This is a genomic window from Poritiphilus flavus, from assembly GCF_009901585.1.
Taxonomy (GTDB): Bacteria; Bacteroidota; Bacteroidia; order Flavobacteriales; family Flavobacteriaceae; genus Poritiphilus; species Poritiphilus flavus.
In genome coordinates this window covers 459880-517550 of record NZ_WXYO01000001.1, presented here as the reverse complement: position 1 = coordinate 517550, position 57671 = coordinate 459880, and the positions used below count along the sequence as shown (strand labels likewise).

The window sequence follows — 57671 nt, the reverse complement described above, 5'->3', positions numbered from 1 at the left end:
GGATCTCGTCCAGGAAGACTACCTCGTTTTTGGCATAACCACCATTGATCCCAAAATCGTATTTAAACCCATCCGGATTGCCACCGTAGTAGTTTATATTAAATTCAAATCCTTCGTTATCCACTTTTCCGGCATTTACCGGTGGAAGCAGATTGGAAATTCCGGATGATCCAGGCGTGGATCCGGTTTCACGGATCAGGATCTGATCCCGCTTGTTTAGGAAGTACTCCAGGGTGAAGCTCAACTTTCCATTCAAAATGATACCGTCTAGCCCAACATTGAAGTTGTTAGCCCGCTCCCAGGTAAAACTTGGGTTGGCAAGCAGGGTTTCCTGAAGGGTAGTGACCACTTGTCCGTCTATAGGGAATTCCCCAAAGTCGTAGGTGGATAAGAAGGCAAATTCCTGAAGCTCATCATCTGAGATCTCACCATCCCCATCGATGTCAAACGCCACTTGATCGTTCCCCATTTGTCCGTAAGAGGCTCTTAATTTCAGGTAATCGACAAATCCTACATTAAACCAATCTTCGTTAGAGATGTTCCAACCGGCAAGGAATCCAGGGAAGAACCCAAATCTGTCTGCTCCGGGAAAGATGTAAGATCCGTCATAGCGCCAGATAAACTCAGCCAGATACTTCTCCTTATAATTGTATTGCGCTCTTCCGTAATAACCCAATCGGGTGCGTTTAAAGGCACTACCATCCGTAGTCTGAGTGGCACCACCGGCAAACAGTTGGTCTACCGCATCGGAGATAAATTCCCGGCGGAATGCCTGGAAAAATTCCCTGTTGAATTCTTCACGGGTTACCCCGGCCAATAGGTTGATCGTATGATCTCCGAACGTCCTGTCGTAATTTAATAAAGCCGTGAGGTTGGTGTTCAATCGATTAATGGATCCCTGTGTAAGTCGGGCATCCGTAAAGTTTGAACGGATGGCGCCTTCTAAAATCGGCTCTCCTGTGGCAATATATGTTTCCCTATCTAAGAAAAAGAGTTCCCAGGGAGTTTCCCATTTTTTCTGACGTTCCTGGGCCTGGTCTACCCCAGCGAGCAGGGTTAATTTGAGGCCTTCTATCCAGGGCTGTGTAATGTCTACCGAACCGGTGAATTGAAGGTAGTCCGTCGGTTGCCTGTCATAACCTGTGGCATTGGTAGTTACTACTACCGGCTGTTGTCCGTTCTCAATATCCGGCCCCGGCAGTCCGTTTGGCCAGATGGCAGGTTCGGTAGGTCTTCCCCTCATCAACATTCTAAAGATGGCTCCGGCACCTTCAGTAGGGAAAGCCCTGTCTTCCTTTCTATAAGCAAAACCCAGCTTGGTACTGACATAGTCATTTATCTTGATATCCGTATTGATCCTGAAATCGTACTGTTGATATCGGTTTGCCGAGTTCTTGTAGTAGGCATCCTGGTCCGTATAACCGATAGAGGAGAAGTATTTGATGTTTTCGCTACCTCCACGGATAGAAATATTATGCCTGCTTTGGGAGGCCCAGTCCTGGAAAGTGTCACCAAACCAATCCGTGTCCGGATAGAGCCATGGATCTGCCCCGGTCCTGTAACCTTCAACATCCGCAGGGCTGAACTGAGCGTTAATAGTACCAATCCCGGGGGTGGGAGAGGTGTAAGTGCCCGTTGACCTTATGGCTGCAGAGGCCGCTGCCCATTCGCTGACCGGAATATTGTTGTATATCGGCAACTCATTCATAATATTGGCATATTCCACGGCATTGGACATGTCCGGGATAATTGTGGGCTGGTTCAAACCAAAGTTGGCATCATAGGTGATGGTCGGCTTACCAGACCTGCCTTGTTTTGTAGTTATAATGATGGCGCCGTTCGCTGCCCTTGCACCGTAAATTGCAGCCGAGGCGTCTTTAAGTACCGAAATATTCTCAATATCAAAAGAGTTTAACCTTCCCAAACCTCCATCTCGATCTGGGATACCATCGATAACCACCAGAGGTTGATTGTTTCCCAGTGTGTTGGTACCTCTAATACTGATGTTGGATTCGTCATTACCTGGCTCACCACTTGTTTGGATAATAACAACCCCCGGTAATCTACCGGCAAGGGAGTTAGAAACACTTACCGCAGGGGAAGCTTCCAGCACCGGTCCCTGTACGGCGGTAACCGCACCGGTAACCGTAGCCTTCTTCTGCGTACCGTAACCTACGACAACGACTTCATCTAAACTGGCAACATCTTCTTCCATGGCCACATTAATAGTAGTTTGGTTGTTCACTGCAATTTCAATGGTCTTATAGCCTATCGAACTAAACCGCAAACTGGTATTCCCGTCAGCAACTGTAATAGAGTAATTACCATCAAAATCCGCAACTACACCTGTAGTCGGATCGTTAACATCTACAATAGATACTCCGGGAAGCGGAACTCCGTCCCCCGCAGAGGTAACATTACCTGTAACGGTAGTTTGCGCATGAAGGGCGAAAAACAAAAATCCACTAAAAAAGAAGAACAAGGTCAACTTGGAGGAATTGCGAAATACACAATTTCCCCACGCATTTGTTTGGTTATTCATATGATTAGGTACTTAAGGTTGTTAGTTTCGTAAATTTAGGAAAAAATATCTTACTTATCCTAAAATATGATCTATGCAACAGAAAGGCACTTAATTCAGGTGATTTGAAAAAGGAAAATAAACTTAGAAAAGCCTTTTAAGCAGGGCTTTCAAAAAGGGTTTGGTAGGGCAGGCAGTGATTACCTTTAGATCTTCCCAGAGATTGGTGTCTTCATCCAGAAACTTCAATACAAGCCTGGGATCCCTTTTTTGGAAAAGTGATCTGAAAACCGCAGATCCAAGCTGGTTGTCTCTGTGCAACACATCCAGTAAAAGCATATCGTATAAGCGAAATTTACTTTTACTTCTGAATTCTCCGGGTGCCTTGCCAGCTTTTAGATGATCTACCAGGGCTGCCACTTTTTTTCGGGTATTCATAAAAGTAAAGCCTGTACTGGCTTTGGCCCAGCCTCCGGCAATCCCGATATTTAAGATACGGTTTGAATTCAGGGCTGTAAAATCAAATACGGTCATCGGTATATTACCTTTTTCCTTGTCCAGGATCTCATAAGAACCCAGCCCGAGGTCTGCTTTGAGGTATTCCTGTATGGCATGTTCATATTCCGCATCTTCCAGCAGTTCTTCAGAAAACAAGGTATACTCTACCAGGGCCACATCCGGTGCAAAGGGCAAAACATACATAAAGCGGGTATTCCCTTTTTGAGCGATAGAGAAATCCATAAATGTGGCGGCATCCTTGTCGAAAACGGCCTTATCTGTTTTAATGAACCAACCGATAAAATGTTGCTGCAACAGCGGGTATTTGTGCTGAGCTTTTGGAATGTTATAGTCAAAAATGCTGTTAAAGACCTGGGTTGCCGTATAGGTGTGTGCTGTTGTTCTCACCACAACGCTTTCGGCTTCCTCAGAGACATTCAGCACTTCCCCATTGCTAAAAGAAACTTTATTGTATTGCTGTAGCCTCTTAAAATACTCGCTGTAAAAGTCTGAACCCCGTATCATTTTGTAGTAATAGGGATTTATAGGAAGGCGCTTAGAGAAGTTTTCTGCCTTGAAGATTATGTCAGGCCAGGATTTGTGGACTAATTTATCCAATTTGCCGGGTGCTGTTTCCCAAAAACACCAGGTTCTGTCATTGGATTTTTTTTCATCTTTGTCTAGTAGCAGTATGGATTTCCCACTGAAATACGATTCGGAACCCAAGGCATCGGCCAGCATCAGACCTGCCGCACCCGCTCCAATGATGATATAATCAAAATCTGCCATTAATCCCCTGGATCTTGGTGGTCAAAAATACGAAATAGGCGGCTAGTAATCAGTCAATGCGGTAGCGCATACCAAAAAATCCACGGATCCCCTGATTAGGCCCGTAAACGTAGGTAGGATCAAAGGTTAGGGCAAAGGGATTATCGGCCGTGGCCACGGCATTCCCGTTCGCGTCAAATGTAACCTCCCGGTCAAAAGGATCATTGGCCCGGGCAATAATAAAGGGATTCCCCCGGTTGGGGGTCCAATCCAGCAAGTTTTTCACACCGCCGTAAATCTCAAATTGCGGAAGTCCTTTATAGGTAAACTGAATGTTCTGAATGCTCCAGGTAGGTGAATATTCGTCTCTTGGGTCCAGGGGACCCAGGGTGGGCAGTCGCATAGGTCCATACAGATTGCCGGTATAATCTATGGCCAATCGCCAACCGGGGACCGTATAGGATATGTTCCAGGTCCCGGTGAAACGCTCTGTTAGGATCTGCCGCCGTGTAATCCCATCTTCGGTATTACTCGCGTCCTGCAAGGTAGCGCCAAGCAGGAATTTCAGGCTGTTGGCAAATGCGATATCCAGGTTTGCACTTACTCCTCTGGAAACGGATCTGCCATCCAGGTTGTCGTAAATGATAAGGTTGGGATCCGTGTCGTAATCCGGAAGGATCACATTGCTGAAATGCGTATAAAACGCTGAGGCGTCTATTCCAATAAATGTACCGTTATCCGAGTATATTTTTTTGAGGTAATTCAGGTTGAAATTGATGGATCTTTCCGGTCTAAGGGCTTCTGCTATGATAACATCCCTGGCCCCTGTAAGCGCGGCGTGGTCCTCCGTGAAAAGGTTTACCACCCGGAATCCTGTCCCGGCATTGAGGCGGAGAATATCGTTCTCACCCACTTTCCATCTGTAGGCCATTCTCGGGGTGATAATGGATCCGTGCCTTTGGTCGTAATCGTATCGGGATCCGAGCAAGAGCGAATGTTTCTTGCCGAGATCTATCTCGTCCTGCACAAAAATACTGGGGATCCAAACCTCATCGGGCTCATTCCCTCGTAAGTCCGTAGTAGCGGGAGTATTGTCGTCGTAATACTGGTATCTCACAGCGCTCCCAATAAGCAGGTCGTGCTTTCCCATGGTCTTATCCCAGGTGAGCTGAGAAAAACCAATACGCTGATCGGCCAGATAAGGCAGATCTCCATACACGGAATTCTGATTGTGGTCATTGTATGAAAACGACAGCAAAAACTTCTCCTTCAACGGCAGTTGGTATTTACCAAGCACCTCCCACCGCCTGGTATAGATACTTTCTCCATAAATTTCATCTCCGCCGCGGAATTCCGGGGTCCATTGCATTTCACCACCCCATCTGTCCTCGTAGAAAAAACGACCGGCGAGGGAGAAGATTCTGGAATCCTTCCGCCTAAAATTCCATTTTTGAAAGATAGAAATGCGTTCCTGCAGGGTGACATCCGTAAAATTGTCTCCGTTGTTATCTATTGGGGTATCATAATTAAAGTAATTTACCCCGAGCAGCATATCCGTATTTTTCCCCATTTCTACTTTTGCGCCTGCATCAAGGTTGTATTCACCCCAACCGCTTACAAAGCCATCCGCAAAGAATTCGGGGGCATTTAGTGTATTCTTGGTGATGACGTTGATAAGCCCTCCGACAGCCTCGCTGCCGTATAAGGTAGAGGCGGGACCTTTAACGATCTCAATCTGTTCTATCAGGGAATTGGGGATGCCGGAAAGGCCGTAAACGGTACCAAGACCGCTGACTATAGGCATGCCGTCTATGAGCACAAGGGTATATGGTCCTTCCAGCCCGTTGATGTGAATATCTCCGGTATTGCAGACATTACAATTGATCTGTGGCCTTACCCCGTTGACATTCTGAAGTGCTTCAAAAATACTTGGAGTGGGATTCTTCTTGAGGAAGGTAGGGCTGTATACCTCAACAGGTACGGGGCTTTCCAGTCTATTTACCGGCTTTAATGTTCCTGTAACCACAGTTTCCTCCAGTTGCTCTGCTCCTTGTGTCAGATTTATGTCATACTGAGCGGACTGTCCTTGCCGAAGCTGGATGCGCTGCCGATGGTCCCGGTAACCAATGGCCGATACTATCAGGGTGTATTTGCCAGCCGTGTTGAGATTAAAGGTGAAGCTCCCGGTCTCATCCGTTGAGGTTCCTATACCTTTTTCTTCCAGGTATACATTGGCAAAAGGTACGGCGGTACCATTGCTGCTAACAACACCGCTAACGCCTATTTCCTGGGCGCTAAGCAGCTGTCCTGCCAATATGAAAAGCAGGACGATTACCAGCCCTTTGAAGTGATTGTCTTTAAACAAGGCAAAAATATATTTTAGACAAATCTAAAAATTTGTTTTTATAAATAAAAATGTACATTTGTTAAAATTATTTTTTATGACCCGATCCGAGGAGAATTACCTCAAGGCAATATTCCATTTGGCCCGAAAAGGCAATAAGGCTGTCACCACAAGTGCCATAGCCGAACAAATGGATACCAAGCCTTCTTCGGTTACGGATATGGTAAAGCGGTTAGCTGAGAAGGGCATGATAAACTATCGCAAGTACCAGGGGGTATCTCTTACCAAGGAAGGGCGGAAAGCGGCCCTTTCCATTATACGCAAGCATAGGTTGTGGGAAGTGTTTCTGGTGGAGAAAATGGATTTTGCCTGGGATGAGGTTCACGAAGTAGCGGAACAATTGGAACATATTAAGAGTGAAAAACTCATTGACCAGTTAGACAAGCTGCTGGGATTTCCGAGATATGACCCGCATGGGGATCTTATCCCTTCCAAAGACGGGGAGTTTGACGAGACCGCCAAGCGGCTTCTGACGGAAATTCCTCTAAAGAGTACAGGTGTCTGCGTGGGAGTACGGGATTCATCGGTACCATTTCTAAAATTTCTGGACAAAAACAATATCGCCCTTGGCGATGAAATCACCGTATTGGATAAGGAAGAATTTGACGGTTCCCTGCACATTCAGATCGGTGACCGCAGTATGCATATTTCAGATCAGATCGCTTCTAACCTTTACGTGAAACTAAAAGAATAATTATGGCAGATGTTATCGCCTATTTCGAATCAATCAATCCTGTACTGGCCGCATTGTACGCCACGCTGTTTACCTGGGGATTAACCGCATCAGGCGCGGCACTGGTTTTCTTTTTTAAGACAATGAACAGGGCGGTACTCGATGGTATGCTCGGGTTTACCGGAGGTGTAATGGTAGCCGCAAGCTTTTGGAGTCTGCTGGCACCGGGTATCGAAATGAGCCCGGGAGATGGTTTTCTCAAGGTCGTACCGGCAGCCGTTGGCTTCTTACTCGGAGCTGCTTTTATATTCGCACTGGATAAAATCCTCCCCCATCTCCATATCAATTTTAAAGAAAGCGAAAAGGAAGGGATCAAAACACCCTGGAGAAGAACAACCCTTCTCACCCTGGCTATCACTCTTCACAACATTCCGGAAGGGCTTGCCGTAGGGGTACTTTTTGGGGGTGTAGCCGCGGGGTTTGACGGCGCGAGCATTGGCGGGGCCGTTGCGCTTGCCCTCGGGATAGGACTTCAGAATTTTCCTGAAGGTTTTGCAGTTGCCATGCCTTTAAGAAGGCACGGGCTTACGCGTTATAAAAGTTTTCTTTATGGGCAGGCATCTGCCATTGTAGAGCCAGTGGCAGCCGTACTCGGGGCCTGGGCCGTGTTGACCTTTCAACCTATTCTGCCTTACGCTCTTTCCTTTGCGGCAGGGGCAATGATCTTTGTAGTGGTAGAAGAAGTGATCCCGGAGACACAGCAAGACAAGTATACGGATATCGCCACCATGGGATTTATCGGGGGTTTTATTATCATGATGGCCCTGGATGTGGGCCTGGGATAAAAAAACCGCCTGAGCGCAAGGCACAGACGGTATCGTTCTTTAAAAAAAGTTTTAGTTCTGTTGTACGCTCCAGGGAGGAACAATTCCGTTGGAACGGGCATAGGCGATCAGCTGTCCTTTGTGCTCCCCGTTGTGTTCCAGGATAACCAGTAAGCCGGATAAGTTACTCATCTTGGCAAATCCAAAATCTACTTCTTCACCTAATTTTCCGGATTCTACAGCGCCTATTTTTTCCTTAATGAAAGCAGCAGACTTTTTATAGGCCGCGATGATGTTCTCCTTTCCCTTAATGGACTCAAGTTTCATCATATCGACATCCTCCGGAGGTGGGAAACCCATTTTGGAGGCCAGGAAGTAATTGGCCCCGGCAGTGTGAAGGACGGTTTCACCTACAGAACGCACCCCTTCCATTGGTCTCCACTCCATTTGTTCTTCGCTAAAGGCTTCCACCAGTGAAAGAAATCGCTCGTTGTTGAAATCCAGCATTCCGTTAATACTGTTTTGAACCAGGTTATCCTGCGCAAAAGTACCCAGGGCACACAGGCATAGGATTGCAGAAAGTAATTTTTTCATTTTCAAAGTTTTAAGTTAATGATTTCAAGGCCGAAACCCGACCGTTTTTAAATATAGTGAATAAGCCATCGCTATCCGGGGAATCAACTGTTTTTTTTTTGAAGTTGAATGGAATCCTGCCACGAGCCGGAAAGTCTTCCCGAAGTATTACCTTTATGAGCACAGCAATCAAAATCTAAAATTCAAGACTATGCGAACAGTACTTCTCAGCCTGGCGGCGTTCATACTTACGTTGACCGTATCCGCGCAACAAGCTGCTTTTGGCTATATGGATGTGTTTAAATTGCAATACGCCTCCGATCCTCAGATAGATCCTTCCGGAGAATGGATCGTATATCGAAGAATGGGGTTCGATATTATGAAGGACCGGGCAGTAGGCAATCTATGGAGTATAAAAACCGACGGTTCTCAACATCAGAAACTGACCTCTCGGGAAACGAACGAATCCAGCCCCCGATGGTCTCCAACCGGAGATCGTCTCGCATTTGTCAGCAGTACGGAAGAGGGTTCGGAGATCTATATATATTGGGTAAATACCGGAAATTTTGCGAGGTTGACGCAGTTGCCATTCAGCCCCGGATCTCTGAGCTGGTCTCCGAGAGGAGATCAGCTGGCATTCACCATGAATGTGGAGAAAAAAGCTCCGGTACTCGCTAAAATTCCCAAAAAGCCCAAAGGCGCGAAATGGGCCGATGCCCCTAGAATAACAGACAGGCTGTATCACGAGGCAGACGGGAAAGGATACATAAAGCCCGGATTTACACATATTTTTACTGTACCATCCAGCGGTGGCGCCCCCCGGCAAATCACCTCGGGAGACTATCACCACAGGGGACCTCTTTCCTGGTCCGGAAATGGTAGCCGCATTTATTTTTCGGCAAACCGGAATGCTGACTGGGAATACGACTTTAGGAACAGCGAGGTATATACGGTAAATGTAGAGGATGGTCAGATCCAACAATTGACGGACCGGAAGGGACCGGATACGGCTCCAGCGGTATCTCCGGACGGCAGGCTTGTGGCATACATTGGTTACGAAGATCAGGTGCAGGCATACCAGGTTCGTAAGATCCATCTAATGAATGCTGATGGCAGCGGTAAAAAAGTGCTGTCTGAATCTTTGGACAGAAGTGTGGCAAACCTCAAATGGGACAATAAAAGCGGTGGGATCTACTTTACTTATGACGACAAGGGCAACACCAAGATCGGCTATATCAGTCTGGATGGAAAGCTTAGCAAACTGGCCGATGACCTGGGAGGTACAACCCTGGGAAGGCCCTATGCCGGTGGAAGTTACAGCCTGTCCCGGAACGGTACCATTGTCTATACGCACAGCAGACCAGAATATCCTGCCGAGATAGCCGTAGTCCGGCCTAAGGCCAAAAGGGCCATCAAAATCACCACACTGAACAAGAACCTGCTTGATTATCGGACCCTGGGCAGGGTAGAAGAGATTTGGTACAAATCTTCATATGATCAACGCGATATTCAAGGATGGGTAGTTTATCCACCTGACTATGACGCGAATAAGAAATATCCATTCCTGGTAGAGAATCACGGAGGGCCAATCTCGAATTATGGAGACCGCTTTTCCACGGAAATGCAGTTGTATGCTGCCGCGGGTTATATCGTCTTTTATCCAAATGCAAGAGGAAGTACGAGTTACGGGGAAGAATTTGGAAACCTGTTGTACAATAATTATCCAGGGCAGGATTATGACGATGTCATGGACGGAGTGGATTATTGTATTTCAAAAGGGATTGCCCATGAAGATCAGCTCTTTGTTACCGGGGGAAGTGCAGGAGGCATCATGTCTGCCTGGATAATCGGAAAGAACAATAGGTTTGAGGCGGCCGTTGTAGCCAAGCCGGTTATGAATTGGATTAGTAAAACCCTGGTAGCAGACAATTATTTCTATTATGCCAATCACCGGTATCCCGGCCAACCCTGGGAAAACTTTGAAGGTTACTGGAAGTTTTCGCCCATATCCCTTGTGGGTAATATTGAAACACCCACGATGGTGATGGTGGGTATGGACGACCTCAGAACTCCTCCCAGTGAGGCCAAGCAACTTTACCACGCCCTGAAGCTGCGTAAAATTGAAACTGTTCTGGTGGAGATCCCCGGGGCCAGTCATGGTATTGCAAGTAAGCCCAGTAATCTTATCAGCAAGATCGCGCATACCATTGCATGGTTGGATAAGTACAGGAAGTAGATGATCAATGTCCCTGGATGTCACCGCCATATTGTCGTTGCTGGTCTCTTTTCAGCTTTTCTTCATTACCTTTTTTCTGATTACGCTTAAAAAGGGGAAGAAGTTAAGTAACCTTCTGCTTGGAGTTTTTTTTCTGCTCCTGGCGATCAACGTTACGGACATGCTGTTGCAAATAAACGGGGTAAGATCCTTTCTGCCCTTATTTTTGTTGGTAGACGACTCGTTCATACTGCTTTTTGGCCCCTTGCTCCATTTGTATACCAGGTCGGTGGTATATGATTCCTTTAGGATGAGCAGAAAGGAATGGCGACATTTTATACCGTTTTTCATCTGTTTCGCTGGCTTGCTGGGAATCTATTCCCTGGCACAGGGCTCATACGAGAGTTCACTTGGCGCGGTCGCAGAGGCCAGGGTACCTGTAGGGATAGCCGCGATATTGCTGATCTGTTATCTACACGGAGCTTTATACCTTTGGTGGTCTAAACGAATATTGATCTCCTACGATGGATTTATCCGGCAGCGGTATTCCAATCTAAAACGTATAAATCTGAATTGGTTGCACTTTGTGATCAATTCCTTCATTGTGGTTTGGTTTCTCGGGCTGGTATTGACCCTGACCCCTTTTACTTCTTACAAGACCTACCTGGGCATACCGTTGTTCGGGTTTGTACTTTTCCTGTTCTATTTCATAAACCGGGTAATACTCAAAGCTTTAAACAAACCTGAGCTGTTTTCTATAGTCCCATTCCCTGACAAAAAATATTCCGGTTCAGGGCTTACAGAAACTCAAAGAACGGGCTATGCAGATAAGCTGACCCGAAAAATGGAAGCGGAAGAACTGTATTTGAATCCGGACCTCAGTGTAAGTGAGGTGGCTGAGACCTTAAATATTACGTCTAAAGAGCTTTCCCAGACCATAAATCAGTCCTTTGGCCAGCATTTTTTTGATTTTGTCAACTCCTACCGTATTGCAGCGGCCAAAAAACTGCTCAAGGATCCATTAAATAAGATGACCATACAGGAGATCATGTACGCCGTGGGCTTCTCTTCCAAGTCCTCATTCAATACCGTATTTAAAAAATCGACCCATAGCACCCCTACCCAATACAGAGAGACCTTTAGAAAACGCGCGAAAAAGGGTTCGCTTTCCTGAAGTAGAACCATTCCAGACATATATCCTAATACTTTTGAGACTGAACTTAAAAAGTAAACAGGATGGAAAAGATACATCATCAGAGGCGGGATAATCGCGTAGAACAATGGTTCAAGAAGAACCCCATGTCATCACTGATCGAACTCCTTATGGTATTCGGGTCAGTAATTTTGATTATAGAACTCTTTAAACCTTCAACCCATCAGCACCCTTTACGTGCACAGGCGGTGGTTTGGGGTGCCAATGTTTTGATGATTGCAATGGTATGCCTCGGCCAGTGGCTCAGGGGAGAACCTTTGAAAGACCTGGGTTTTGCCGTAAAGACCAATACGTTTAAAAAGATCTTGCAGGCCTTAATGTGGTCAGTACCTGTCTTTGTTACCGCGCTAGCGGCTTTTATACTGGCCTCCGCACTTGCTCCACTGCTCTTTGATCTTCCGGCACATACGGATACAAGCGGGTACAACTATTTCAAAGACCGCCCCGGACTTTTGTTGCTCTCCTTGCTTGGGGTATACCTGGTTTCTTCATTTGGTGAAGAGTTGGTTTACCGGGCTTTTTTGATGGACAGGCTCGGCAGGCTCTTTAAGAATTTCAGGCTCCAAAAGCTTTTAATGGTAGTGTTTAGTGCGATTATTTTTGGCTTAGCACATTATACCTGGGGATTGGTAGGGGTCTTCCAGACTACCTTTATGGGCATAGCTCTTGCTGTCTTTTATTTGGCATTGGGAAGACGATTGATCATCCTTATCATGGCACATGTCTATATGGATACCCTCCTGTTCCTCAGCATCTACTTTGGAGGGGCATAGCGGGATAGGATCTTTTTCAGTCGCGCAAAAATTTTTAACTTATTTTCACGTTTGTTAAATAGAATCAAGACCGCTGAAATGCCGAAAAAGAGAAGACAATGGTTATGGAATATCCTGATTGTGCTCACAATCGTGATCTGCGGGCTTGCCTTTATCGTACATTATAAAAATTGGGTTAAGGTTGAGAAGGATCACCTTCGCATTTTATCCGGGATCTATTACAAAGAAGTGCAGTATGTAGCAATAGATTCGGTGAAAATGGTGGAGAGGATCCCTCAAATGGAGCGCATTAATGGGTTTTCCGCCTGGGAAAAAGAGAAAGGGGTTTTTAAGGACTCCCTCAATCCGGAGAATACGGTGCATGTTTATGTAGATAATCTTTTGCATCCTAAGATCAAGGTGGTACATTCGGATTCTTTAAAGCTCTATATTAATTTTTCGGATTCCCTGGAAACTGTTGAAACCTATCAGATCTTAACAGCTAAAATGGATTCTGTGAAAGCGCAACTTTCGGCCCAAAAATGAATTAACCAATAGATTGAACAAAACTGCCATATGAAGTATATCCTATTTCTGCTCCTGACCTTCCCCATTTTGGCAAGCGCACAGAATACACTCTCTGTTGAGGTACAGGGTGTAAAGAACTCTGAAGGCAATATAAGCGTGGCCGTCTATAAAGAGGCCAAAGGCTTTTTAAAGTTCGATCAGGTCTATAAATCAGATAGCACCCAGGCGAAAAAAGGGACTACGCGCCTGCTTATTGAGGACCTTCCTGAAGGGGAATACGCCCTGGCTATTTTTCATGACGAAAATGGGAACAACGAACTGGACACCAACTGGTTGGGGATTCCCAAAGAGGATATAGGCTTTTCCAATGCCAGAATGAAAACTTTTGGACCTCCCAGCTTCAAGGAGTGCTCCATTCCACTGCATAAAAGCAGTGAGATCAAAGTGATTCTACAATAATTACCCGCTTTATCTGAGGTCTACAAAAACTAAATATTTGTTAAACTCTTTTTTGGAACGATAATTTCAATATACTTTAGCAAAAAATTCGGATATGGCCCGTACAGAAGAATTTGACAGGGAGCTGGTTTTGGAAAAGGCGATGAACCTCTTTTGGGAAAAGGGTTATAACGGTACTTCCATGCAGGATCTCGTGGACAGAACCGGATTGAACAGATCCAGTTTATACAACTCCTTTGGTTCTAAGATGGATCTGTATGAGGAAACCCTAAAGAGCTATCAGAAACAGACCGGCGGAATATTTCAGAAGGCACTTCTAAAAGCGAAGGACCCCCTGGACGCGATCCAGCAGATATTTGAAAGCTTCTTACCTGAGATCCTTGGGGATAAGCAGGAGAGAGGGTGTTTTATCTTGAATTGCAAAATGGAAATGAGCAATCAGGACGCTTCCGTAAAGAAATGGTTGTTGGATACTCAGGAAAACCAATTGAGTACATTTCAGGAATTGGTAAGTGAAGGGCAGAAGCAGGGGTTGATAAACAACAAAGAAGATAGTATGAGTTATGCCTATTACATCCTGAGCGCATTTCAGGGCTTTCGTATTACCGGGATACTGGTAAAGAAGGAAGAGGTCTTAAGACAACTGATCCATAATGTGATAAGTGTACTGAAATAATTTTTTTGACATATTTTGAAACGATAATTCCAGAATTATAACAATTAAAATCCATAAAAATGAATAAGTTTAAAGACAAAGTAGTATTAGTATCCGGAGGGAATTCCGGGATTGGCCTTGAAACCGTAAAGGGTTTTCTGGCGGAAGGAGCAAAAGTGGTTTTTTCAGGAAGGCGACAGGAAGCTCTGGACCAAGTGACACAGACACTTACAGGTGATTTTAAAGCTGTTTTGGCGGATCAGGCCAAAGTTGAAGACAACCAGAGATTAGTGGAAGAAGCCGTGGCGGCTTATGGTAAGCTCGATGCAGTTTTTGCCAATGCGGGAGTCGCATACTTTACAGCTGCGGAACAGATAGATGAGGATCATTTTGACACCCAGTTCAACATCAATGTTAAGGGTCCGGCTTTTCTTGTAAAATATGCCATACCTCATATCAAAGACGGTGGGGTCATCATCTTCAATACCTCTATTGTCCACCAGAAAGGATTTGAAGGCGGGGCCGTCTACAGCGCTACCAAAGGAGCGCTACGCGCCTATGCCAGGGTATTAACCACAGAATTAGCACCCCGTAAGATCCGGGTGACTTCTGTGGCGCCAGGGCCTATCGCCACGCCCATATACAACAAGATGGGAATGCCCGAAGAAGTGGTCAGTGATATGGGTCAGGGTTTCGCTGCTCAAAATCCCCTAAAACGCTTTGGAGAGCCTAAGGAGATTGCAGATGGGGTACTCTTTCTCGCATCGGATGAGGCCAGTTACGTAAATGGCATTGAGTTGTCCATTGACGGCGGTATGAGCCAGGTTTAAGAAAAGAAAGGGGTGTATTAGGTAATTTGTCCATTCGAGTGTCCCTGGCCAGTCTTAGCGGACATGAAGTCGGGAAGATTTTAACCGTACGTCTTATCCATCTCGGCTGCCTTCGATGTGACATATTTAGGTATTACCTTTTACACCCCTCTTTTTAGTTTTACGTGTTTATAGCCTAAGGTACATATTACCGTTAATGGTATTCAAACGAAGGCTACTGTCCGCATTGTCAAAACTTCCGCGGACCTTTTGTCCAACATGACGTTCAGTGGACACCAATTCTAACTTTTCATCTGCATAGATATTCCCGTGAATGGTTTCCGCCGTCATAGTGGTATTCCTCATTTTAAGATCTATGGCTCCGTTGATGGTGCTGAGGTCCAGATCGCCGGAATATTGTTGTATCTCGATATCCCCATTGATGAGGTCGGCAGTGAAGTCACCTTCAATAAGCTCCGCCTTTAAATTCCCGTTGATGCTATTCACCGAGAAGCGGGCATTTTTAGGCACGTAAAGCGTATAATTGAATTCGTAATCAAAATCGTAACAGCAGTAGTCCTTTTTCCCGGGGTTTAGCTTCTCCCGCTCTTGCTGGAATTTCTTAAACAACGGTTTGGCATTGGAGGCAATTTCGATTCTCAGGTCGTCCTCACGGATATCCAGAACGTACTGGTCCAAATATTTGCCGTCTTCGGTGGTAAGGTCTGCTTTGAAGTAAACAGATTGTTTATCCCATGTTTTTACCTCGATTTCCGATGCGAATTTAACTTCCAATTCAACAACCTGATTTTTGTAATCCAGGCTTTTTTCAATGATTCGCTGGGCAGTAAGCGGTAGGGTTGTGGCCAGTGCCAGCAGGGCGATGATTAATTGTTTCATGATAGTTCCTTTTTTGATTATTGCTTTCTTAAATAAATATTTCCGTTGGTAGTGCTCAACTGTATCTTTACACCTCCATTGTTGATGGCTCCTTTTACCTTTCTTGAGACCACAGCCCGAAGCCCGTTTTTGTCGGGTACGCTTAGCTCGAAATTGGTGTAGATCTCTCCGTTTACCGTGCCAAGGGTTAGGTTTGCCGGAGTGTTTGCGGGCAGATTAATATCCAATTCCCCATTGGTAGAAGAAATAGAGCTCGGAGCGCTTTGACTGACCGTATTAAAGCTCACTTCTATCCCTCCGTTAAGGCTGTTTGCGGTTAGCGGACCACTGACATCTTCTATTTCGATCCCGCCATTGAGAAGGGCGCTGGCTTCCACTTCTCCGCTAAAACCGGCAATGTATATGCTTCCGGACCACTTGCTTTTTACACTGATATTTTGGCTGGCCGGAAGATAGATCTCTGCCTCTTCTGATTTTTGAAGGTTCTTTACGATCAGGTTGTTTCCTTCCTGCAGCACGGAGAAACCTACGTCTGTGTTATCCGTACCTCCTTCACCTACCAGTTTTAGCCCTTTGGCTTTTTCCGGGATCCTATAAGGCTCATTAGCCTTGATCAGCAGTTCGTTTTTGCTGTGAGTGCGGATCTTCATGTTTGCATTGGACTCGATCTTTACCCACTGTATTCCGTTTAAAGACCTGGTGTAGTCTTCCTGGGCCATGGCTATGAAACCAATGATACATGCTATAATTGTCAATCTTACTTTTTTCATCTGATTTGATTTTAATGATTTTTGAACGTCAGATTCACTTTCCGAAAAGATGTCTGTCTCAGGTGAGGTACCAGGCACCTATTAACTCTTACTTACTTTCCGGACATGGAATCAAGACTGTTCGCTTTTTGATTATATAATATTTGGTAATAGTGATTTTATATGCTCTTTTACATAGGGTTCCGTCTCATTACTTTCGAGTAGTTCCTGCATTGGTGATACTACCTTCTTTTCCTGGATCTCTACCAGGGTTTGTATGATCTGGATCTGCATGCCGGGATCCTGCTCAGTTTCCAGGGCTGCGATGAGCGCATCCTTAACCTTTTCGGACTGGGTGAAATTGCTCAGGGCTTCCAGGGCACTAAGTCGTACGGTGATATTATTGTCTTCTGTCATTCTTCGGATCAGGGCTTCCAGTATCTCCGGATCCAGAGCGGTCAATTCTTCCGCATAACTCACTCCCTGTATTCGCCTGCTGGCAGAACCGTTCTCCATAAGAGAGAGCATGGCGGTTTGCCGGTACTCCTGGTTTTCAGTTTGTAGAGAGGCGATCTCCGATTCAAAATCATTGGATTGCCAGAGCATACCCAGCAGGAATGATCCGAAAAGCAATGCAATCCCGGCTGCGATACGCAAAAAATGAAATGTATTTGGTCTGCTGGCCGAAGTGATCTTCCGCACCCCATCGTTCTCCATCTCCTTCTCCAGCATCTGGTAAAAACCTGATCTCAGCCGGTCTGAAGGCTCCGCGGTTTTTTCCTCTTTGAAGGCTTTGAGGAGTTTTTTCGTTTCCTCAAGTTCCGCACGTAAGGCTGGACTTTGTTCAAGATGTTTGGCTACCATTGCAGCCTCTTTAGCATCGAGGTTGCCATCCAGGTAGTCTACTAAGAGATCCGAAACCTGTTGCTCTTTCATGTTATCGTATTTTCAAAGTATATTTTTTTTAATTTTTTCATTGCCCTGCTCACTTTCGTTTTTATAGCGCCAGGCGTAGAGTCCATTATTTCCGCCAATTCCTGGTATTTTATTTCCTGAAAACGGTTCATGATCAATAATTCCCGATCTGTACTGCTCAGGCTGTTGAGGGCGCTTTGCAAGTGAGAGTAGTCTTCCCGCTGAACAGATCCGCTCTCTGTAAGTTTGTGCTCCAGCCCTTCCAATCCGGTGTAATTTCCCTTTGTCATTTTGTAATGGGATGACAAACTGTTACGGGCTATGGTAAACATCCATGATATGAATTTGCCATTGTTATAGGAACTGCGATACTTCATTATCTTGTAAAAAACCTCTTGCGCAATGTCTTCGCTTAGCATTTTATCTCCGGACATTTTATACAGAAAATTGTAAAGGTGTACATGATGCCTTTCAAAAAGCGTTTTCAGCTCGCTCAATTCTCCACCGGCAACCCGGGCCATTAATTCTTCGTCTGTCTCGCTCAAGAGATAATGTTCTTTAGTTGGTGTTCACTCTATATAGTCAGAAAAATACAAAAGGTTACACTCGGTGGTGAATTTTTTCCGAATTACGTTATGCGATGTACGATGTACGATGTACGATATACGATATACGATGTACGATGTGCGATGTACGATATGGGATGTACGATATACGATAAGTGATTTGCGATCTACGATTTACGATTTATGATGTTCGATTTTAGTTCTTATTGGCTTTCGTTATTACAATCCTCTTTTGAATCCACAAATCCACAAATTTTTACATTTACACATTGTTACATTTTCAAATTGATACATCTTTTCCCTGCTTTTAAGATGCAGTGTAAACGACTAACTTGAAAGTGGGGAGGGGTTTAGAACCCCGGTTTCAGTGGGCAGTAGGCAGTAGGCAGTAATCAGTGAACAGTGAACAGTGAACAGTGAACAGTCCTCCTTCGCTAAAGCTACGGAGGATGAATTCAGTGGGCAGTAGGCCGTTAGCAGTGGGTAAATTGCTTTTCAGTGTATAGTGCGAATCCTCAAATCCTCAAATCCTCACATTTACACATTGTTACATTTTCAAATTGATATATTACCCCACCCTGCTTTTAAAATGCAGTGCCGAGGATTAATTTAATCTTGGGGAGGGGTTTAGAACCCCGGTTTCAGTGGGCAGTTTGCAGTAGGCAGTAGGCAGTAATCAGTAATCAGTGAACAGTTAGCAGTGAACAGTAAACGGTAAACAGTGAACAATAAACGGTAAACAGTGAACAATAGGCAGTCACCGGTTACTTTCAATTTCACAATTCCTCAATTTCACAGTTTTACTTTTTCAATCTTCAAATTTTCAATTTGACACATCACCTCTCTGTTTTTAAGATGCAGTGTAAACGACTAACTTGAAAGTGGGGAGGGGTTTGGAACCCCTGTGTTCAGTAATCAGTAGTCAGTAAACAGTGAACAGTAAACATTTCTCGGTCCAATAATCTAATTATCCAACTGTCTAACAGTCCAATAATCCAACGATCTAACTGTCTATCCGTCTAATAATCCAACTATCTAACTTTCTATCCGTCCAATAATCCAACTATCCAACTTTCTATCCGTCTAATAATCCAAAGATCTAACTGTATATAACAGTCCAACAATCCAACTATCCAACCGTCTAACAGTCCAACAATCTAACTATCCAACCGTCTAACAGTCTAATAATCCAAAGATCTGACTATCCAACTGTCTATCCGTCTAATCATCAAATCCTCAAATTCACAGTGTTCAATTTCAACACCTAAAACTTAAACTTGAGCTTATACTTAGACTTGTACTTAGTTAAAGCAGACGATTGTTCAACAAAGAAGATTAATAAATGGAATTTCGGCAGCCTGGAATTAATGGCAGCCGCAGTTATCCTCACCACATCCTTTGGTAGTACCTTTCTTAGATGCAAACAAGCGTTTTGGAAGCAGGAACTTTTTAGCCAGATAAAACACGGCTGCTGCCAGGGTAAGATAAACGAGTATGGTTTGCACTACCTCCATTTACTTTATGAATTGGTAAGCGATTAAAGCTACAAGATACGCAAAAACGCTCATAAAGCCCAGTTGGGCCAAAGGCCACTTCCAACTATTTGTTTCCCTTTTAACGATGGCAAGTGTGCTCATGCATTGCATTGCAAAGGCATAGAATAGCAAAAGTGAGATTCCTGATGCCAGGTTAAACAGCGGTTTTTTCCCTGACGGATGAACCTCCAGGGCCATTCGTTGTTTTATGGTGTTTTCTTCATCACTGCCTACACTGTAAATAGTTGCAAGGGTGCCTACAAATACCTCCCTTGCGGCAAAAGAAGTCAGCACGGCAATCCCGATCTTCCAGTCATATCCGAGAGGCCTTACCAGAGGTTCAATGCTCTTTCCAATATGTCCGATGTAGGAATGCTCCAGGCGGTAACTCGCTATTTCCTGCTGCTCGGCACTTTCTTCCAGGGCCACGGTTTGTTGCCTGAGCGAATCCTGCAGAGCGCTGATGGATACCGCATTACTTTGAGGGATAACACTTACCCTTTTCAAATCCCGGTATTCATCCAGCTTGGCAGCAATGTAGTTTTGGCTGTATGGCGAAAGTCCCTCTTTTTGTATCCTTTCTTTTACTATGCTTTCCGCATTTTGGAATTCATAGGAGCTCCCATTAGATCCCAGGAACCACAGCACAATACTAATGGCCAATATGATCTTTCCGGCCCCGTAAACAAAGCTTTTGGTCTTTTCTATTACGGTATAGGCCACATTTTTTGGGAGCGGAAGTTTGTAACTGGGCATTTCAATCACAAAAAAACTTCTGCTCTTGATCTTTAATATCTTGTGCAGCACTTTGGCGGCTAGCAGGGCAGCGGCAAAACCCAGCAAATACAGGGTCATCAGCGTAAGGGCCTGGTAACTTAGTCCTAAAAACCGACCGTCCGGTATAACTAGGGCAATGATGATCAGGTATACTGGTAGCCTGGCAGAGCAGGTGGTAAAAGGCGTCACCAGAATAGTGATAAGCCGCTCCTTCCAACTTTCAATATTCCGCGTAGCCATAACGGCAGGGATGGCGCATGCGGTTCCGGAAATCAACGGCACCACGCTTTTTCCGCTCAGACCAAAAGGGCGCATCAGGCGGTCCATCAAAAAAACGACCCTACTCATATAGCCCGATTCTTCCAGCAGAGCGATAAAAAAGAACAGAAAGGCAATTTGAGGTATAAAGATCACAATCCCTCCTATACCGGCTAGAATACCTTCGGCCAACAGATTGGTAAACACCCCTGGTGGTAGCGTAGATTTTAACCATTCACTTGCAGCCGCGAATTGCTCATCTATAAAGTCCATCGGGTATTGACTCCAGTCGTAAATGGCCTGAAATATAACAAGCAGTATAAAAAAGAAGATCAGGTAGCCCCAGACCCTGTGGGTAAGTATCTTATCCAGACGGGCACGGAACCCCGTTGCCGCTTCCAGATCTACGGTGTAAGTCTCTTTAAGTACGTTATTGATAAACTGATAGCGCAGTATGGTTTCCTTGTGTTGTAATCGCTTTAAATCAGTTTTCGACTTGGTGGCAAAAGAGGATTTGCTCTCAATTTCCTTCTTGTCTACAGCGGTAAAATTCACATCCTGAGTAATGACCAGCCAAAGTTTGTAAAGATCTTCGTTTGGAAAGGCCTTTTTTAGGCTTTCGAAGTACTTCGGTTCAATCCGGCCTATGTCCACATTGCTTTCAGAAGACAAGCTTTTGTAATCTTCGATCAGTTCTTTTAGCTGGTCTATTCCTGTCCCTTTTCTGGTGCTGATCAGGGCGATACGGGTATTCAGTTTTTCTTCCAGCAGAGGAATGTTGAGTTCAATGCCTTTTCGCTGCATACGGTCTGCCATATTTATGGCCAACAGCGTTGGGATTTTCAGATCCTTTATCTGGGTGAAGAGCAGCAGGTTTCTCTTGAGGTTTTCCACATCGGTGATCACTACAGCCACGTCCGGAAAGTCTTTGTTATTCCTGTTCAGAAGCAATTCTACAACCACACTTTCGTCCAGCGAGGTAGTGTTGAGGCTGTAGGTCCCGGGTAGATCCAGGATATGGGCTTTCAAATTACGGGAAAGTTTGCAAATACCCTCCTTCTTTTCGACAGTAATCCCGGGGTAGTTACCCACTTTCTGTTTGAGTCCTGTAAGTTGATTGAAGATGGACGTTTTTCCGGTATTCGGATTACCGATCAGGGCAACATTAATGGTTTGACTCATAATTGAGAAGCTTGCTGAAGGTCTATCGCGATCTGCTCAGCCACAGATCTTCGTATCGCGATATGGGAGCCATTCACATTAATATAAATAGGGTCTTTTAAAGGCGCTACCTGTATCATTTCAATCTCATTCCCGGGAAGGCAGCCAAGTTCCATGAGCTTAACGGGAAGCAGTTCCTCAGAGAATTCTTTGATTATTCCCTTCTCTCCCTTTTTCATATCAGCAACCGTGCCCAAAATCTTTTATTTAGAATGATTTTAATTAAGGGCAAATGTAAGCTAAAAAGAATGAATTTTTGGTAAAAAAACCCCAAATATGAGGGTTATGCCAACAGTAAGCATCTTGAGGCCCTGAACCTAGTCTGCGTATGAAGCCTTTAGCACCTTCAGGTCTTCAAGCAGTTCCTGGATCTCTTCAGGATTGGTGCCGTCATAGGTTCCCCTTATCCTTCTTTCCTTATCCACCAGGATGAAATTCTCGGTGTGGATCATATCAAAAGGGCCGCCGTCTCCGTCGTCCTTAACGGCCAGGTAAGATTTTCGGGCCAATTCATAGATGGCTTTTTTGGAGCCGGTGACTAAGTTCCATTTTTCGTCCTTCACCCCTTTTTCTATTGCGTATTTCTTAAGTTGTGCCACGGAATCGATATCCGGAGTTACGGAATGTGATAGCAAGAGCACTTCAGTGTCCTCCATGATCTGGTCCTGAATATCCTTCATATTCTTGGTCATGATAGGGCAGATAGTGGGACAGGTTGTAAAGAAAAAGTCAGCCACATAGATCTTGTCCTTGTAGTCTTCCTGGGTGACTCGTACACCATTTTGGTTGATCAAAGAAAAGTCTGCAATGGTATGATAGCGTTTTACATGCTGCAAGGTGCTGTCTACCAGTTCCGGGTTAAAATCCGCAGGCTGATAAATGGGTAAGGTCTTTTTAGGTTGGAGAGCGCTGTAGAAAAGGGAGATAATCACAATGGATAGTCCCAAAAGCACCCATCCGAATAACTTGTATTTTGCAAAAAAAGAGCGCATAAACAATTTTGTACAAAGGTACGGTGGGTGCCTGAAGGATTCAAAAACTTAGGTTCCCAATGCTCCTAAATCTTTCTTAAAATCTTCTGAGCCTTATCGGTTTTCTTTTTGTAAGACCCTCTAAAAGTGTACTTTTGTGCGTTTTTTAATCTTACTTGGTGCATGGATCCGATCATCGTACGAATTATACAGTTCTTTCTTAGTCTCTCCTTGTTAATTGTTTTGCACGAGTTAGGGCATTTTATACCTGCCAAAATTTTCAAGACCAGGGTTGAGAAGTTCTACCTGTTTTTCGACATCAAGTTTTCCCTCTTTAAGAAAAAGATTGGGGAAACGGTCTACGGTATTGGGTGGTTGCCATTGGGCGGCTATGTAAAAATATCCGGGATGATCGATGAAAGCATGGATACCGAGCAAATGGCACAGGAACCCAAGCCCTGGGAATTCCGAAGTAAACCGGCATGGCAAAGATTGATCATCATGGTAGGAGGTGTTACGGTGAACCTGATCCTTGGTTTTCTGATCTATATGATGATCTTGTTCGTATGGGGAAGGTCGGAGCTCAAACCGGAGGATCTGCCAAGCGGCTTTGAAGTACACGAAAAGTTAGCGCCTTTTGGTTTTCAGAGTGGAGATATGGTACTTAGGGTTGATGGTGAGCCGATTGACAACGCGGGAAACGTCGCCAGAATGTTGCTTTTGAGGAACGTAAAGGAGATTGATGTAAAAAGGTCCTCAGGGGTTGTGGAAACCCTGGCTATTCCAGACAGTATAGGAGATTATATGTTCAAGAATGACGTGCTTAGAGGAGGCTTTGTACCACGTCGACTTGCGGTTATGGATACCGTCTATCAGGATTATCCGGGATATGCAGGAGGCCTGAGACAAGGGGATCTGGTAAAATCCATAGACGGAAAAGAAATAAAATTCCTGGATGAGTTTTCAACCACAGTAAAAGGTTCAGCGAACCAACCGCTTACGATGGTTGTTGAACGTGATCAACGGCTGGATACCCTGGAAGTTGTTCCCAATGAAGAGGGCAAACTCGGAGTGAATAGCTATTCCTACGCAGACAAAATTGATCTGGATAACCGAAAGGAATACACTCTGGGAGAAGCGATCTCTAAAGGTTTTAGTTTTGGTTATTGGACATTGCACGATTATGTAAAACAGTTTAAATACGTATTCACCAAGAAAGGAGCTTCGGAAGTTGGCGGATTTGGTGCTATCGGCAAGATGTTTCCTCCTGTGTGGGACTGGGAAGGTTTTTGGTACACTACCGCTCTTATTTCCATTATTCTTGCGTTTATGAACATATTACCTATTCCGGCTTTGGATGGTGGACATGTGACCTTCCTGCTGTACGAAATGGTCACTGGCCGGAAACCCAGCGACAAGTTTTTGGAGTATGCCCAGATGGTAGGCTTTTTCCTCCTTATAGCACTTTTACTTTTTGCCAACGGCAACGACGTTTATAAATGGCTTTTTAAATAGAGAAACGGGATATTTTTATTGGCCCGTTTGAAAGAAACTGCTATATTTGCACCCGCCTTTGAGACACTGTTAGTGTGTTTGATGGCACAAGTTCTTTAAATACCAAAATATATTCCTCCTTAGCTCAGTTGGTTAGAGCATCTGACTGTTAATCAGAGGGTCGCTGGTTCGAGCCCAGCAGGGGGAGCAACGAAGTAGAGCAAAGCTCACTTCATTGCTATTTTAAGCCATCTACGATAGTAGGTGGCTTTTTTTATGGGGTTATTTGGGCGAGAAGTTTATCCTGAGCGGAGCCGAAGGGAGCCCAGCCGAAGCACTGCGCTTGCCGAAGTGAGGGGAAGCCACGAAGTAGAGCAGAGCTCACTTCATTGCTATATTAAGCCATCTACGATAGTAGGTGGCTTTTTTGTTTTTGAAATTATTTTTCAGGATACCCAGTTATATTACGGAATGATTCTTCCATACTGCGTATATGTACTTCAAAGCGAAAAAGACCTGCTGCTATACCATGGCTACACCACCAACCTTCATAATCGCATAATAAATCACAATCGTGGAGGTACTAAAAGTACTTCAAGACGCAGACCCTTGAAGCTGATCTATTGTGAGTTCTTTTTGAGTAAAAAAGATGCCAAAAGGAGGGAGATGTATTTCAAAACATCTCAAGGAAAACGAATGCTGAAGTTGGTATTAAAGAGAACTTTGAAAGAGATCAATTACCCAAAGAGAAAAACTTGATTTCTCTGTGCTAAATTCCAAATTGATAATAATTGGCTTTTTCATTAGAAAACTGAGCGGAAGCCACGAAGTAGAGCAGAGCTCCCTTCGCGACTCAGGTACGGGAATTATCTCGGCAACTGTATAATTCTATCGTTTTAAGGTGAAATGCCCGGATAGTACTTTACCATTTTGATATTCAAACTTAAACCAATAGTCATTGGCCGGGGATGGATTTCCCAAATAGCTGCCATCCCAGCCTTTGCTGGTGGTCGGGATCCTTTGCATAAGTTTTCCATATTGGTCATAGATGGCGGTTGTAGCGTCAGGAATACCCTCTGCTCCAATAATGTTCCAATATTCGTGAATACCATCCCCATTGGGGGTAAAAAACTTTTGATACCCAACCGCGGCCACCTCTTCGGTCAATATTCTACACGAGAGAGGATCCCTGACGTACACGGTGTACAGCCCCGGAAAGATCTTAAAAACGTTGTTGCTCTGATAGTTGTGTCCGTCTACAGAATACTCAAGCTCGCCGGTTCCGGTGGCGGTTATGGTTAAGGTGATCACATCTGAAAACCCACTTGTTGAGACCGACAGGGTTTCCGGAGCACCTGTACGGATCACTTCAAATCCCACGGTCTTTTCACAGCTAATCCCATTCTGAGTTTGCATAGCGGTTAAGAAATATTTTCCGGGATCCTGAATTACAACGCTTCTGTTTAAGATTATAATTTCTCCATTTTCAGTCTCCCATATCCAACGGTCAAAATCGCCACCATCCAGACTAAGTCCCTGGCTGTCCGGGCAAATGAAGTAGGTTTCCTCCAAATTTAGTTGTGGCAAAGGATTGACAAAGAGCTGAAAAGAGGAGGTACTATAGCAATGGGCATTTTCTCGATTTTCGACCCGCGCATATATAGTTTGTTGATACGGAGCCGTATTGGAAAATGTCTTGGGGTTATCCAATGGTTCCGCACCACTGTCTGCATCTTCCCAGGAGGTATGATAGGTGATATTGAATTTAGAGGCTTCCTGCTGGTCGCCCAGGATTTTATCATTTTGGGTGGTAAGGTCAAAGGTATAAATTCCATCATTACTGATATCGCATACCGAAATATCGTTGGCTGTCCCGGCAGTGACTTCATCAATTACCTGTAAAGCAAAGCTGCCCACTTCAAAACACTCGGCATAAGTACTGTTTTCAATTCTGAAGAACAGCGTTTCGGTCGGGTCGGTATTGGTGTAATTGAGTGCTAGTGCATCTGCATCAGCTACTGCATCTTCCCTAGAGCTATGATAGCTGATGTTAAATTGGGCGGGTTCCTGCTGGTTGCCCAGGATTTCAGTGTTTTTGATTGCCAGATTGAATTCGTACTGCCCGTCACTATCACAGGCGATCAAATCTCCTACTACCAATAGTTTCGGAGCTTTTTTTATGGTCAGTTCAAAATCTGTCACATCATAACAGGCGGGGTTTTCGACTGTGTAGATCCGAGCATGAATGGTTTCGAACCGATTGTTGTTGGTATAGGGCTCCGTGATTGCATTCCGCCCATTTTGGGCATCGTCCAGGCTGGAATGGTAGCTTATGGCATACTCGGTTGGAGATTGCCCGTCTAAGATCTCATCATCCTTGTCGCTAAGGCGAAAGATTTCGTTATCGACCATGCAAAGTGCAACATTGGCTATCGAATGGGAGGGGGCCAATGGGGGCGAATCGATTGTGATATCCATTTTCTCAGTACGAGTTCCGTTAAGAGTGGTCACCTCAACACTGACCGTATAATCACCAAATGCATTATAGGTATGTGTCGGTTTTTCTTCTACTGAGGTATTACCATCGCCAAAGTTCCATAGAATGTTCTGAATGGTTTCGCCTGATGAAACCTGAAACTCGGCAGTATAGCCGCACTGGTTTACTTCGATTTCCAAAGGATAAACAGTCACCTCCTCTGTCAATGTCCTGCACTCAGAAGCATCCCTGACATACACCGTATACTCCCCGGGAGAGATCTGAAATACGTTGTTGGGCTGGTACGTATTCCCATCTATCGAATATTCAAGGTCCCCAGTTCCGGTAGCGGTAATTGTTAAGATGATCTCATCTGAAGACCCACTTGTGGAAACTGACAGGGTTTCGGGAGCACCAGAGTTGATTACTTCAAAACCTACGGTATTCTCACAGGCAATCCCATTCTCAGTATGGATTGCTGTTAAGAAATATTTTCCAGCGTCCTGAATTTGAACGGTTCTGTTTGCGCTTATTATTCCACCACTTTCGGTCTCCCATACCAAACTTTCAAAATCACCACCATCCAGGCTGAGTCCCGGGCCGTCTGGGCAAATGAAGTAGGTTTCTTGCAAATTAGGTTGGGGGGAAGAATTGACGAATAGTTGAAACTCTTTCACATCGAAACAGCCATCCGATTGCTTGTGGGTTACCCTTGCATATAGCTTTTTCTGAAGCTGATCAGTTTGATAAGTAGTGCCATTAATGGGATTTTGGTTGTAAAACGCGTCCTGTGACGTTTCAAAATACGATACCGAATACTCACTGTCGCTAGACCCGTAGGGCAGGACATCTTCCAGGTTGAAGGTATATGGGCCCGTTTCACCATTGTCGCAGACCACAATGTTTTTGGCATTAACAGGCCTGTTCAGCACCTTGAGTGTCATATTGCCGGTCACAAAGCAATCGGTATTGTTATCGTTCGCGATTCGGTAAAATACCTCTTGTGAATTTGAAACGCCGATGTCCGTGATTGCCTCCTGCCCTTTCTGGGCATCGTCCAGGCTGGAGTGGTAGCTTAGGGTATATTTGTCTGGCAATTGCCCGTCCAGGATCTCATCATTTTTGTCGGTAAGGATGAAGGTATAAAACCCATCGTAGTCGTCATCGCACTCCAACCAGACCTTCTCTTCAGCAGGTGCCCTTGGCTTTGCGTAGGTTGTGATATCCTTTTTCTCGGTACGGGTTCCGTTGAGGGTGGTCACCTCCGCACTTACGGCATAATCGCCAAATGCATTATAGGTATGCGTCGGTTTATCTTCCGTAGAGGTATTACCATCGCCAAAATCCCATAGAATGCTCTGAATGGTTTCGCTTGATGAAACCTGAAACCCGGTAGTATTGCCGCACTGGTTTACTTCGATTTCCATGGGAAAAACAGTCACCTCCTCTGTCAATGTCCTACACTCAGAAGGATCCCTGACGTACACTGTATGCACCCCGGGAGAGATCTGAAATATGTTACTGGGTTGGTAGGTATTCCCATCTATCGAATATTCAAAATTCCCGGTTCCGGTAGCGGTAATTGTTAAGGTGATCTCATCTGAAGACCCACTTGTGGAAACCGACAGGGTTTCGGGAACATCGGAGGGGACCACCTCAAAATATACGGTGTTTACACAGACCTTCTCATGCTGACTTTGCATTACGGTCAGGGAATAATTTCCGAAATCCTCAATATCCTTAATTTCAATGTTTCTGCTGTTGTATTCGCTTATGATCTCTCCATTTTCGATTTTCCTCCATACCCAACTATCAAAATCACCGCCATTCAGGGTGAGATCCGGGCTGTCTGGGCAAATGACGTAGGTTTCCTGCAAATTAGGTTTGGGGGAAAAATTGACGAACAGTTGAAACTTCTTCACCTCGTAACAGGAATCGGATTGGTCATGGGTTACCCTTGCATATAGCCATTTCACCGTTTCATTGGTTTGATAAATAGTGCCATTAATGGGGTTGTTGTTGTCCAATGCATCCTGCGTGGTTTCAAAATAAGATACCGAATACTCGTTGTCGCTTGACCCGAATGGAAGGGCGTCTTCCAGGTTGAAGGTATATGGGTCTGTTTCTCCCTCGTGGCAGACCACGATGTTTTTGAAGTCCATTGGCCTTTTCAGCACCTGCAGCATAAAATTGTCCGTCACAAAGCAATCGGTATTGTCCTTGTTCGTGATCCGGTAATATACCTCTTGCGAATTTGAAACATCGATCGACGTGATTCCCTGATCCTCCGGGATGAGGTGGTAGCTTACAGTATATTCGTCCGCCGGTTGCCCGTCCAGGATCTCATCATTTTTGTCGGTAAGGTTGAAGGTATAACTGTCAACATCGCTGTCAACGCAGACGGTCCAATTTTCCACGTCTTCTTTGGCCACGGGATTATTGTGAACGCTCAGGTTAAAAGAAGTGGTGTCATAGCAATTGGCGTTATTCCGATTTTGTATCCGTGCATGAATAGTTTGTTCCGGGTCTCCAATGGATACGGTGACATTCTCCTCCGAATTGGCATTCCCTTGGGCATCTTGCAAGTTGAGGTGGTAGCTTACAATATATTTGTCTGAAGGTTGCCCATCCAGGATCTCATCATTTTTGTTGGAAAGGAGGAAGGTATAACTTTTAACATCGCTGTTAAGGCAGACGGTCCAATTTTGCACTTCTTCTTTTGCCACGGGAGTAGCGTTGACGATGAGGTCAAAAGTGGTGATGTTATAGCAACTGATGTTATTCTGATTTTGGACCCGTGCATAAATAGTTTTTGCCGGGGCGTTGCTGAATAAGTTGACATTTTGTTGTGAACCGGTATTTCCATTGGCATCCTGTGAGTTGAGGTGGTAGCTTACAACATAATTGTCTGGTAACCCACTCAATATCTCATCATTTTTGCCAGCAAGGTTGAAGTTATAACTTCCATCAATGTTGTCACTGCAGACCGTCCAATTGTTCACTTCCGGCAGTATATCGATTGAGATAGTTTTAGTCTCGGTGCGAGTTCCGCTGGAGGTGAGTACCCTCACACTTACCGTATAAATGCGCGTTTCGGTATACGTATGCTGGACAGGTGCAAGGTTCTCACTTTCTAAGGTGTTACCATCATCAAAGTCCCATTCGATCTTCCAAATGGATTCGCTTGATAAAAACTGAAACGCGACATCGCCGAAACATTGATTTGTGACTTCGATTTGAGCTGTGGCGCTCAAACAAAAGCAAAACCCCAGTATAAAGAGTAGTTTTTTCATGCAACGGTTTTTATGTATTGAATAAATCCGCTACAGAGGGTACCATAAGGAAGTACTAGTTACTGACATCCCGTTGCTGGCATCTTGCCGTTACTTGTGGCTGCCGATTACCCATTAAATCCCATTTCTTCTTCTGAGAGGTTCTCCTCTTGAAAAACTGCTGTGATGAAATATTGGGAAACTGTCCTGGATTTCAAATATCTAACTTAGATTGGGTTTGGTTAGGTAAAATATCCAAAAGGCCGTTGTAAGTAAAATACAAATGCATAAGCGTAGGTATAGGCCAATAAATGGTTAAGCGATGCGCCCAACTGAATAAGAAGTCCGCAGCCTCTTTTGTGGATTTACAAGGGCGAGAAACCTAAGCGTACCACAAAAAATGAAATCATGTGAAAACGAGCATAAAAATCAGAAAGCAGTTTTTCCTTGTTAATTTAAAAGAAGGTGTTATTTTGTCGCTTTTTTAAAAATTGCAGATAATCATTTCTGAATATTATTTTCTAAAACAACTTTTACCAATAATTATCATATGTGTGTTATAAACAAATGGGAATCCGAAGGATTCATATATGAAGCAAGTGGCATTGTCACTACTGACGAGATAATTGAAGCTACAGAAGCGTTTTACAACGTACCGGAAGGGTTCGTTCCCAGGTATCAAATTGTGAATGCTCTAAAAGTAGAAGACATTTATTACAATCCCGTTGAACTAGTAAATATAGCTGCGGATGATCTTGCCTTTAGCAGGAAATATCCTGAAATGAAGATCGCGTTGATAGCAAAAGAAGGCCCTGTAATGGATAATATGATGAAATACTTGAAAATCTCCTGGGCAATAAATAACGCATGGGAGTTTAGGGTTTTTAGTTCTTTAGATGCGGCTAGAGATTGGTTAGGGCTCATTCCGGCTTAAAAGAGCTTTGCTTATAAACCCTCGCTACCGCGAGATTGTATCTCGTGGTATTCTCACCTAAACCTACAAAAAGCAAAACCACAGCATCAATGCTGTGGTTTTTGTATAACAATTTGTCTATTTAGGTTCCAATGTCAGTCAAAATTTACCAAATCAACGGGTAGGCTGGCATTTCCATCAGTGGTTTTCGGTTTAGTTACGCATGGATTACACTTATCCGCCTTCGGTGGAAATCCAGGCTAACTGGGGTGCAAAGCGTAGTCGATGTAACACAAAAAAGCGAGCCACGAAGTGTGCTCTGCTCTACTTCGTGGCTCGTTAATGAAATTCTACTTCAGGATAGTAGCAGAATTAAAGTCCGGTATGTAAAAGACTGGCTTTACTTCTCCTCAAGCACAGAATTTGCCTGTTTAAGGCTGCCGTAGATCTCCTCTCTGAGTTCAATTACCTTCTTTTTCTCCTCAACCAGCCACTGCTGTTTCTGTGCAGTAAGACCCCTGTTCTTATACATTTCATCGGCAGTAAAACGCTTACCGAATCCCTCCATCCAACTCATCATGGAGGTGTTGGCTTTTTTCAGGTCGTCTATAGCATCGAGATATTTCTGACTGTCTGAACTGTTTTGAGCTTTGGTCTCCAATTGACCGATAAGCCTGACGAGTTTTGGCATTTCTTCCATTACCTCATCATGCAGCCCCATGACCTCCTTCATATTTGCAGTATTTGAAGCGGCCTCCTGGGCCATTCCAACATAAAAAATACCGCAAGCGATTAGTAGGGATAGTATAAATTTCTTTTTCATCTTTTTGGGTTTAATCTCTTTTTTTGAGAGCAGTAAAAGTACTACTATTCTGTTTATAACGGGTTAAAACACTGTTAATGGCGATCTTTTTTCGATATACTGCAAGCCCGCTTGCCGCATTAGGACAGTAGAAATTGGAGCTTCAACGTTTGTATGCTTTTTTTTGAGGTTTTTTTACCAAAATAGATTAAGTTCGTTTGGGTAAGCGAGATTCCTGAACCTGATCAACCTGCATTTGCTGCTTCCCCCTTAAATTCCAAATTCTCGTACACCGTTGTAATTTTTGTCAAAATCGGAAAGCGCGGGCTTTAAGCCAGCGTTCGGCAACCAAACCTAAGATATGATAAGAAAATACGCCTTGTACTGTTTCTTGACATTTACCGTGGGTCTCTGTGCACAACAGGGCGATGAGATCCCCGCAAGAAAAACACAGAACGGCCTCTTTGTAATCGACTTCCTACCTGTAGAAATACCGTCCACATCTGCCTCGGTGACTGAAGATGATATGGGATTAACCGGGCTTCACTACAACCTCGATTTCAATAACTTTTACACCGGCCTTGGAATATATGGAGCGGTTAGCGGGGAGCGAGGCGGATTTTTTACGCTGGGGATCAATGCCGGCTATAGGGCATTTTTAGGCCAACACTTTTTCCTGGACGCGGGGGTACATTTTGGTGGCGGAGGAGGCGCTGCGGCGCCTGATGGCGGTGGTGCTTTTATCCTGCCTCACTTAAGCCTGGGACTGAATTTCAACAGGTTTGCCCTGACAGGGGGTTACAGCCATATTAATTTCTTTGACGGTGGAAAAATACGGGGCGAACAATTGTATCTGGCGCTTCAACTTCCGCTAAAATTGCAGTATGCTTCCTTTGCGGATGCCGGAAAAAGTTTTGCACCCGGACAGCTTAAAAGCTCAACCTGGGATAGAAAACCCAGGAGAATGTCCTTTATGCTGCATTTGAATAATCTTTCCGTGCAGGGAGACTCTCAGGATATATTAGGAGTATCTCTGGACGACAGTACCATACGCCTGGCCGGATTTGAACTAAACTCTTACTTTGGCGGGAACTGGCTTTTCTTTTTAAAGGCTGATGGAGCTTATGACGGTATTCCCGCTGGTTACATGAATATACTTCTGGGCGCGGGACACCATTTCAGTCTCAACAAAAACAGGACGAACATACTCGCGAAGTTTGGCGTTGGAGCCGGAGGTGGAGGAGGTGTGGATACCCAGGGAGGAGTGCTTATCTATCCGGACATCTCTTTGGAGCAGCACCTTTTCTCTAATCTGTACCTGGCGGTAAACAAAGGATTCCTGATGAGCCCGAATTCCCATTTCATCGCCTCTACTTTGGGATTCGGACTTAAATACTATTCAGATTTCAATGGCGTAAAAACGGATTACGAACTTACCCGATCCCGATTTAAGGCCTTTGAGATTATTGTCAAACAGGACGTGGTCCTGGATGCGGACCGGGAGATGAACCCGACAGAAAACCTGTTTCAGATATCCCTGCAACTGAATTATTTGCTCAGCCGTAATTTCTACCTGGCCGGGCAGACTTCCTTCGCAAATTTTGGGAACGCGGGAGCCTATGCGGAAGGCCTAGTTGGTCCAGGTCTGCAAACCAACTATTTTATGAATAATAGCGTAAACCTCTTTGCCCAGGTCCTGGGTGGAGGTGCCGGGGGAGGCGATATCAGCACTGGTGAAGGCCTGGTTGTTAAGCCTAGTGCCGGATTAAACCTCAAACTTTCTGATCAGCTTGCGCTGCGGGCCGCGGCAGGCTATCTGACGGCGACGAATGGGGACCTCTCCAGTGTGTTTGGAAATCTTGGGTTGAGCTACCGACTGTCTTTTTTGAATTCAAGATAAGTTGATGAGTAAGTAAAAATCCCGGTTCCTAGGATCTTATTTATTTCAACATTCCGGATGTCAATTTACACAAGATCTGCCTAACTTTACTTTGAATGTACATGGGCGCTTCATTGCACATCTGTACGGAAGACTCAATTCAAATCAGATCAGCATGAAAAAACTCCTCCTTTTATGTTTTCTTTCAGCCCTGACCGCTGCCTGCCAGACAAAACAGGCTGCCGGATTACTGGAAGTTCATGAAATTGAATACGAGGGCAATATCAACATCCAGAAAGTATCCAATTTACTGGACAGGGAGGCCGTCATGCACCATGTTGACGTGCTAAACTGGGAGGCATTTCCGTACAGACCGGAAGTTAGTTTTCGCATTGCTTATAGCGAAGACGCGATCTGGCTTAAATTCTACATCCGCGAAGAGCATATCCTCGCCCAGCGCACGGAAACCAATAGCAGTACACACAGGGATAGCTGCCTGGAATTCTTTTTCGACCCTATTTCGGAGGGGCCATATTACAACTTTGAGGTTAATGCGATTGGAACAGTACATCTGGCATATGGCCCCGGCCCTGGCAAACATCAACGGGAATTTGTGGAACCGGACCTGATAGAGAGGCAAATGCAGGTGTACTCCACTTTGGGAGAGGAACCCTTTGCGGAAATAGACGGGGATTTTAACTGGGAACTCACTATGATCATACCCGCTGAGCTTTTGGTTCATCACAAAGATTTAAGCCTGAAAGGCTTGCGGTCTAAGGCCAACTTTTACAAATGTGGAGACGATACCAGCAAACCACACTACCTCAGCTGGAACCCGGTGGGAACGGAACGCCCCAATTTCCATACTCCGGAATTTTTCGGGACATTGGTCTTTAAATAATACAGGATGGGGACACTTTGGTCTCATCAAAATGTGCTCGAGCACATTTTTTGTAAAATCATTTGTAAAGTAGCGAAAAGAAAACTAACTTAACTGATCTAACGCGGGGGCAGACGATCAACTAACTCACCAGACCAATTTAGAGGCAAGGCTTTTTCAAAGGTTCTTCTGAGCGTTTAAGAAACCCCGAAAGAATTCCAAAGATCATGCTTTTGCGCGCTTTCAAAATAGTTGCTCCAAGCCTTCTTCTTAGCTTAATTCTATTAGGGTGCGACAAAGGTCCTCCAAATGGAGGATTGTTCCTTCCGGGTAATTTTGAAGCTTTAGTGGTCGTAGACAGTATTCCCGAAACAGTCAGGCATATGGCGGTTTCCTCTGATGGCCTGTTGTATGCCAAACTCCGCAATGCCGGAAACGACGGTTCTGTGGCCGTGCTTCAGGATCTTGACGGTGATGGCAGTGCAGAGCATATAGAGCGTTTTGGAGGCTATGGCGGCAGGGCCAAATGGAGTTATGCAACCGCCATGCGAATCTACAACGGATATTTGTACCACAGTTCAGACCTGGTGGTTTACAGACACAAACTAAAACCGGGCACGCTTATTCCCGAGGGAGAAATGGAGGTGGTATTAACTGATGATCACGAACACGGCAAACATGAACATATCGGAAAACCGATCGCTTTTGATGGGGAAGGCAATATGTACGTTCCGTTCGGAGCACCTTCCAATGCATGCCAGCAACCTAAGCGGACCCCAAGGGCGCCAGGCCTGGACCCCTGCCCCCAGTTGGAACATCACGGTGGCATATGGAAGTTTGATGCCAATAAACTGGGTCAGACACAGAAAGACGGTACAAAATACGCAACGGGTATCCGTAGCGTGGTGGCCATGGACTGGAACCCCATAGATAACAATCTCTATGTAGTTATGCATGGCCGGGACGATCTGCTCAGGCTATTTCCCGATACCTATTCCCCATGGGAAAGCGCATTGCTTCCATCAGAGGAATTTATAAGGGTTACCGAAGGTTCCGATTTTGGTTGGCCTTATTGTTATTACGATCAACTCAAGGGGAAAAAGGTACTGGCTCCGGAATACGGGGGCGATGGCGATACCGTAGGCCGATGTGCGGAATGCGATGATCCGGTGATTGGTTTTCCCGGGCATTGGGCGCCTAACGATCTGGTATTCTACCATGGAGACCAGTTTCCTGAACGCTATAAAGAAGGCGCCTTCATAGCTTTTCACGGTTCTACGAACAGGGCACCGTATCCACAATCCGGATATTTTGTAGGTTTTGTACCTTTTAAGGACGGAAAACCCAGTGGAGCATGGGAAGTATTTGCCGATGGCTTTGCCGTAGTAGACCCCATAGTCAATGTCAACGATGCCCATTTCAGGCCCATGGGGATTGCCGAAGGCCCGGATGGTTCTTTGTATATTTCCGATTCCGTAAAGGGGAAGATCTGGAAGATCACTTATCAGGGAAGTAAAGATGAGTTTGGTCAGGACCAATTGGCCATGATGGAGGAGCGAAAGCTGTTGACCCATATCAGGACACCTGATATTGAAACGGACAACCTGCTGGGCGACGAGGCTTCTGCAGGTCAGGCTACTTACAACAAATATTGCAGCGCTTGTCATCAAATGGACGGAAGGGGCGCTCGCGGAAGATTCCCTCCGGTTGCTAATACGGATTGGGTTTCCGGAGACAAGAACAGGCTGATAGAGATCATTCTAAATGGGATGGAAGGCCCTATAGAGGTGAATGGGATTCAGTATAGCGGGGTAATGCCGCAACACAGTTTCCTGAGCGACAAGGAGATCGCGGAGGTACTCTCCTTCATTCGAACCAATTTTGATAACAATGCCACCGCGGTTACAACAGAGGAAGTGGCACAGCTTCGAAAAACGCTTAACGATACGCTAACCAGGTAAATCAAACCGTATGAAAACTTTATTCAAAAAGAATCTGATAAACTTGTTGCTACCTCTTGTATTGGTAGGCGCGGTTCAGGCACAGGAATTCGACCTGCTTATCAAAGGAGGGCAGTTGATCGATGCCAGGAATAACATTAATTCCGTAAGAGATCTGGCTATAGCGGATGGAAAGATTGCTGCGGTAGAATCTGAAATTAATGCTAACAGGGCAAAAGTAGTAGTTAATGCTTCCGGACTTTTGGTTAGCCCTGGACTGATCGATATGCACAGCCATAATTTCTACGGAACGGTACCTTTTGCGTATTTAAGTAATAGCTTTAGCGCTTTACCCCCGGATGGGTTTACTTTTAGAAGCGGGGTAACCACTATTGTGGACGCAGGTGGAGCCGGTTGGAGAAACTTCAGAACTTTCAAATCCCAGGTTATTGACATGTCTAAAACCAGGGTTTTGGCTTTCCTTAATATCGTTGGACACGGTATGAAAGGTGGGGCAGTAGAACAAGACCAGTTGGATATGGAACCTAGGTTAACGGCCATGGTAGCCAAACAATTTCCCGGGGTTATCGTAGGCATAAAACTGGCACATTATCAAGGATATGATTGGACACCAACGGAGCGTACCGTTGAGGCTGGCCGTTTGGCTGAAGTACCGGTAATGATAGATTTTGGCGGAAGCGAACCGGAACTATCCATAGAAGAATTGTTTATGGAAAAGCTTCGTCCCGGTGATATATTTACTCATACCTATGCTAACGTCAAAGGCCGGCAGCCCGTGGTAGACGAAAAGGGAAAGGTCAAGGATTTTGTTTTTGAAGCCCAGAAAAGGGGCATTATATTCGATGTGGGCCATGGTGGAGGCAGTTTTGTCTTTTCCCAGGCTGTACCTGCCCTTAAACAAGCATTTAAACCTGATGTGATAAGTACGGACCTGCATACGGGAAGTATGAACAGCGGTATGAAAGATATTGTAAACGTAATGTCTAAATTCCTCAATATGGGTATGAGCCCGGAGGAAGTCATACATACCGCAACCTGGAAACCCGCCCAATACATAAAACGAACGGACCTGGGGCATCTTACGGTTGGTGCCGTGGCAGACGTTACCCTGCTCCGCCTGCGTGAGGGAGATTTTGGCTTTATTGATACAAGAGGAAAAAAGATGAACGGCAACATAAAACTTGAGTGCGAATTAACTATTAAAGGAGGGGAAGTAATGTGGGATCTCAACGGTATTTCCAAACCTTCCTGGAACGAATAAGCAATAGATCTTATGAGCGAGAACAAAACACAGACTAAACGCACTTACAAAGTATTCCTGGCAATTGCCGCGATCTGGTTGGTAACCGCCTTGGTTATCCTAATTATGGGGAAAGGGCAAATGGCCGGCCCGCCGCTGGTTTTCTTTTTTCTTTTCCTGGCCCTCGGAGTGAGGGGGTATCCAAAATTCAAGGGTTTTTCGTTTACCATCCTGATCTTTGCGGCGGTTACCGTTTCCATGTATTATCCTTCGTATTTTCAGAAGTTAGGAGATTTCGAGCTGAAATCGCTTATCATCCCCTTACTACAGATCATCATGTTTGGTATGGGTACGGCTATGAGCCTGAGGGATTTCATGGGGGTGGTTAAAATGCCCAAAGGGGTATTGGTAGGACTGATCTGCCAGTTCAGCATCATGCCTATACTGGGATTCTCCATAGCTTCATTATTTGGCTTTTCCCCGGAAATAGCCGCGGGTGTTGTGCTGGTTGGCTCTTCTCCAAGTGGATTGGCTTCAAATGTGATGGCCTACTTGGCTAAAGCCAACCTGGCCCTTTCAGTAACCTTAACGGCCGTAGCTACGGTCCTGGCCCCACTGATGACCCCATTTCTCATGGAGGTTTTCGCCGGACAGTTTGTTCCAATAGATTTTTGGGCGATGATGCTGAGTATCACCAAGATCGTGATCCTTCCTGTGATTGCCGGCCTGCTGTTTAACTACTTCTTTCACGGAAAGGCAAAATGGCTGGACAAGGCTATGCCCATAGTTTCTATGGCTGGTATTGCCTTTATCATTACCATTATCACTGCCGCCGGGAGGGATAGTCTGCTTTCCATAGGGATCTTCCTTATTCTTGCCGCCATACTGCACAACGCTGCAGGGTACTTTTTGGGGTATTGGAGTTGTAGGTTGCTGAAAATGAAAGAACAGGATTGTAGGACTATCGCTCTGGAAGTAGGTATGCAAAATAGTGGCCTGGCCTCAGGAATAGCCCTGGAAATGGGGAAGGTGGCTACTGTTGGGTTAGCACCGGCGGTTTTTGGACCATTGATGAACATTTCCGGATCTTCACTGGCCACCTGGTGGCGCGATAAGGACCCATCAGCAAAGAAGTCCAAGGCAGAAATAGAAATAGAAGAGTCAAAAATAACAACATAACTAATTATCTAAATCCTATGAAATACTATATTAAATCCATGATCTTCAGTTGTTTGCTGATAGGCGCTATCGCTGTGACATCTGCCCAGAGCCTATCCAGGGACCAGCTGGTTTTCCTTACCTCCCAATGGGAGGGTGAACGTTTTGAAGACGGAAGGCCCAAAGTTGCTGATGATATTCTGCAAAGGATGGAAAGCGTAACCATAGAAGAAGCCTGGGGTGTTTTGCGCAACGAAGGATATCACAACCAGTTTGAAGGAGGTTGGGAGTTATTGCACGACGACGTTCCCGTGGTGGGGAGGGCCCTTACAGTTCAATATATGCCCAACAGACCGGATGTTTCGGATCAGATCAAGAAAAAAGGTAAGGCAGAGGGTGAAATAGGTAGTCCGAATTCATGGCCCATTGACCGTCTGATAGAAGGCGATGTCTATGTGGCGGATGGCTTTGGAAAGATCGTTGATGGAACACTGATTGGCGATAACCTTGGGAATTCAATATATGCTAAATCCAAACGGGGCGTGATCTTTAATGCCTCCAGCAGGGATATGGAAGGACTGTCCGAGATAGAGGGTTTTAACGCTTATGTAAGAGGCTGGCATCCTTCTTTCCTTCAGGAAGTCATGTTGTTGAGTATCAACTCACCAATACGGATCGGTGCAGCTTCCGTGCTCCCGGGAGATATCGTGCTGGCAAAAAAAGAAGGCGTAATATTCGTGCCAGCTCATTTGGCAGAGAAGGTGGTGGTCACCTCCGAAGTAGTAAGGCTCAGGGACTTATTTGGGATTACAAAGCTAAAGGAGGGAAAGTATACTCCAGGACAGATAGACAGCAAATGGTCTGATGAGATCGAGAAGGATTTTTCACAGTGGTTGAAAGATCATATGGATGAGTTGCCTGTACCCAAGGCACAGATTGAAGAACTCTTAAAAAAGAGGACCTGGTAGAAGTACCGAAACAAAAATTCAGGAAATAACTTAATTGTACAATTATGGATCAAACAGTTGCTAGAAGATCTTCAATAAAAAAGATAGGAATGGCCTTTGCCGCTTTGTTCGGTATAGGCACGGCCCAGGCTATGGACCGAAGAAAAACGGCCGTAAAAGAGGTGGTAGGAACCATTTATGAGGACCAGGATATCCCGCTCTTTTCAGGTGCTGTTAAACATGGAAATACACTGTATATAGCGGGCAAAGGAGCCCATTTTGACGGAGATATCAAAGCGCACACGGATCATGTGCTCAAAGAGTTGGAAAAAGAATTGGTAAAGAACGGATCCTCTATGGAACAGGTACTAAAGGTAAATGTATATCTCGCAGACCTGGCAGATTATAAGAAGATGAACGAAGTATTCCGCGGGCGATTCGGAAAAAATCCTCCGGTACGCACAACCGTTGCTACCTATGGGGGAGTACCTGGAGATTCCCTGGTAGAGATGGACTGCATTGCAGCCGTGGATTAAAAGAAGAAAGATGTTAAGCAGAAGAAAAGTACTCAAAACGCTGTCCGGAGTTCCGCTTGTAGGCGGACTCATAGGGACAGGCTTACTGACACCACAGATATTAAAGGCCAATGCCGCGCCCCCAGCAGCCAGGAATTTTTTTAAGGAGTTAGGTCTAAGGACCTTTATCAATGCTGCCGGGACCTATACCTCCATGACAGGCTCGCTAATGCCGGATGAGGTTGTATCCGCCATTTCGTATGGTGCGACGGAATATGTAGATCTGGATCAGTTACACGATAAAGTTGGGGAACGGATCGCTGAATTATTGGAGTGCGAATACGCTACAGTATCTTCTGGCGCATTTGGTGCGATGACAATTGGTCTGGCCGGGGTAATTTGTGGTATGGATACAGAAAAGGTATCCCAATTGCCCAACACGGATGGCCTCAAAAATGAAGTCATCCTTCAGGAAGCCCATAATATTGGATACACCCATGCCCTGACCAATACAGGAGCTAAACTGGTCCGTATTAAAACGGCGAAAGAACTGGAAAAGGCTATCAACAAAAATACGGCCATGCTGTGGTTCCTCAACGCCAATACCGAGGAAGGAGAAATAAAATGGGAGGAATTTGTCGCTTTAGGGAAGAAGCACAACATCCCAACCTTTATAGACTGCGCGGCTGATGTACCCCCGGTAGAAAATCTGTTTAAGTTCACAAAAATGGGGTTCGATCTGGTGGCTTTTTCCGGAGGAAAAGGTATAAGAGGCCCTCAAAGTGCCGGATTGTTGCTTGGTAAACGCAAGTATATTGAAGCCGCCCGTCTGCACACACCTCCGAGGGGCACTACTATTGCCCGTGGAATGAAGGTGAATAAGGAAGAAGTCTTAGGTATGATGGTGGCGCTGGAGATGTATCTGCAGAAAGACCACAAGCAGGAATGGGAACTATGGGAAAACCAGATAAAACTCATCAGTGATAGTGCGCTTTCAGTAGTGGGCGTGGAAACTGAGATACACGTTCCGCCTCATGCCAACCATGTCCCTTCACTGAGAATAAAATGGGACCAAAACGCGGTAAAAATTAGTCCACCCGATGCCAGGAAAGCTCTGATGGACGGACATCCGGCGATTTCTACGGTAGGGAATGACGAAATGATCGGGATTACCACATGGATGATGGTTCCGGGTCAGGAAAGGATAGTCGCCCATCGGGTAAAAGAAGTTTTGCAGAATGCTACTAACTAAAACAATCTAACTATGAAAAATCTACTCTTAGGATTGCTCGCTATCACCTTATTTGCGTGTGGAAACGCTCAGGAAGACAAAAAAGATACCCAGGCAGGAGAAGCGGTAAGCCAGGATTACGATCCGGAAGCCAAACTTGCGGAATTGGGGATCTCCCTCAGTACGCCTTCGGCTCCTGTGGCGAATTATGTGAATGCGGTACGAACCGGAAACCTGATATTTCTGGCGGGAAAGGGGCCCACTCAGGCCAATGGCGAGAATATAACCGGAAAGCTGGGAGAGGATCTGACCATTGAGCAAGGCTATGAAGCCGCCCGGATCACAGGCATAAACCAGTTATCCGTATTAAAGGCGGAATTGGGTAACCTTAACAAGGTTAAGCGTATTGTAAAAGTACTGGGGATGGTCAATGCCAGCCCGGACTTCACAGATCACCCCAAAGTGGTCAACGGCTATTCAGATCTTATGGTAGCGGTTTTCGGGGAAAAGGGCAAGCACGCCAGAGCAGCCGTGGGTATGGGCTCGCTACCCAGTAATATCGCTGTGGAGATCGAGATGATCGTTGAGGTAGAGGATTAAGGGCAGGAGGATCAATAGTTCTGCTACAGTAGTAGTCCTATGAAAGTATATCTATTTCTTATCGGAATTGCTGCACTGCTTGCCGTAAGTGTTGGTTCAGAGAAAATACAGCAGCGAAACAGGCCTAATATCATTTATGTCCTGGCAGACGATTTGGGGTATGGGGATATTGCCGTGTTTAATGAGAACGGAAAGATCCCGACCCCTAACCTGGATCGTCTGGCTTCTGACGGTATGATCTTTACGGATGCGCATACCTCATCTGCCGTTTGTACACCAACCAGGTACGGTATTCTAACCGGAAGATACAACTGGAGAAGCAGGCTAAAATCCGGTGTACTTACCGGAAAATCCAAAGCCCTGATCCCTTCGAGCCGAAAAACTGTAGCCGCCGTTCTAAAAGAAAATAAATATGCGACCGCTTTTATCGGAAAATGGCATCTGGGATGGGATTGGGCTCAGAAAAAAGAAGGTGATTTTGGTGGAGAAGGCTGGAATCCTGAAGATTTTGGCAATATCGATTTCTCAAAACAGGTAAAAAATGGTCCGAATACTTTGGGTTTCGAATATTCCTACGGGCATAGCGGATCCCTGGATATGGCACCCTATGTTTATGTGGAAAACGGTATGCCAACACAGCTGCCGGATCGGGTTACAGTTGATAAGAATGCATATTCCTGGTGGAGAGAAGGGCCAACTGCCAGTGATTTTGTGCACGAGGATGTGACTCCCAACTTTTTCAGGAGATCATTCCAATACATCAGGGAAAGATCTAAGGATGGAAAACCATTTTTTTTATATCTCGCTCTTCCTTCACCCCATACCCCCATCCTGCCCACAACAGAGTGGCAAGGTAAGAGTGGACTCAATCCCTATGGGGATTTTGTGATGATGATCGATGCCTATATGGGCCAGTTGGAAAAAGTGATAAAGGAAGCCGGGATCGAAAAAAATACCCTGATCATATTTACCAGCGACAACGGTTGTTCCCCAGAGGCCAATTTTGATGTGCTGAAACAAAAAGGTCACCTTCCAGGATATAAATACCGAGGGCATAAGGCAGATATATTTGAGGGAGGGCACCGGGTTCCTTTTATTGCGAAGTGGCCAGAGGTCATTCAAAAAGGCAGAGTATCTGATGCGACAATTTGCACCACGGACCTGATGGCCAGCTGTGCCGAAATAGTCGGATATTCTTTGGCGGCCAATGAAGGGGAAGACAGCCATAGCCTGCTTCCCTTATTTAAAAATGAGCTTACGGATAAACCGACCAGAGAGGGCACTGTTCACCATTCCATTAATGGTAGTTTTGCCATAAGAAAAGGAGATTGGAAACTCATTATGTGCCCGGGATCTGGGGGTTGGAGTTTTCCTAAGCCTTCTGATACCACGGCCCTTGCTTCGCTGCCCAAATTTCAATTGTACAATCTTAAGGAGGATCCCGGCGAGATGAATAATCTATATGAGACAAAGACCGAAAAAGTTGGCGAGTTGAGATCGCTACTGGTAAAATATATTACTGAAGGCCGCAGTACCCCGGGGATATCCCAGACAAATGATCCAATCGATTTTATTTGGGAACAAACCGCATTTATCAATCCGTAAATCCTTAAGTTCCAAATCTACTGACCTGTTACTAATAGCAATGGATGCTAAGATCAAATATGAATTTACTACTAAAATGTGGCAACACGGCGAGCCGGGAGGCTGGCATTTTGTTTCGCTTCCCAAGATCATTTCTAAAGAGATCAGGGAAAATCTAAAATGGCAGGAAGAAGGCTGGGGAAGGATGAAAGCCATTGCTAAAATTGGGGATCTTCAATGGGATACGGCCATTTGGTTCGACACAAAAATGGATACTTATCTACTCCCCATAAAAGCCGAGATCAGGAAAAGATCAAAGCTGGAGGCCGATAAAACATTTGATATGAGTATTTGGATTTGATTTCAAACAAAAACTTTTGAATACCAAATTCAAATCAAAGTATGTATTCTTTATATACTGAAATCGGAATTAGGGCGGTCCACCCGCAAAAATCCTTCTTTGCCGGCATCCCATAGGAGATCAGATCTGGGGCGTAGTTTTCCCAAAAAGTTCCTGTGGCCTCAAATACGATGGCTACATTCTCATATACCCTGGCGGCCAATTCCCGCGCGAGGGAATCCTCCCCAACAGCCGTTAAGCCTTTAAGAACCATATATACCGTGGGTGCCCATACGCCTCCCAGCCAGTAATCTCCCCATCCCACATAATCAGGGTCCGCGGCAGACAGGGCAGGTAGAGGCGTTTTCCTGTAAAATTCATTGGGATCTTTAAGATGGCTGATAAATTTGGCCAGCCTGTCTTGAGGGACTACTTCCCCCAGCAATGCCCAATACATCCCGATATGTCGGCGTTTTATTTGCTTTCCAAAGCCAAGATCGTAGTAAAAACCATCTTCTTCATTCCAGCATTCCTCATTTAGGGCCGTTTTGACTTTAGCATGGAAGCTGTCGTAACCCTCAATATCTTCTTCCTTGCCGATTTTGGAGGCTATCTCCTTCAACTGCAAAGCGTACATGGCCATTTGAGCAGAAAAATCCACATAACGCCCCTGCCTGGTCCATACCCCGGTGACGGTGTTGGGGTATTCTGTAACGAAGAAATTTAGTTTCTCCTCATCTGAGGCGTTCATTTCGGCAAGTCTGTCTCCCAGTTCATGATGAGTCCAACCATTGCCTTCTGTGGGGGTCCAGTCGCGGGGAGATCTGGGGATATTGTCCATACCCAGCCCCATGGTATCCCCGTAAAAGAGGTTGTCTTCCATCATATAGCGATCTACGTGGAATTGGAAGTTCTTTTTCAAAGTGGGATAGACTTTTTTGAGGCGCTCAAGATCCGGTTTAACACCAAAGATCTCGAGCTCAGCAAAAGCTAAAACAGGAGGATTAATAGAAACAGGATGGTCCTTAGACCACAGGGCTTCTCCATTGGAACGGTACTCGCGGCAAATAAAACCGTCTTCCTCCATGCGATCATAAAAGTTATCCAGGGCCTGGTAAACAGGCAGCTCATCCATATGATATTTGCAAAAGCAACACATAAAACAGGAATCCCAAAGGAAAATGTTGTCATTGAATGCAGCATCGATAAATGGTTTTTTGAAGAACTCCTCAGAGTCTCCTCCCCGCACTTTGGATTTTGTGATTTCCAAAGCCTTGTCATACATTCTCTGAGACAACTCGGGAGAGATCTTAGTTGTCGTTAAAGCTGCACTTGAGTCCGGGTTTTGACCCTGCTTTTTTTCTGTAGGAGTACACGAACTTAGCCCGCCAATCCAGATCAGGCCTGTCGCAACCCCGATATTCTTGTTAAAATTTCTTCTATCCATGCTGAAAATATGTCGTTCAAAGAATCAGTCATATAAGATATAAAGAAAAACCGTTTTGGAAATGGTTTGATGAGGTAAATTAAAGACTTGGCACGCCTTGTTTTACGGCTCTTTCTGGAGATAAAAATTAAGATCACGCCAGGTATCCACATCAGGATAGCCATTGGTGCCGGGCTGCTGTTCCAGGCGCTGCTCAAATACTAACGGCAGTTTTGAAGATTGGAGGGCGTGGCTGTTTTTTTCATGGGTAATCGGGAAATTTACATCTGCCGGAACAGGAGGGAATACGCCCTTACCTTCTCTTCTTATACCATGGCCATTTTCGTAGCTTCCCTCGTAATTATTTGCCAGGGTAAAGCCCACATCTGAAGCCAGGGAATCTATCATCACCATGAATGCATAGGTTTTGTCGGGTTCAATGGTAACCCGCTTGTTCGTAGGAAAATTGAATCTAAGCAAACGGCCTTTCAACCTTTTGTCGTTGGGATCCACTTGAATATCGTCATTTTCAAAGCCGAAATCAGTCTTATCTGGAAACTTAAAGCCTCTGAAGACCTTTAAATGTTTATAAGTTTCTCCTATCATGTAATCGTCACGTTTTGCCGGAATTTCTCTTTGCTGTCTGTGATGTGGGAAACCGTGAAACGCTTTGGTGTCCCCATCGGATCCGTTTTCATGTATTTGCGGTTCACCAGTTACTTCCATGAACTGTATTGAAACTTTTTGACCATACATATTTTGCCTTACTACGTTTGTTCCGAATCCTGTACGGAGGATCAATGAGCTTATTTGGAAAGGTTTTTCCCCAAAATAAGTGAAAGTCTGGCCCAGATCTCTTTTTCTTTTTATATATGGAACCTCCGTGCTATCATTGATGAAATATCCGGCACCACCACTTTGATATGGTGATTCTCCTGACCATTTAAAGGCAAAATTAGAGTCGTTCTCAACCGAGGTGTTGCCGCCCTTGTCAAAATGGGGATAGCTTAAGACAATGTCAGTTAATTGCAGTGAATCCATTAATTCTAGTGATACCTCTTGCTTTCCCGGACTGTTGCACCTGCTAAAAGATCCGGACACCAAAAGACAACCGGATACCAAAAGGCCTTTTACGAGTGTTTTGAGCACTATTTTCTCAATTCTTGTTTGCATAATTCTTTTTGCTTTGGATGAGGGCTCTCGAAAAAACCTTTAGACTGTCATTACGGGTTGCCACAATGAACCAGTCCTGATTTCCATGATCCGACATTCCAGTGACTGTTTTTATGGACCGCGCCTCTTCCGGGACTTTAAACCCCGTTTGATGGACTGGATGGACTTCAAAATTGAAACCTCCGATTCCCATTAATACAATGCCATCTCCGGCATCATACCTGCCAGTTAGTACTTCGGTACCGAAAAAATTACCTACGCCTAGTATATCCAATAATCCATCATTATTCAAATCAACTATGGAAAAGTCAAACAAGGGAGTCACCTGTGCCAATTTTGGAAACGGATGAAACTTGAAATTACCATTTCCCATATTTTCAAAAATTCCGGAAGCCAAGGTTGTTAACTCCAGACTTATGGCACCATTTAATTCCTGCGATGTAAAAACCTCCGGGAAGGGCGTGTTACCATAGGTTTTATAATCGAACAAACGCTTTCTCAGTTCGGGGATCCGTTTGGTGAGTGTATTTCTGGGATGAAAAATGTATTCCTGACCAAAATTGTAATAGGTCATTATTGATTCTATTGATCCATTACCATCAAAGTCTTTCCCATAGATTCTTAAAGGTTCCTCTATTGATGCTTTGAATGGATTGTTCAGTCCCCAGTTCCCGGCAACTATATCAAGGTCTCCATCCTGATCTATATCAGCAGTTTTTATATAATTCCACCAGCCGCGATGTTCCGAAAGCCCATTCTTATTCACGTCAATTAGAAACTTTCCATCGCGATTTCGGAAAAGGGTTAAAGGCATCCATTCTCCGGCCAGGATCAAGTCATTCCATCCATCTTTATCAAAATCAGATAATGCAGCCGAGGTAATCATTCCTGGCCGCATTAAGTCGGGTGCGATCTTCCGCGTAACATCCGTAAACCTGCCTTTTCCGTCATTCTCTAAAAGATAAGAGCGTGGAGAATGTGGATAATTTTCCGGATCTACTCTGCCGCCGACGAAAAGGTCCATATCTCCGTCTCTGTCGTAATCCAGAGTAATTGGAGTGATTGTTATCTCGGAGATTTCGGGTATTGCTTCCAAATCAATCCAAAAATTACCCTTGCCATCATTGAGATACAAGTGATCCTGGAGTAATGTTTTGTTTTGATAATGCTCGGAGGAGCCGTTGGCACAATACAGGTCCAGGTCTCCATCCCCATCAGCATCGAAGAATGTGGCGCCTATAGTTTCAACAGACTTATCAATACTTCCGTTAAATATGATTTTTTCATTGAATCCCCGAATTTCAGATTGCGTCCAAATTTCCGAATTGAAATTTGCAGAACCCCCAATAAATAAGTCCGACTTTTGGTCTGAATTTACATCTGCCAGAACCATTATTGGTCCAAGCTTGTCATAGCTCCGGAAGTGCAGCGGCCAGTTTGTGAATTCATTGAATGTTGTTTCCTGATGCATATGAGCAAGCCTTGGATGGATTCTCTGAAAGGTTGGCTGGTTCCTTTCTGACTCGTTTTTGTATGTTGTTTTGGCGGCAGTATTCCAGTCAATATTAATCACCTGATTGATTTCCGGGTTGGTTATTCGAGATATTGATGAGTCTGGCCAATGAACTATAAGTGAATCGATTTGTTGGTCTGAAAAAAGACCAAAATGAAGCGTGGGTCCAACTGAAGAAAGATAACCTCGCTGCGGGTAATGCTCAGTAAGGATCTCCCGATTCTGGGTGTATACGACAACCCTCGAACCTAAGGAACGGTTGTCCGGCGTTAAATTTATCCCCAAATAGTTGGCACCAGGGGAAGTAGTATTTGATTCCTGTATCGTATTGTTTCTGAACAGAAAGGCAGCATCGTTGATATTATTGACCACCAGATCGAGGTCGCCGTCCTTATCAAGATCAGCATATGCGGCTCCATTTGAAAATGAGGGATAATCCAGACCAAAAGAGCTGGTAGCATTCTTAAAATTGTAGGCTTCCTTGTTTTCAAAAAGAACGTTGGGTTTTTTAACACCCTTCATACTGTTTAGTTGTTGAATTAGCTTTTTTCTTTTGGAATCTTTTGTGCCGAAAATGTTGGACTTATTGTAGTAGTCTACGAAGTCCAGATCTGTGATCTCCTTTACATAACCATTAGTAATATAGATATCCCTTAGCCCGTCATTGTCATAATCCGCAATTAAGGGTGCCCAACTCCAATCTGTAGCTGAAACATTGGTTAGATTTCCTATATCTCCGTAGGTGCCATCACCTTTGTTCAATTGCATCACATTGCGAACATATTGCTCTTGATAACCTTTGTTTAAGATGTTCCTGTAATTCTCAGAAGCCACATCGGGAAACATGGTTTTTTTGCGCAGATTATCTTCAGGCAGCATGTCTAAAACCATAATATCCAGATCTAGGTCATTGTCGATATCGGAAATATCCATGCCCATACTGTTGTGGCTTTGATGCCTGAGCCTGTTTTCTATGTCGTTAGTAAATGTTCCATCCTGATTATTAAGATAAAGGATATCATTGGAAAGAAAATCGTTCGCGACATAAATGTCCGGATAACCGTCGCCGTTAAAATCTGAGATCTGCACCCCCAGGCTCCATCCTTCAATTAGTATTCCTGCTTCCTTAGAAACATCTTTGAAAATTGGAATTCCGTCCTTAAGCCCCTCATTTCGGTAGAGCTTGTCTGTACTTTTCCCACTACCGTCTGTCCGTTGACCATGTGGCACGTTTTTTTGAACACTTTCGATTGCATTGTGAGCAATGAACATGTCCAAATCACCGTCTTTATCATAGTCTAACCAAGCCGCCTGAATGGCATATAATGAGTCTTTAAGACCCATTTGTTGTGCCATTTCTTCGAAAACGACCTTCCGACCGGGAACTGTTCTGTTGATAAAGAAATAGTTCGGACTCAGGCTCTTACCATCATTAGACCCGGTTGCGACGTGAATATCTGGTTTACCGTCCTGATTGATATCAATTACAGAAACACCTGTGCACCAGGCGGAGGTTGAAACATTTGCACTTTCAGTAGCATCCAGAAATCTGAGATCTCCTTGATTGATATACATACGACTGGATTTTAAATTCGCAGAAAAATACAGATCGGGTTTTCCATCTAAATTAAAGTCGCCGACTCCTATACCGCCACCATTGTAGAAGTAGTCGTAATCCATAATGTTCAGGCTGTCATTGCCAATTACTTCGTTATTAAAGAAAATACCGCTTTGCTTGGCGGCTACTAATTCAAAGACGGGCTTTGCCGGTTCGCTGCAGGCAATAAGGGATCCCAAAATTGATATTAGTAATAAAGACCTCATAACTTCAAAGGGATTGGGCATTGATGTAAAACCAATGCCCATCCGAATTAACTCAACTAACTCAAAAATAACTCTCTTTTGAAACTTTAATAGCCAGGGTTCTGATTCATGTTCGGGTTATCGATTACCTCACTTTCCGGCAAGGGAAAATTGACATTAAACTCTCGAAACTCGAAGGTGGGATCGGGAGAACTAAAATCCCAACTGGTTAGGTCAATCTCCCCCGCCAGGTGTCTTCTTCTTAGGTCGTACCATCTATGACCTTCTTCTGCTGCCAATTCAAGACGCCGTTCTAGAAAAATCATATCCAGGGCGGCCTCTGAAGTGGCTGGAACTGATAAATCTGCTGGTTCCGTGGATGGAGGTGGCAGAATACCCTGATCATCGGCTAAAACGGAATTGCGAGCTCTTGCACGAATTTGATTGACCAGGTTTGTAGCTTCTGCAAGACTACCTCCGGACCTTACAATGGCCTCGGCAGCCAGCAGCATTACATCCGCATAGCGTAAAATACGGGTATTGTTAACTGATAAATTAGAGGGATTACCACTTGCCACTAACTGGTCTGTACTGATGTACTTGAGCACGTTGGTGTTTTCTCCTGCCGTATCAAACGCCAGGGAGAGCCTTGGATCAGCCGGATCATAGGCATTTAATAGCGAGTTAGTGGCCAGATAGGTAACACCGGCTTCAAAACTTGTGGTATAATACCCGTAGTAGGCGTTGATTTCCCCGATAACGGGAAAGTCGTCTGTAGCTGTAGTAAGCCAGCCGTTGGTTTGCAGGACATTGTCGTCTGCTTGTAATTCGAACAATGACTCGCTATTATTTTCTATGGCTGCATCAAAATTGTCGCGGTAATTTGGCATAAGTGAGACTCCAGAAATTGCGTTGAAAACGTTGATCGCTTCGGTGAAATCAGCACTGTTGTTGCTTAGTGATCCTCTGAATACAAGGGATTTCACCAATAAGCCCCTTGCCGAGTTGCTGGTGGCCCTGCCCAGGTTTCCGTCGTCCCATGAGTCTGGCAGCAGTTGTGATGCGGTGCTTAAGTCTTCAATTGCCTGGTCCAGAAGTTCAGTGTCTGTTGAATTGGGAGGAAAGGCGTTCTCTAAATCCGTAATCCGTTCGTTGACCAATGGGGCTGTACCAAAGGTATTCCACAGCTTGTAATTGGCCCAGGACCTTAGAAATAAAGCCTCTCCGCGATGAATATCACGAAGGTCTGGTTCACGTTCATAGGCGAAATCACCATTCTCCTCAATTTTTTGGAGAATTACATTGGCTCTGGCGATCATATCGTAAGCATACTGATAGATATTGGAAAGCGTTCCGTTATTTCCATCCAATCCTACAAAATTTTCAAAAGGGCCGCTTCCAGTTCTGGTAAGGTCGTCCGAAGGGAGTAGATCTACCCTGTGTACAAACTGCTGTACATTCCACTTATAAAAGAATCCAAGCCTTTGATAGACGCCAAAGACTGCTTCGGTCATTTGTTCTTCATTTTGGTAGTAGCCAGCTTCTGTAAATCCGATGGGATCCAAATTGACTGTTTCCTCATTACAGCTCATAGGTAAAGCCAGTACCATTAAAAACGCTATTATTAAATATATTCTTTTCATTTTGCTTTTTTTTAAAATCCAATATTCAATCCCATGGTATAGGTAAATGGTGTAGTGTCATTCTCAGGGTCCAGTCCGGAGTATGGTGTAATGACGAATACATTGGAAAGTGTTGTGTAAAGTCGGATGTTGGTGGCTCTCAATCTCTCTGTTATTTTGGGGCCGAAGGTATAGCCGAATTGCAGGTTTTGTAATCTAAAAAAATCTGCATCCTCTACCCATCTATTTGAAAATCTGTTATTTCCGGATGGGTCACCCGCAATTAATCGAGGATAAACATTGGAACCGTTTTCCGGGGTCCAATAATTTAGAATTTCTCTTAAATAATTGCTATCCCCAGGATCAGCCATTGAAAGTCCCTGCTGTCTGGCTTCATTGATCCGCTGCACATCTCCAACTCCCCTGAATATCAAGCCAAGATCAAATCCTTTGTAGTCAAGATTAAAGTTTAACCCATAAAAATATCCGGGGATTGTTTTTCCCAGATAAGTTCGGTCCAGTCCATTGATGACTCCATCCGCACCCAGGCTCCTGTATGCGAATTCTCCGTCAGCTGCTGTTGGATCCCCATAAATATCCCTAAACCTGAAATCACCAGGGGCAAGTTGGGCATCATTGCCGGGGTCTGTTACCTGACTGAGATAGGCATCTACTTCCGCTTGAGATTGAAAAATTCCATCGGTCTGATACCCATAGATGTATCCTATTGGAAAGCCTTCTTCTATCCTCGCTTCCTGACTACCTTGCGGTCTGTCGTTGAATAATTCAGTAACCACATTATCCACTGTAGTGAAGTTTAGACCCGCGCTAAAACCAAGGTGACCAAATTTGTCGTTATAGGAGAGGTCAATCTCAATACCCTTATTCTCAACAGTGGCCAGATTGACGACGGGAGCCGTCTGAGCCCCGATCACATCCGGAATATCGATTTCCTGCAGAATGTCTTCAGTTTCCCTAAAATAATATTCGGCGGTTAGGCTTAATTTGTTGAAAAGCGTAGCGTCAAAACCGATATTGGTGGTCGTTACAGTTTCCCAGGTGGTATCTATGATTGGAAAATCGCTTAGGGCGGACCCAGAGTTTATATTTCCGTCTGATGTGGGATACGATGGGTTCCTGTTAACCAAAGAAGCATAAGCAAAATCCCGGGTCTCCTGGTTCCCTGTTTGGCCCCATCCGGCCCGAAACTTGAGATCGTTTAGCCAGGAGGCCCCTTCCATAAATTTCTCAGAAGAAAGGCGCCATGCAACCGCTACAGCAGGGAAATTCCCCCATTTATATCCCTCGGCGAATTTAGAAGAGCCGTCCCTTCTGATCGTACCGTCTAAATAGTATTTCCCATTATAATTATAGCTCAATCTTGCCAGATAACCCAGAAGTCCGGATTCGTTTCTACTCAATAAGGAATTTTTATTGTCATTAGAAAGTGCCTCATCGACTATTCTTTGGTCATAGCTGGCAATACCTGTATCTACGGCCTCTACGGTAAGAATATCCCAGGTGGCCCTTTGATCCATAGCGTTCAGGGTGAGATCAAAATTATGGTCGCCAAAGCTTTTGGTGTAGCCTATTAACAATTCTTTGGTCAGGTTGAAATTGGAGGTTTCCCTACGCTGAACTACGGTACCATCTGAACCTAATTCCCCTGTTCTGTATAAGCCACCTTCAGCAAGTCTAAACTGATCTCTTCTATTGGTGAAGTAGTCCACGCTTAGAGTACCCCTAATTCTAAACCCGGGAAAAGGACGGATCTCGGCATAGGCAGAACCTAGATTTCTCACCAATGTGGATTCTTGTTGCCAAAACTGTGCATACCCAAAGTAGTTAGCGTTAGTAGCTGGCCCATAACCGTCTCCCTCAAATTCCCCATTGTATTCCCGCCCAATCTCCGCGAAGCCGGAAACATTGGCGGGATCAAAAATGGGTTGCCAGGGTGCCGTATAGGTTAATCTTCGGAACATATTACTTTGAAAGACCTGCTCATCCGGTGATTCCGTTACAGCAAGTCGGTAAGATTGACCTACGGATAACCAATCCGTAACACGGTGGTCAGTATTGACACTAAAGGAATAGCGTTCGAAGGAAGTGTCAAACAAAACATCTTCCTGACTGGTATAACCGGCGCTAACCGCAAAATTACTGCTGTCATTTCCACCGGTTACGGAAACGTTATAGTCTTGTTGTACCGCGGTATTCCGCACTCCCTGATCTACCCAATCAAATGTTGGGGAATTACCGAGATATTCAGGTGAACCGGGATCAAAAAGGACTCCGTAATCCTCATCATCCCTGGAGTCCGTAATGCTATTGTTCCAGGCCAGGTTTGAAATATCAGCATATTCCCGGGAATTCAAGGTTTCATAACGCTTGTCAAGAGTGCTGATGCCAAAACGCTGGGAAAATGTGATATTGGTCTTGCCTTTCCTGCCGCGTTTCGTTTCAATAAGAATAACCCCATTGGAAGCTCTTACACCATATATAGCGGTGGCGGAGGCATCCTTCAATACCGTGATGGATTCGATGTCATTCGGATTGATCAGATTAAGAATATTGACAGCCCCTCTATTGTCTCTTTCCCGGGTGCCGCTTGGTGCCGCCGCACCTCCTTCAATTACCGGAACTCCGTCAATGACGTAAAGTGGATCGTTAAAGCCGAGAGTGGAAATTCCTCGAATACGCACTTCCGGTCTGCTGTTGGGATTGGATCCGGGATTGGATATGAATACACCAGGTAACCGACCCTGGATGGCAAATTCGGCACTTGGCAATACCTGTTGGGTCAAGTCTTCGGAGTTTATTGTTGATACCGCTCCGGTCAGGTCTTTTTTCCTTCTTGAACCATACCCAATTACCACAACTTCATCAAGGCCCTGGCTATCTTCCTGCATAACTACATCTATAGTGTTTCGCCCATCCACAGCGATCTCCTGGGATTCATAACCCAGGTAACTAAATACCAGTACAGGATTTTCGCCTTGAAGCCTTATCTCATATTCGCCGTCAAAATTGGTCGCAATGCCATTTGTAGTTCCTTTTTCAATAATATTTACACCGGCAATAGGAATCCTGGAATTATCGTAGACCACCCCGGATACTGTAAAATCCTGTTCGTTCTTGTCTTCAGTTTCAGTTTCCTGATCAGGTACTGTCTCTGCCAGTTGTTGGGCAGCCTTTAGAACTATTTGGTTCTTCACCACGCTGTAGGTTATGGGTATTCCCACAAACAAATCGTCTAATATTTCGAAAATAGTTTCGCGATTTGCATCGATGCTAACTCTGCGGTCAACATCAATCTTATCGACAGAGTAGAAAAATTTAAACTTACTTTCCGATTCAATGGCAGTGAGCACAGATTCAAGCGGTACATTGTTCATTGAAATAGACATCTTTTTACGCTGGGCATATGAGTTAGCGTGGACGTTAACAAGCATGGCGATAAAGAAAAGTATCGAGAGTTTCATCTTTCGGTTCTTTATCAGGATATTCCGTAGAAACCTGATGAGAAAGGCATTTTTTTCCATATTTTTATGGGATTTTAGTTTGGTTATACAAGACTGACTTAAATCGATTTAAAGGCCGGATGTTGCCGCATCCGTCCTTTTTTTATTCATATTAATTGGGTTTTAGAATTACTATCCGATTGTTTTCTATGGAATAGTCAAAATTTGCTGATTCCTTGAAGGTGTCCATAAGGTCAATAATGGTCTCATCGTCAAACCGTCCGCGATATCTTGTAGCGTTCAACGCTTCAAAGCGGTTTTCAATTTGCACGTTGTATTTTCGTTCTATCTTTCGGCTTATCGATTCAAAATCTTCATTATTAAAGAAGAGTTGACCGTTCATCCAACCGATGTAGTCGTCGGTATTCACTTCAGAAATCGAGAAAGAATCGATGTCGGCTACAGCTTTTTGGCCAGGTACAATTTTGACCGGAGACATATCCCGATCCTCCGAACTCAGTTCCACACTACCTTCAACAAGCACCACATGTGTTGGCACTTCATTGTAGGCATTGACGACAAAGCTCGTGCCTAATACACTTACTCCTACCTGATCTGTATTTACGATAAAAGGACGTTTGCTATCTTGTGCTACTTCAAAGTATGCTTCGCCATATAAGTAGACCTCGCGTTTTCTACCAGGCATAAATTGTACAGGGAACTTAAGATTACTGCCAGCATTAAGAAATACTTTGCTACCATCAGAAAGCTCTACCCTAAAAGTCTTACCGTGAGGCACTATAATTTCATTCATCACCAATCGTCCTAAATTCTGATCAGAATCATATGTTAAGCGCGTACCACTTTGTTTTGCAATGCCTTTGCCGTCAACCGAAACTATCTCCTGACGTCCCATTTCATTCAATTCCTGAGTACCAGTTTCTGTTTTTAAAAGGACTGATTCCACATTAATTTCCAGCACATTATTTACTGCTTGCGGGATCTCTTGCCTGGAATTGAAGGAGTTGTAAAAGAAGAATGTTGTGCCGGCGATAGCCAGGAATACCGCGGCATATTTCAAAACAGGCCACATATATGTCCTCTTAGGCTTTGACGCAGGTTCTTGTTGCATAAGCCGCTTCCAAACCCGGTCTTTAGAACCGGACAGGGTATCAGACATATCCAATTGATGAGTTGCACCTTTATCCTGGTATGATTCAAGGAACTTCTCCAGGAGGAGGATTTCCTCTTCAGTGCATGAACCTTCGATATATTTTTGGAATAAAACCTGTATTTCCTCCCTGTCCATTTATTAATAATTAATCGGGTAATGCCCCTGTCTAATTATTCTAGTAACTAAATGCGGCTGGAGGTACACCTTCCTCCATGGAAAATTCAAAAAAAGTCAGTGGATAGACCTGTTTCCAAGTCTTGTAAGTGGAATTAGGAAGCAGCAATCAGTTCCTTTTGGGTGAGTACTTCTCTGATGACCCCTATGGCTTTTGAGATTTGGTTCTTAACGGCCTGTATTGAAATGTCGAGGTCAGCAGCAATCTCTTTGTGGGATTTATTGTGGTATCTGCTCAGGATAAAGATCTCTTTACATCTGTTAGGAAGCTTACCAATACAGGCGCTGATAATTTTCTCGAGCTCCTCGTATTCCAGATCCTTGGAAATATTTATGGACAGGTCTATTATATTAATACGGCCGATGTCTTCTTGTGAGAGTTTATTGCTTCTAAAATGATTGAATATTTGATATTTAATTGCCTGGAAAAGATAGGAACGAAGATTCTTGATTTCTAGCTGACTTCGTTTTTTCCATAAATCAGCAAAGATATTGTGAACCATATCTTCGACAACTTCGCGCTTTCTAAGAATGTTTATTCCGTAGCGCAATAAATCTTCTGCGTAGGTATTATAGATCTCTTCAAACGCACGATTGTCTCCCTTGCGCAATTTATCAAGAAGCTCTACTGATTTATTGATATGGTGCAATGTCTTTACGATTTGTAAATACTAAAATATTAAAATTTCAAAAACAATCAACAACTTTTCTAGATAGTCCTCAATGTATTGGCGTCAGTGTTGTGAATTTGATAATGAAAGATTGATTTTGGATAATATCATTTATGGAATACCACCTCATTAGAGGAAAACATTTGAATATCTTTTAGGCCAATTAGATCTTTATCATCAAAAACTTGAGATGCATAAAAGAAGTTGACATCTTCTAAATAAATTGGCGGCCGGGGATCTCCTTTGGCAGGAACAAGGGAAACGTTGTTTAGATAAATATTGCGCGCATGCCGTAAATAGAGTCCATAACTCGGTAAGTCTACACCGAACATCATCGGATTCGGGTATCCCCTGTCATTTTCAGGAACTTTCTCAGCTGCTTTGGCCTTAGTGCTGGCACGACCGTAAGACAAACGAACGTTATCGAATGAGATACCCTCTACATCATGACCAGGATAACCCGAAATATTAGCTGCAATAGGGCCACTTCGCGAAGCAGTAATATTTGAAAAAGAAATATTTCGTATCGTGCCCGGACTTATTTTTACATCGGCATATTCCTGATGGGTCACTTTGTG

45 protein-coding genes and 1 tRNA gene (2 of these 46 only partly in view) are annotated in these 57671 nt (G+C 44.6%); 24 read left to right on the top strand and 22 right to left on the bottom strand.

Annotated elements, in window-relative coordinates; genetic code table 11:
- The 3 genes from GTQ38_RS02115 to GTQ38_RS02105 all read right to left on the bottom strand — a co-directional run.
- Positions 1 to 2542, bottom strand: the 5' portion of a protein-coding gene (locus GTQ38_RS02115) for a SusC/RagA family TonB-linked outer membrane protein (protein WP_161433566.1). The gene continues 698 nt to the left of window position 1, outside the view; 2542 of the gene's 3240 nt are visible here — the first part of the coding sequence; its start codon is at positions 2540 to 2542; the stop codon falls past the left edge of the window.
- 123 nt (positions 2543 to 2665) lie between these two features.
- Entirely contained in the window at positions 2666 to 3808 is a 1143-nt protein-coding gene (locus tag GTQ38_RS02110) for a lycopene cyclase family protein (RefSeq protein WP_161433565.1), read from the bottom strand.
- 49 nt (positions 3809 to 3857) lie between these two features.
- Positions 3858 to 6152: a TonB-dependent receptor gene (locus GTQ38_RS02105; RefSeq protein ID WP_394350951.1), complete on the bottom strand. Its 2295-nt coding sequence runs from the start codon at positions 6150 to 6152 to the stop codon at positions 3858 to 3860.
- Between the two features lie 76 nt (positions 6153 to 6228).
- Between GTQ38_RS02105 and GTQ38_RS02100 the strand changes: the two genes are divergently transcribed.
- Together GTQ38_RS02100 and GTQ38_RS02095 are read left to right on the top strand one after the other, a co-directional pair.
- A complete protein-coding gene (locus tag GTQ38_RS02100; RefSeq protein WP_161433564.1) occupies positions 6229 to 6885 on the top strand; it encodes a metal-dependent transcriptional regulator in 657 nt (218 codons plus the stop codon).
- A 2-nt stretch (positions 6886 to 6887) separates the two neighbouring features.
- Complete coding sequence (locus GTQ38_RS02095; protein WP_161433563.1) at positions 6888 to 7709, top strand: ZIP family metal transporter; 822 nt, start codon at positions 6888 to 6890, stop codon at positions 7707 to 7709.
- A gap of 51 nt (positions 7710 to 7760) precedes the next feature.
- Here the strand turns inward: GTQ38_RS02095 and GTQ38_RS02090 are convergent, their stop codons facing one another.
- Positions 7761 to 8282 carry a DinB family protein gene (locus tag GTQ38_RS02090; protein ID WP_161433562.1) on the bottom strand — a complete coding sequence of 174 codons (522 nt, stop codon included), beginning with the start codon at positions 8280 to 8282 and terminating at the stop codon, positions 7761 to 7763.
- 190 nt (positions 8283 to 8472) lie between these two features.
- On the opposite strand from GTQ38_RS02090, the gene GTQ38_RS02085 reads away from it, so the two are divergent.
- The 7 genes from GTQ38_RS02085 (at position 8473) to GTQ38_RS02055 (ending at position 14913) form a co-directional block, all read left to right on the top strand.
- On the top strand, positions 8473 to 10497 hold the full coding sequence (locus GTQ38_RS02085; protein ID WP_161433561.1) for a S9 family peptidase: 2025 nt from the start codon (positions 8473 to 8475) through the stop codon (positions 10495 to 10497).
- A 7-nt stretch (positions 10498 to 10504) separates the two neighbouring features.
- Entirely contained in the window at positions 10505 to 11650 is a 1146-nt protein-coding gene (locus GTQ38_RS02080) for a helix-turn-helix domain-containing protein (protein ID WP_161433560.1), read from the top strand.
- A 62-nt stretch (positions 11651 to 11712) separates the two neighbouring features.
- Positions 11713 to 12462, top strand: coding sequence for a CPBP family intramembrane glutamic endopeptidase (locus GTQ38_RS02075; RefSeq protein WP_161433559.1), 750 nt, complete (start codon positions 11713 to 11715; stop codon positions 12460 to 12462).
- 78 nt (positions 12463 to 12540) lie between these two features.
- On the top strand, positions 12541 to 12987 hold the full coding sequence (locus GTQ38_RS02070; RefSeq protein WP_161433558.1) for a hypothetical protein: 447 nt from the start codon (positions 12541 to 12543) through the stop codon (positions 12985 to 12987).
- A 30-nt stretch (positions 12988 to 13017) separates the two neighbouring features.
- Positions 13018 to 13428, top strand: a complete 411-nt coding sequence (locus tag GTQ38_RS02065) for a DUF2141 domain-containing protein (RefSeq protein ID WP_161433557.1) — start codon at positions 13018 to 13020, stop codon at positions 13426 to 13428.
- 94 nt (positions 13429 to 13522) lie between these two features.
- Positions 13523 to 14104, top strand: a complete 582-nt coding sequence (locus tag GTQ38_RS02060; RefSeq protein ID WP_161433556.1) for a TetR/AcrR family transcriptional regulator — start codon at positions 13523 to 13525, stop codon at positions 14102 to 14104.
- A gap of 59 nt (positions 14105 to 14163) precedes the next feature.
- Positions 14164 to 14913, top strand: a complete 750-nt coding sequence (locus GTQ38_RS02055; protein ID WP_161433555.1) for an SDR family oxidoreductase — start codon at positions 14164 to 14166, stop codon at positions 14911 to 14913.
- 168 nt (positions 14914 to 15081) lie between these two features.
- Here the strand turns inward: GTQ38_RS02055 and GTQ38_RS02050 are convergent, their stop codons facing one another.
- The 8 genes from GTQ38_RS02050 to GTQ38_RS02020 form a co-directional block, all read right to left on the bottom strand.
- A complete protein-coding gene (locus GTQ38_RS02050; RefSeq protein WP_161433554.1) occupies positions 15082 to 15792 on the bottom strand; it encodes a DUF4097 family beta strand repeat-containing protein in 711 nt (236 codons plus the stop codon).
- 17 nt (positions 15793 to 15809) lie between these two features.
- A complete protein-coding gene (locus GTQ38_RS02045) occupies positions 15810 to 16562 on the bottom strand; it encodes a DUF4097 family beta strand repeat-containing protein (RefSeq protein ID WP_161433553.1) in 753 nt (250 codons plus the stop codon).
- 132 nt (positions 16563 to 16694) lie between these two features.
- On the bottom strand, positions 16695 to 17477 hold the full coding sequence (locus tag GTQ38_RS02040; protein WP_161434050.1) for a HEAT repeat domain-containing protein: 783 nt from the start codon (positions 17475 to 17477) through the stop codon (positions 16695 to 16697).
- Positions 17474 to 18001, bottom strand: coding sequence for an RNA polymerase sigma factor (locus GTQ38_RS02035; RefSeq protein WP_161433552.1), 528 nt, complete (start codon positions 17999 to 18001; stop codon positions 17474 to 17476). Before GTQ38_RS02035 ends, GTQ38_RS02040 begins: the two co-directional genes overlap by 4 nt.
- 1385 nt (positions 18002 to 19386) lie before the next feature.
- Positions 19387 to 19536, bottom strand: coding sequence for a hypothetical protein (locus tag GTQ38_RS20910; protein WP_238857751.1), 150 nt, complete (start codon positions 19534 to 19536; stop codon positions 19387 to 19389).
- Entirely contained in the window at positions 19537 to 21774 is a 2238-nt protein-coding gene (feoB, locus tag GTQ38_RS02030; RefSeq protein ID WP_161433551.1) for a ferrous iron transport protein B, read from the bottom strand. It abuts the gene before it with no gap.
- Positions 21771 to 22013 (bottom strand): FeoA family protein, encoded by a 243-nt coding sequence (locus GTQ38_RS02025; protein ID WP_161434048.1) that lies wholly within the window; start codon positions 22011 to 22013, stop codon positions 21771 to 21773. Before GTQ38_RS02025 ends, feoB begins: the two co-directional genes overlap by 4 nt.
- 117 nt (positions 22014 to 22130) lie before the next feature.
- On the bottom strand, positions 22131 to 22805 hold the full coding sequence (locus GTQ38_RS02020) for an SCO family protein (RefSeq protein WP_161433550.1): 675 nt from the start codon (positions 22803 to 22805) through the stop codon (positions 22131 to 22133).
- Positions 22806 to 22967: 162 nt separating this feature from the next.
- Here GTQ38_RS02020 and rseP point away from each other — a divergent pair, with 162 nt between their 5' ends.
- From rseP to GTQ38_RS21155, 3 genes are all read left to right on the top strand, one after another.
- Positions 22968 to 24299, top strand: a complete 1332-nt coding sequence (gene rseP / locus GTQ38_RS02015; protein WP_161433549.1) for an RIP metalloprotease RseP — start codon at positions 22968 to 22970, stop codon at positions 24297 to 24299.
- Positions 24300 to 24412: 113 nt separating this feature from the next.
- A tRNA-Asn gene (locus tag GTQ38_RS02010) sits at positions 24413 to 24486 on the top strand.
- 68 nt (positions 24487 to 24554) lie between these two features.
- Positions 24555 to 25037 carry a GIY-YIG nuclease family protein gene (locus tag GTQ38_RS21155; RefSeq protein ID WP_317169027.1) on the top strand — a complete coding sequence of 161 codons (483 nt, stop codon included), beginning with the start codon at positions 24555 to 24557 and terminating at the stop codon, positions 25035 to 25037.
- A gap of 129 nt (positions 25038 to 25166) precedes the next feature.
- Here the strand turns inward: GTQ38_RS21155 and GTQ38_RS02000 are convergent, their stop codons facing one another.
- Positions 25167 to 30047 carry a PKD domain-containing protein gene (locus GTQ38_RS02000; RefSeq protein ID WP_161433547.1) on the bottom strand — a complete coding sequence of 1627 codons (4881 nt, stop codon included), beginning with the start codon at positions 30045 to 30047 and terminating at the stop codon, positions 25167 to 25169.
- A gap of 529 nt (positions 30048 to 30576) precedes the next feature.
- Between GTQ38_RS02000 and GTQ38_RS01995 the strand changes: the two genes are divergently transcribed.
- Positions 30577 to 30960: a hypothetical protein gene (locus GTQ38_RS01995; protein WP_161433546.1), complete on the top strand. Its 384-nt coding sequence runs from the start codon at positions 30577 to 30579 to the stop codon at positions 30958 to 30960.
- A gap of 379 nt (positions 30961 to 31339) precedes the next feature.
- Here GTQ38_RS01995 and GTQ38_RS01990 read toward each other — a convergent pair whose 3' ends face one another.
- Positions 31340 to 31762: a hypothetical protein gene (locus GTQ38_RS01990; protein WP_161433545.1), complete on the bottom strand. Its 423-nt coding sequence runs from the start codon at positions 31760 to 31762 to the stop codon at positions 31340 to 31342.
- A 340-nt stretch (positions 31763 to 32102) separates the two neighbouring features.
- Between GTQ38_RS01990 and GTQ38_RS01985 the strand changes: the two genes are divergently transcribed.
- The 11 genes from GTQ38_RS01985 (at position 32103) to GTQ38_RS01935 (ending at position 44097) form a co-directional block, all read left to right on the top strand.
- The gene (locus GTQ38_RS01985; protein WP_161433544.1) at positions 32103 to 33641 is read left to right on the top strand and encodes a hypothetical protein; all 1539 of its coding nucleotides are present in this window, start codon (positions 32103 to 32105) and stop codon (positions 33639 to 33641) included.
- 154 nt (positions 33642 to 33795) lie between these two features.
- A complete protein-coding gene (locus GTQ38_RS01980) occupies positions 33796 to 34521 on the top strand; it encodes a carbohydrate-binding family 9-like protein (RefSeq protein ID WP_161433543.1) in 726 nt (241 codons plus the stop codon).
- 206 nt (positions 34522 to 34727) lie between these two features.
- On the top strand, positions 34728 to 36461 hold the full coding sequence (locus tag GTQ38_RS01975) for a PQQ-dependent sugar dehydrogenase (protein ID WP_161433542.1): 1734 nt from the start codon (positions 34728 to 34730) through the stop codon (positions 36459 to 36461).
- Between the two features lie 10 nt (positions 36462 to 36471).
- A complete protein-coding gene (locus tag GTQ38_RS01970; protein WP_161433541.1) occupies positions 36472 to 37722 on the top strand; it encodes an amidohydrolase/deacetylase family metallohydrolase in 1251 nt (416 codons plus the stop codon).
- Between the two features lie 12 nt (positions 37723 to 37734).
- Positions 37735 to 38880, top strand: coding sequence for a bile acid:sodium symporter family protein (locus tag GTQ38_RS01965; protein WP_161433540.1), 1146 nt, complete (start codon positions 37735 to 37737; stop codon positions 38878 to 38880).
- A gap of 17 nt (positions 38881 to 38897) precedes the next feature.
- Complete coding sequence (locus GTQ38_RS01960) at positions 38898 to 39827, top strand: RraA family protein (protein ID WP_238857749.1); 930 nt, start codon at positions 38898 to 38900, stop codon at positions 39825 to 39827.
- A 44-nt stretch (positions 39828 to 39871) separates the two neighbouring features.
- Positions 39872 to 40342, top strand: a complete 471-nt coding sequence (locus GTQ38_RS01955; protein ID WP_161433539.1) for a RidA family protein — start codon at positions 39872 to 39874, stop codon at positions 40340 to 40342.
- A gap of 10 nt (positions 40343 to 40352) precedes the next feature.
- Positions 40353 to 41573, top strand: coding sequence for an aminotransferase class V-fold PLP-dependent enzyme (locus tag GTQ38_RS01950; protein WP_161433538.1), 1221 nt, complete (start codon positions 40353 to 40355; stop codon positions 41571 to 41573).
- Positions 41574 to 41585: 12 nt separating this feature from the next.
- Positions 41586 to 42152, top strand: a complete 567-nt coding sequence (locus GTQ38_RS01945) for a RidA family protein (RefSeq protein WP_161433537.1) — start codon at positions 41586 to 41588, stop codon at positions 42150 to 42152.
- Positions 42153 to 42191: 39 nt separating this feature from the next.
- Positions 42192 to 43757, top strand: a complete 1566-nt coding sequence (locus GTQ38_RS01940; protein ID WP_161433536.1) for a sulfatase family protein — start codon at positions 42192 to 42194, stop codon at positions 43755 to 43757.
- A 40-nt stretch (positions 43758 to 43797) separates the two neighbouring features.
- Entirely contained in the window at positions 43798 to 44097 is a 300-nt protein-coding gene (locus GTQ38_RS01935; protein WP_238857748.1) for a DUF1905 domain-containing protein, read from the top strand.
- Between the two features lie 34 nt (positions 44098 to 44131).
- Here GTQ38_RS01935 and GTQ38_RS01930 read toward each other — a convergent pair whose 3' ends face one another.
- From GTQ38_RS01930 to GTQ38_RS01895, 8 genes are all read right to left on the bottom strand, one after another.
- Entirely contained in the window at positions 44132 to 45523 is a 1392-nt protein-coding gene (locus GTQ38_RS01930) for an MGH1-like glycoside hydrolase domain-containing protein (protein WP_161433535.1), read from the bottom strand.
- 102 nt (positions 45524 to 45625) lie between these two features.
- Entirely contained in the window at positions 45626 to 46675 is a 1050-nt protein-coding gene (locus GTQ38_RS01925; RefSeq protein ID WP_238857747.1) for a hypothetical protein, read from the bottom strand.
- Positions 46659 to 50012, bottom strand: a complete 3354-nt coding sequence (locus GTQ38_RS01920; protein ID WP_161433534.1) for a VCBS repeat-containing protein — start codon at positions 50010 to 50012, stop codon at positions 46659 to 46661. The genes GTQ38_RS01925 and GTQ38_RS01920 overlap by 17 nt, the downstream gene beginning before the upstream one ends.
- An 86-nt stretch (positions 50013 to 50098) precedes the next feature.
- Positions 50099 to 51634 (bottom strand): RagB/SusD family nutrient uptake outer membrane protein, encoded by a 1536-nt coding sequence (locus GTQ38_RS01915; protein ID WP_161433533.1) that lies wholly within the window; start codon positions 51632 to 51634, stop codon positions 50099 to 50101.
- 11 nt (positions 51635 to 51645) lie between these two features.
- Positions 51646 to 55095, bottom strand: a complete 3450-nt coding sequence (locus GTQ38_RS01910) for a TonB-dependent receptor (protein ID WP_161433532.1) — start codon at positions 55093 to 55095, stop codon at positions 51646 to 51648.
- 151 nt (positions 55096 to 55246) lie between these two features.
- On the bottom strand, positions 55247 to 56383 hold the full coding sequence (locus GTQ38_RS01905) for a FecR family protein (RefSeq protein WP_161433531.1): 1137 nt from the start codon (positions 56381 to 56383) through the stop codon (positions 55247 to 55249).
- A gap of 134 nt (positions 56384 to 56517) precedes the next feature.
- A complete protein-coding gene (locus GTQ38_RS01900; protein ID WP_161433530.1) occupies positions 56518 to 57072 on the bottom strand; it encodes an RNA polymerase sigma factor in 555 nt (184 codons plus the stop codon).
- 128 nt (positions 57073 to 57200) lie between these two features.
- Positions 57201 to 57671 carry the 3' end of a glycoside hydrolase family 28 protein gene (locus GTQ38_RS01895; protein ID WP_161433529.1) on the bottom strand. 981 nt of this gene lie beyond the right edge of the window, so the window shows 471 of its 1452 coding nt (coding positions 982-1452); its start codon lies off the right edge, out of view — the gene reads right to left on this strand; it ends in the stop codon at positions 57201 to 57203.

Excerpts from the sequence above, each read along its gene's own strand:
- GTQ38_RS02050 (WP_161433554.1), bottom strand. The coding sequence starts at position 15,792 with ATGAAACAATTAATCATCGCCCTGCTGGCACTGGCCACAACCCTACCG.
- GTQ38_RS01975 (WP_161433542.1), top strand. The coding sequence starts at position 34,728 with ATGCTTTTGCGCGCTTTCAAAATAGTTGCTCCAAGCCTTCTTCTTAGC.
- GTQ38_RS20910 (WP_238857751.1), bottom strand. The coding sequence starts at position 19,536 with ATGGAGGTAGTGCAAACCATACTCGTTTATCTTACCCTGGCAGCAGCC.
- GTQ38_RS02045 (WP_161433553.1), bottom strand. The coding sequence starts at position 16,562 with ATGAAAAAAGTAAGATTGACAATTATAGCATGTATCATTGGTTTCATA.
- GTQ38_RS02100 (WP_161433564.1), top strand. The coding sequence starts at position 6,229 with ATGACCCGATCCGAGGAGAATTACCTCAAGGCAATATTCCATTTGGCC.
- GTQ38_RS21155 (WP_317169027.1), top strand. The coding sequence starts at position 24,555 with ATGGGGTTATTTGGGCGAGAAGTTTATCCTGAGCGGAGCCGAAGGGAG.
- GTQ38_RS01950 (WP_161433538.1), top strand. The coding sequence starts at position 40,353 with ATGTTAAGCAGAAGAAAAGTACTCAAAACGCTGTCCGGAGTTCCGCTT.
- GTQ38_RS02060 (WP_161433556.1), top strand. The coding sequence starts at position 13,523 with ATGGCCCGTACAGAAGAATTTGACAGGGAGCTGGTTTTGGAAAAGGCG.
- GTQ38_RS01920 (WP_161433534.1), bottom strand. The coding sequence starts at position 50,012 with ATGAGGTCTTTATTACTAATATCAATTTTGGGATCCCTTATTGCCTGC.
- GTQ38_RS01940 (WP_161433536.1), top strand. The coding sequence starts at position 42,192 with ATGAAAGTATATCTATTTCTTATCGGAATTGCTGCACTGCTTGCCGTA.
- GTQ38_RS01945 (WP_161433537.1), top strand. The coding sequence starts at position 41,586 with ATGAAAAATCTACTCTTAGGATTGCTCGCTATCACCTTATTTGCGTGT.
- GTQ38_RS01930 (WP_161433535.1), bottom strand. The coding sequence starts at position 45,523 with ATGGATAGAAGAAATTTTAACAAGAATATCGGGGTTGCGACAGGCCTG.
- GTQ38_RS01970 (WP_161433541.1), top strand. The coding sequence starts at position 36,472 with ATGAAAACTTTATTCAAAAAGAATCTGATAAACTTGTTGCTACCTCTT.
- GTQ38_RS02080 (WP_161433560.1), top strand. The coding sequence starts at position 10,505 with ATGTCCCTGGATGTCACCGCCATATTGTCGTTGCTGGTCTCTTTTCAG.
- GTQ38_RS01925 (WP_238857747.1), bottom strand. The coding sequence starts at position 46,675 with ATGCAAACAAGAATTGAGAAAATAGTGCTCAAAACACTCGTAAAAGGC.
- GTQ38_RS02110 (WP_161433565.1), bottom strand. The coding sequence starts at position 3,808 with ATGGCAGATTTTGATTATATCATCATTGGAGCGGGTGCGGCAGGTCTG.
- GTQ38_RS01985 (WP_161433544.1), top strand. The coding sequence starts at position 32,103 with ATGATAAGAAAATACGCCTTGTACTGTTTCTTGACATTTACCGTGGGT.
- rseP (WP_161433549.1), top strand. The coding sequence starts at position 22,968 with ATGGATCCGATCATCGTACGAATTATACAGTTCTTTCTTAGTCTCTCC.
- GTQ38_RS02020 (WP_161433550.1), bottom strand. The coding sequence starts at position 22,805 with ATGCGCTCTTTTTTTGCAAAATACAAGTTATTCGGATGGGTGCTTTTG.
- GTQ38_RS02000 (WP_161433547.1), bottom strand. The coding sequence starts at position 30,047 with ATGAAAAAACTACTCTTTATACTGGGGTTTTGCTTTTGTTTGAGCGCC.
- GTQ38_RS01960 (WP_238857749.1), top strand. The coding sequence starts at position 38,898 with ATGAAATACTATATTAAATCCATGATCTTCAGTTGTTTGCTGATAGGC.
- GTQ38_RS01905 (WP_161433531.1), bottom strand. The coding sequence starts at position 56,383 with ATGGACAGGGAGGAAATACAGGTTTTATTCCAAAAATATATCGAAGGT.
- GTQ38_RS02095 (WP_161433563.1), top strand. The coding sequence starts at position 6,888 with ATGGCAGATGTTATCGCCTATTTCGAATCAATCAATCCTGTACTGGCC.
- GTQ38_RS01965 (WP_161433540.1), top strand. The coding sequence starts at position 37,735 with ATGAGCGAGAACAAAACACAGACTAAACGCACTTACAAAGTATTCCTG.
- GTQ38_RS01990 (WP_161433545.1), bottom strand. The coding sequence starts at position 31,762 with ATGAAAAAGAAATTTATACTATCCCTACTAATCGCTTGCGGTATTTTT.
- GTQ38_RS02075 (WP_161433559.1), top strand. The coding sequence starts at position 11,713 with ATGGAAAAGATACATCATCAGAGGCGGGATAATCGCGTAGAACAATGG.
- GTQ38_RS01915 (WP_161433533.1), bottom strand. The coding sequence starts at position 51,634 with ATGAAAAGAATATATTTAATAATAGCGTTTTTAATGGTACTGGCTTTA.
- GTQ38_RS02085 (WP_161433561.1), top strand. The coding sequence starts at position 8,473 with ATGCGAACAGTACTTCTCAGCCTGGCGGCGTTCATACTTACGTTGACC.
- GTQ38_RS01935 (WP_238857748.1), top strand. The coding sequence starts at position 43,798 with ATGGATGCTAAGATCAAATATGAATTTACTACTAAAATGTGGCAACAC.
- GTQ38_RS02070 (WP_161433558.1), top strand. The coding sequence starts at position 12,541 with ATGCCGAAAAAGAGAAGACAATGGTTATGGAATATCCTGATTGTGCTC.
- feoB (WP_161433551.1), bottom strand. The coding sequence starts at position 21,774 with ATGAGTCAAACCATTAATGTTGCCCTGATCGGTAATCCGAATACCGGA.
- GTQ38_RS01955 (WP_161433539.1), top strand. The coding sequence starts at position 39,872 with ATGGATCAAACAGTTGCTAGAAGATCTTCAATAAAAAAGATAGGAATG.
- GTQ38_RS01910 (WP_161433532.1), bottom strand. The coding sequence starts at position 55,095 with ATGAAACTCTCGATACTTTTCTTTATCGCCATGCTTGTTAACGTCCAC.
- GTQ38_RS02040 (WP_161434050.1), bottom strand. The coding sequence starts at position 17,477 with ATGAAAGAGCAACAGGTTTCGGATCTCTTAGTAGACTACCTGGATGGC.
- GTQ38_RS02055 (WP_161433555.1), top strand. The coding sequence starts at position 14,164 with ATGAATAAGTTTAAAGACAAAGTAGTATTAGTATCCGGAGGGAATTCC.
- GTQ38_RS02090 (WP_161433562.1), bottom strand. The coding sequence starts at position 8,282 with ATGAAAAAATTACTTTCTGCAATCCTATGCCTGTGTGCCCTGGGTACT.
- GTQ38_RS02065 (WP_161433557.1), top strand. The coding sequence starts at position 13,018 with ATGAAGTATATCCTATTTCTGCTCCTGACCTTCCCCATTTTGGCAAGC.
- GTQ38_RS01995 (WP_161433546.1), top strand. The coding sequence starts at position 30,577 with ATGTGTGTTATAAACAAATGGGAATCCGAAGGATTCATATATGAAGCA.
- GTQ38_RS01980 (WP_161433543.1), top strand. The coding sequence starts at position 33,796 with ATGAAAAAACTCCTCCTTTTATGTTTTCTTTCAGCCCTGACCGCTGCC.